At 62.7% G+C, this 56274-nt stretch carries 61 protein-coding genes and 2 pseudogenes (1 of these 63 only partly in view); 24 read left to right on the top strand and 39 right to left on the bottom strand.

Annotated elements, in window-relative coordinates:
* The 5 genes and pseudogenes from H535_RS0119235 to H535_RS26740 all read right to left on the bottom strand — a co-directional run.
* Window positions 1-734, bottom strand: a pseudogene (locus tag H535_RS0119235) (integrase); the annotation flags it as partial.
* Window positions 721-1560 carry a TnsA-like heteromeric transposase endonuclease subunit gene (locus H535_RS26725; RefSeq protein WP_155838785.1) on the bottom strand — a complete coding sequence of 280 codons (840 nt, stop codon included), beginning with the start codon at window positions 1558-1560 and terminating at the stop codon, window positions 721-723. The gene H535_RS26725 and the pseudogene H535_RS0119235, both read right to left, overlap by 14 nt.
* Before the next feature lie 204 nt (window positions 1561-1764).
* Entirely contained in the window at window positions 1765-2262 is a 498-nt protein-coding gene (locus tag H535_RS26730; protein WP_155838786.1) for a hypothetical protein, read from the bottom strand.
* 172 nt (window positions 2263-2434) lie between these two features.
* Window positions 2435-3414, bottom strand: a pseudogene (locus H535_RS26735) (arsenic resistance protein).
* Between the two features lie 102 nt (window positions 3415-3516).
* Window positions 3517-3843 carry a MerR family DNA-binding protein gene (locus tag H535_RS26740; RefSeq protein WP_211236637.1) on the bottom strand — a complete coding sequence of 109 codons (327 nt, stop codon included), beginning with the start codon at window positions 3841-3843 and terminating at the stop codon, window positions 3517-3519.
* 434 nt (window positions 3844-4277) lie between these two features.
* On the opposite strand from H535_RS26740, the gene H535_RS0119265 reads away from it, so the two are divergent.
* Both H535_RS0119265 and H535_RS26745 read left to right on the top strand, forming a co-directional pair.
* Window positions 4278-4904: a TetR/AcrR family transcriptional regulator gene (locus tag H535_RS0119265; protein WP_035770222.1), complete on the top strand. Its 627-nt coding sequence runs from the start codon at window positions 4278-4280 to the stop codon at window positions 4902-4904.
* Between the two features lie 49 nt (window positions 4905-4953).
* Complete coding sequence (locus tag H535_RS26745; RefSeq protein WP_051299560.1) at window positions 4954-6432, top strand: DHA2 family efflux MFS transporter permease subunit; 1479 nt, start codon at window positions 4954-4956, stop codon at window positions 6430-6432.
* 238 nt (window positions 6433-6670) lie between these two features.
* Here H535_RS26745 and H535_RS0119275 read toward each other — a convergent pair whose 3' ends face one another.
* From H535_RS0119275 to H535_RS26750, 3 genes are read right to left on the bottom strand one after another with little or no spacing between them, the layout of a single operon-like run.
* Entirely contained in the window at window positions 6671-7057 is a 387-nt protein-coding gene (locus H535_RS0119275) for a hypothetical protein (protein ID WP_026820834.1), read from the bottom strand.
* A 19-nt stretch (window positions 7058-7076) separates the two neighbouring features.
* Complete coding sequence (locus tag H535_RS0119280; RefSeq protein ID WP_026820835.1) at window positions 7077-7298, bottom strand: hypothetical protein; 222 nt, start codon at window positions 7296-7298, stop codon at window positions 7077-7079.
* Window positions 7285-8109, bottom strand: coding sequence for a TnsA-like heteromeric transposase endonuclease subunit (locus H535_RS26750; protein WP_155838787.1), 825 nt, complete (start codon window positions 8107-8109; stop codon window positions 7285-7287). Before H535_RS26750 ends, H535_RS0119280 begins: the two co-directional genes overlap by 14 nt.
* 383 nt (window positions 8110-8492) lie before the next feature.
* Between H535_RS26750 and H535_RS28025 the strand changes: the two genes are divergently transcribed.
* Both H535_RS28025 and H535_RS28030 read left to right on the top strand, forming a co-directional pair.
* Window positions 8493-8942: an SDR family NAD(P)-dependent oxidoreductase gene (locus H535_RS28025; protein ID WP_081416826.1), complete on the top strand. Its 450-nt coding sequence runs from the start codon at window positions 8493-8495 to the stop codon at window positions 8940-8942.
* Window positions 8864-9316, top strand: a complete 453-nt coding sequence (locus H535_RS28030) for a Rossmann-fold NAD(P)-binding domain-containing protein (protein ID WP_155838788.1) — start codon at window positions 8864-8866, stop codon at window positions 9314-9316. The genes H535_RS28025 and H535_RS28030 overlap by 79 nt, the downstream gene beginning before the upstream one ends.
* A gap of 199 nt (window positions 9317-9515) precedes the next feature.
* Here H535_RS28030 and H535_RS0119300 read toward each other — a convergent pair whose 3' ends face one another.
* The 3 genes from H535_RS0119300 to H535_RS0119310 all read right to left on the bottom strand — a co-directional run bounded on the left by H535_RS0119300 (window position 9516) and on the right by H535_RS0119310 (window position 12917).
* On the bottom strand, window positions 9516-10448 hold the full coding sequence (locus H535_RS0119300; protein WP_035770224.1) for a DMT family transporter: 933 nt from the start codon (window positions 10446-10448) through the stop codon (window positions 9516-9518).
* 307 nt (window positions 10449-10755) lie between these two features.
* Window positions 10756-12393 (bottom strand): multicopper oxidase family protein, encoded by a 1638-nt coding sequence (locus tag H535_RS0119305; RefSeq protein WP_026820837.1) that lies wholly within the window; start codon window positions 12391-12393, stop codon window positions 10756-10758.
* Window positions 12390-12917, bottom strand: coding sequence for a hypothetical protein (locus tag H535_RS0119310; protein WP_026820838.1), 528 nt, complete (start codon window positions 12915-12917; stop codon window positions 12390-12392). Before H535_RS0119310 ends, H535_RS0119305 begins: the two co-directional genes overlap by 4 nt.
* Before the next feature lie 305 nt (window positions 12918-13222).
* Here H535_RS0119310 and H535_RS29185 point away from each other — a divergent pair, with 305 nt between their 5' ends.
* Window positions 13223-13426 (top strand): hypothetical protein, encoded by a 204-nt coding sequence (locus H535_RS29185; RefSeq protein ID WP_155838789.1) that lies wholly within the window; start codon window positions 13223-13225, stop codon window positions 13424-13426.
* On the opposite strand, the gene H535_RS30225 is transcribed toward H535_RS29185, so the two are convergent.
* Entirely contained in the window at window positions 13421-14008 is a 588-nt protein-coding gene (locus H535_RS30225) for a TetR/AcrR family transcriptional regulator (protein WP_155838790.1), read from the bottom strand. The two genes, H535_RS29185 and H535_RS30225, sit on opposite strands and share 6 nt — an antisense overlap.
* 217 nt (window positions 14009-14225) lie before the next feature.
* Between H535_RS30225 and H535_RS26765 the strand changes: the two genes are divergently transcribed.
* Both H535_RS26765 and H535_RS0119330 read left to right on the top strand, forming a co-directional pair.
* Entirely contained in the window at window positions 14226-15632 is a 1407-nt protein-coding gene (locus tag H535_RS26765) for an FAD-binding oxidoreductase (RefSeq protein ID WP_155838791.1), read from the top strand.
* A gap of 53 nt (window positions 15633-15685) precedes the next feature.
* Complete coding sequence (locus H535_RS0119330) at window positions 15686-16183, top strand: cupin domain-containing protein (protein WP_026820839.1); 498 nt, start codon at window positions 15686-15688, stop codon at window positions 16181-16183.
* Between the two features lie 105 nt (window positions 16184-16288).
* Here the strand turns inward: H535_RS0119330 and H535_RS0119335 are convergent, their stop codons facing one another.
* From H535_RS0119335 to H535_RS29495, 3 genes are read right to left on the bottom strand one after another with little or no spacing between them, the layout of a single operon-like run.
* On the bottom strand, window positions 16289-16984 hold the full coding sequence (locus H535_RS0119335; protein ID WP_035770228.1) for a hypothetical protein: 696 nt from the start codon (window positions 16982-16984) through the stop codon (window positions 16289-16291).
* Window positions 16985-17023: 39 nt separating this feature from the next.
* Window positions 17024-17740, bottom strand: coding sequence for a hypothetical protein (locus H535_RS26770; RefSeq protein WP_051299565.1), 717 nt, complete (start codon window positions 17738-17740; stop codon window positions 17024-17026).
* Window positions 17741-17779: 39 nt separating this feature from the next.
* Complete coding sequence (locus tag H535_RS29495; RefSeq protein ID WP_169728275.1) at window positions 17780-17932, bottom strand: hypothetical protein; 153 nt, start codon at window positions 17930-17932, stop codon at window positions 17780-17782.
* Window positions 17933-18040: 108 nt separating this feature from the next.
* On the opposite strand from H535_RS29495, the gene H535_RS26775 reads away from it, so the two are divergent.
* The 5 genes from H535_RS26775 to H535_RS28680 all read left to right on the top strand — a co-directional run bounded on the left by H535_RS26775 (window position 18041) and on the right by H535_RS28680 (window position 21777).
* Window positions 18041-18676: a PadR family transcriptional regulator gene (locus H535_RS26775; protein WP_035770230.1), complete on the top strand. Its 636-nt coding sequence runs from the start codon at window positions 18041-18043 to the stop codon at window positions 18674-18676.
* A 426-nt stretch (window positions 18677-19102) separates the two neighbouring features.
* Window positions 19103-19540, top strand: a complete 438-nt coding sequence (locus tag H535_RS29425; protein WP_035770232.1) for a helix-turn-helix domain-containing protein — start codon at window positions 19103-19105, stop codon at window positions 19538-19540.
* Window positions 19530-20336, top strand: coding sequence for a zeta toxin family protein (locus tag H535_RS28040; RefSeq protein ID WP_051299566.1), 807 nt, complete (start codon window positions 19530-19532; stop codon window positions 20334-20336). The genes H535_RS29425 and H535_RS28040 overlap by 11 nt, the downstream gene beginning before the upstream one ends.
* 209 nt (window positions 20337-20545) lie before the next feature.
* Window positions 20546-20926: a MerR family transcriptional regulator gene (locus H535_RS26790; protein ID WP_035770233.1), complete on the top strand. Its 381-nt coding sequence runs from the start codon at window positions 20546-20548 to the stop codon at window positions 20924-20926.
* Complete coding sequence (locus tag H535_RS28680; protein ID WP_081416828.1) at window positions 20923-21777, top strand: carboxymuconolactone decarboxylase family protein; 855 nt, start codon at window positions 20923-20925, stop codon at window positions 21775-21777. The genes H535_RS26790 and H535_RS28680 overlap by 4 nt, the downstream gene beginning before the upstream one ends.
* 53 nt (window positions 21778-21830) lie before the next feature.
* Here the strand turns inward: H535_RS28680 and H535_RS0119375 are convergent, their stop codons facing one another.
* Window positions 21831-22391 (bottom strand): TetR/AcrR family transcriptional regulator, encoded by a 561-nt coding sequence (locus tag H535_RS0119375; RefSeq protein WP_026820842.1) that lies wholly within the window; start codon window positions 22389-22391, stop codon window positions 21831-21833.
* Between the two features lie 63 nt (window positions 22392-22454).
* Here H535_RS0119375 and H535_RS26800 point away from each other — a divergent pair, with 63 nt between their 5' ends.
* Window positions 22455-23675, top strand: coding sequence for an MFS transporter (locus tag H535_RS26800; protein ID WP_051299568.1), 1221 nt, complete (start codon window positions 22455-22457; stop codon window positions 23673-23675).
* 311 nt (window positions 23676-23986) lie between these two features.
* On the opposite strand, the gene H535_RS26805 is transcribed toward H535_RS26800, so the two are convergent.
* The gene (locus H535_RS26805) at window positions 23987-24580 is read right to left on the bottom strand and encodes a TetR/AcrR family transcriptional regulator (protein ID WP_051299569.1); all 594 of its coding nucleotides are present in this window, start codon (window positions 24578-24580) and stop codon (window positions 23987-23989) included.
* A gap of 77 nt (window positions 24581-24657) precedes the next feature.
* Between H535_RS26805 and H535_RS0119390 the strand changes: the two genes are divergently transcribed.
* The 4 genes from H535_RS0119390 (at window position 24658) to H535_RS0119405 (ending at window position 27231) form a co-directional block, all read left to right on the top strand.
* Window positions 24658-25134, top strand: a complete 477-nt coding sequence (locus tag H535_RS0119390) for a nuclear transport factor 2 family protein (RefSeq protein ID WP_425387302.1) — start codon at window positions 24658-24660, stop codon at window positions 25132-25134.
* A 211-nt stretch (window positions 25135-25345) separates the two neighbouring features.
* Window positions 25346-25879, top strand: a complete 534-nt coding sequence (locus H535_RS0119395; protein ID WP_026820844.1) for a CGNR zinc finger domain-containing protein — start codon at window positions 25346-25348, stop codon at window positions 25877-25879.
* A gap of 30 nt (window positions 25880-25909) precedes the next feature.
* Complete coding sequence (locus H535_RS0119400) at window positions 25910-26335, top strand: DUF2000 domain-containing protein (protein WP_035770235.1); 426 nt, start codon at window positions 25910-25912, stop codon at window positions 26333-26335.
* Entirely contained in the window at window positions 26332-27231 is a 900-nt protein-coding gene (locus H535_RS0119405) for a hypothetical protein (protein WP_026820846.1), read from the top strand. Before H535_RS0119400 ends, H535_RS0119405 begins: the two co-directional genes overlap by 4 nt.
* Window positions 27232-27622: 391 nt before the next feature.
* On the opposite strand, the gene H535_RS30130 is transcribed toward H535_RS0119405, so the two are convergent.
* Window positions 27623-27907: a SemiSWEET family transporter gene (locus H535_RS30130; protein WP_035770258.1), complete on the bottom strand. Its 285-nt coding sequence runs from the start codon at window positions 27905-27907 to the stop codon at window positions 27623-27625.
* Window positions 27908-28154: 247 nt separating this feature from the next.
* Window positions 28155-29090, bottom strand: a complete 936-nt coding sequence (locus H535_RS26810) for a DMT family transporter (RefSeq protein ID WP_162144913.1) — start codon at window positions 29088-29090, stop codon at window positions 28155-28157.
* A 115-nt stretch (window positions 29091-29205) separates the two neighbouring features.
* On the opposite strand from H535_RS26810, the gene H535_RS26815 reads away from it, so the two are divergent.
* Complete coding sequence (locus tag H535_RS26815) at window positions 29206-30195, top strand: LysR family transcriptional regulator (RefSeq protein ID WP_281171279.1); 990 nt, start codon at window positions 29206-29208, stop codon at window positions 30193-30195.
* Between the two features lie 62 nt (window positions 30196-30257).
* Here H535_RS26815 and H535_RS0119425 read toward each other — a convergent pair whose 3' ends face one another.
* The 3 genes from H535_RS0119425 to H535_RS0119435 form a co-directional block, all read right to left on the bottom strand.
* Window positions 30258-31409 carry a low temperature requirement protein A gene (locus H535_RS0119425; RefSeq protein WP_026820848.1) on the bottom strand — a complete coding sequence of 384 codons (1152 nt, stop codon included), beginning with the start codon at window positions 31407-31409 and terminating at the stop codon, window positions 30258-30260.
* A gap of 167 nt (window positions 31410-31576) precedes the next feature.
* The gene (locus tag H535_RS0119430) at window positions 31577-31903 is read right to left on the bottom strand and encodes a nuclear transport factor 2 family protein (RefSeq protein ID WP_026820849.1); all 327 of its coding nucleotides are present in this window, start codon (window positions 31901-31903) and stop codon (window positions 31577-31579) included.
* 43 nt (window positions 31904-31946) lie between these two features.
* Window positions 31947-32702, bottom strand: a complete 756-nt coding sequence (locus H535_RS0119435) for an SDR family oxidoreductase (RefSeq protein WP_026820850.1) — start codon at window positions 32700-32702, stop codon at window positions 31947-31949.
* 65 nt (window positions 32703-32767) lie between these two features.
* Between H535_RS0119435 and H535_RS0119440 the strand changes: the two genes are divergently transcribed.
* Window positions 32768-33445, top strand: a complete 678-nt coding sequence (locus tag H535_RS0119440) for a TetR/AcrR family transcriptional regulator (protein WP_026820851.1) — start codon at window positions 32768-32770, stop codon at window positions 33443-33445.
* 938 nt (window positions 33446-34383) lie between these two features.
* Here the strand turns inward: H535_RS0119440 and H535_RS0119445 are convergent.
* The 11 genes from H535_RS0119445 to H535_RS26820 form a co-directional block, all read right to left on the bottom strand.
* Window positions 34384-35613 carry a YbfB/YjiJ family MFS transporter gene (locus H535_RS0119445; protein WP_026820852.1) on the bottom strand — a complete coding sequence of 410 codons (1230 nt, stop codon included), beginning with the start codon at window positions 35611-35613 and terminating at the stop codon, window positions 34384-34386.
* Window positions 35606-36208 carry a TetR/AcrR family transcriptional regulator gene (locus tag H535_RS0119450; RefSeq protein ID WP_026820853.1) on the bottom strand — a complete coding sequence of 201 codons (603 nt, stop codon included), beginning with the start codon at window positions 36206-36208 and terminating at the stop codon, window positions 35606-35608. Before H535_RS0119450 ends, H535_RS0119445 begins: the two co-directional genes overlap by 8 nt.
* Window positions 36209-36362: 154 nt before the next feature.
* Window positions 36363-37784, bottom strand: coding sequence for an NADH-quinone oxidoreductase subunit N (locus H535_RS0119455; RefSeq protein ID WP_245580389.1), 1422 nt, complete (start codon window positions 37782-37784; stop codon window positions 36363-36365).
* Between the two features lie 14 nt (window positions 37785-37798).
* Window positions 37799-39460 carry a complex I subunit 4 family protein gene (locus H535_RS0119460; RefSeq protein WP_211236638.1) on the bottom strand — a complete coding sequence of 554 codons (1662 nt, stop codon included), beginning with the start codon at window positions 39458-39460 and terminating at the stop codon, window positions 37799-37801.
* Window positions 39461-39462: 2 nt separating this feature from the next.
* Window positions 39463-41328, bottom strand: coding sequence for an NADH-quinone oxidoreductase subunit 5 family protein (locus H535_RS0119465; RefSeq protein ID WP_026820856.1), 1866 nt, complete (start codon window positions 41326-41328; stop codon window positions 39463-39465).
* Window positions 41325-41642 (bottom strand): NADH-quinone oxidoreductase subunit NuoK, encoded by a 318-nt coding sequence (locus H535_RS0119470; protein ID WP_245580390.1) that lies wholly within the window; start codon window positions 41640-41642, stop codon window positions 41325-41327. Before H535_RS0119470 ends, H535_RS0119465 begins: the two co-directional genes overlap by 4 nt.
* Complete coding sequence (locus H535_RS0119475; protein ID WP_026820858.1) at window positions 41639-42208, bottom strand: NADH-quinone oxidoreductase subunit J; 570 nt, start codon at window positions 42206-42208, stop codon at window positions 41639-41641. Before H535_RS0119475 ends, H535_RS0119470 begins: the two co-directional genes overlap by 4 nt.
* A 45-nt stretch (window positions 42209-42253) precedes the next feature.
* A complete protein-coding gene (locus H535_RS0119480) occupies window positions 42254-43219 on the bottom strand; it encodes an NADH-quinone oxidoreductase subunit H (protein ID WP_026820859.1) in 966 nt (321 codons plus the stop codon).
* Complete coding sequence (locus tag H535_RS0119485; protein ID WP_026820860.1) at window positions 43212-44531, bottom strand: hypothetical protein; 1320 nt, start codon at window positions 44529-44531, stop codon at window positions 43212-43214. Before H535_RS0119485 ends, H535_RS0119480 begins: the two co-directional genes overlap by 8 nt.
* Complete coding sequence (locus tag H535_RS0119490) at window positions 44522-44863, bottom strand: NADH-quinone oxidoreductase subunit A (RefSeq protein WP_026820861.1); 342 nt, start codon at window positions 44861-44863, stop codon at window positions 44522-44524. Before H535_RS0119490 ends, H535_RS0119485 begins: the two co-directional genes overlap by 10 nt.
* Window positions 44864-44970: 107 nt before the next feature.
* On the bottom strand, window positions 44971-45207 hold the full coding sequence (locus H535_RS26820) for a hypothetical protein (RefSeq protein ID WP_425387303.1): 237 nt from the start codon (window positions 45205-45207) through the stop codon (window positions 44971-44973).
* Window positions 45208-45413: 206 nt separating this feature from the next.
* On the opposite strand from H535_RS26820, the gene H535_RS0119500 reads away from it, so the two are divergent.
* Entirely contained in the window at window positions 45414-45743 is a 330-nt protein-coding gene (locus H535_RS0119500; protein WP_026820862.1) for a metal-sensitive transcriptional regulator, read from the top strand.
* A 137-nt stretch (window positions 45744-45880) separates the two neighbouring features.
* On the opposite strand, the gene H535_RS0119505 is transcribed toward H535_RS0119500, so the two are convergent.
* The 5 genes from H535_RS0119505 to H535_RS0119525 form a co-directional block, all read right to left on the bottom strand.
* Window positions 45881-46822: a cation diffusion facilitator family transporter gene (locus H535_RS0119505; RefSeq protein WP_026820863.1), complete on the bottom strand. Its 942-nt coding sequence runs from the start codon at window positions 46820-46822 to the stop codon at window positions 45881-45883.
* A gap of 77 nt (window positions 46823-46899) precedes the next feature.
* Window positions 46900-47418 (bottom strand): carboxymuconolactone decarboxylase family protein, encoded by a 519-nt coding sequence (locus H535_RS0119510; RefSeq protein WP_026820864.1) that lies wholly within the window; start codon window positions 47416-47418, stop codon window positions 46900-46902.
* A gap of 135 nt (window positions 47419-47553) precedes the next feature.
* Complete coding sequence (locus tag H535_RS0119515) at window positions 47554-49911, bottom strand: heavy metal translocating P-type ATPase (RefSeq protein ID WP_026820865.1); 2358 nt, start codon at window positions 49909-49911, stop codon at window positions 47554-47556.
* Window positions 49912-49955: 44 nt separating this feature from the next.
* Entirely contained in the window at window positions 49956-50957 is a 1002-nt protein-coding gene (locus H535_RS0119520; RefSeq protein ID WP_026820866.1) for a hypothetical protein, read from the bottom strand.
* 117 nt (window positions 50958-51074) lie between these two features.
* Window positions 51075-51287, bottom strand: a complete 213-nt coding sequence (locus H535_RS0119525) for a heavy-metal-associated domain-containing protein (protein WP_026820867.1) — start codon at window positions 51285-51287, stop codon at window positions 51075-51077.
* A 115-nt stretch (window positions 51288-51402) separates the two neighbouring features.
* Here H535_RS0119525 and H535_RS0119530 point away from each other — a divergent pair, with 115 nt between their 5' ends.
* From H535_RS0119530 to H535_RS0119545, 4 genes are all read left to right on the top strand, one after another.
* Window positions 51403-52665, top strand: coding sequence for an NAD(P)/FAD-dependent oxidoreductase (locus tag H535_RS0119530; protein ID WP_026820868.1), 1263 nt, complete (start codon window positions 51403-51405; stop codon window positions 52663-52665).
* A gap of 436 nt (window positions 52666-53101) precedes the next feature.
* The gene (locus H535_RS29190; protein ID WP_155838792.1) at window positions 53102-53545 is read left to right on the top strand and encodes a DUF6153 family protein; all 444 of its coding nucleotides are present in this window, start codon (window positions 53102-53104) and stop codon (window positions 53543-53545) included.
* A 124-nt stretch (window positions 53546-53669) separates the two neighbouring features.
* Window positions 53670-54359, top strand: coding sequence for a DUF305 domain-containing protein (locus H535_RS0119540; RefSeq protein WP_035770239.1), 690 nt, complete (start codon window positions 53670-53672; stop codon window positions 54357-54359).
* Window positions 54360-54493: 134 nt separating this feature from the next.
* Window positions 54494-55303, top strand: coding sequence for a F510_1955 family glycosylhydrolase (locus tag H535_RS0119545; RefSeq protein WP_342667741.1), 810 nt, complete (start codon window positions 54494-54496; stop codon window positions 55301-55303).
* Between the two features lie 33 nt (window positions 55304-55336).
* Here H535_RS0119545 and H535_RS0119550 read toward each other — a convergent pair whose 3' ends face one another.
* Window positions 55337-56274, bottom strand: the 3' portion of a protein-coding gene (locus H535_RS0119550) for a TniQ family protein (RefSeq protein WP_162144915.1). 466 nt of this gene lie beyond the right edge of the window; 938 of the gene's 1404 nt are visible here — the last part of the coding sequence; its start codon lies off the right edge, out of view — the gene reads right to left on this strand; the stop codon is at window positions 55337-55339.

Raw genomic sequence — 56274 nt, forward strand, 5'->3', positions numbered from 1 at the left:
GGCGTCGTATCCAACAACACGTACTCGCCCGGATACGACGGATTCAACCGCCCATACACGCCCTCTGGCCGTTCAGCCACCGATCGGCGTCCCCGCCCCGAACCAAACGAATGCCTGCCCTTGGCCAACTCATTAAGCCTCCGATAGGCCGCCGTCTTCCCCGGCGCCGGAACCACGCCCTCACCATGGACCCGGGCCACTTCGGCATTGACCCGGCGGATCACCGCATCCCTCGTCGGCGTCGAGGCATACACCGCCGCATCCAGAACCTGCACACACGCCGCATCCCACCGCGGATCAACACGCGAATCGTACTTCCGGGTCACCCTGCTATCGACGAGACCGCCCAACCCTGCGTCCCGATACCCGCTCAGCTTCCTCTTCAAAGTGGGCACGGAGATGCCCAATTCCTGGGCCGCCTCCACATACAAAGGTCCAGCAGCGGCACCATGATCGCGTGCCTCAATAACCCGCTTCAGGACCGGCTCCATGCCCCGGAGCTGTTCCAGCCCCTTCCGATCGAGGCTCGACAGCACCAAGGCCAGCGGATCCGGTGGATCTGCAGGAGGCTCTTGGCCGATCACCAGAGCGGACACTGAGAACGCGCCGACATGAACTTCCCGCACCGTCCCGCCGCTGCGGATCCGCACCCCGGCTCCGGTGACTTCATCGACCTGCCACATGGCGCCGTCAAACCACACGTTGGCACCGGCACTCACTTCAATGCTCGACATGAGCTTCTCCCATCCCGATATCCAGCACACTGCCCGCTGACAACGGCACGTTCAGATCCGTCCGCAATACCTGTCGCCACAGCAGATGCAGGACAGCAGCCTGCGTTGCCGGTCGGCCGAAACCAGCGACGGACCGTGTCACGGCGTCGACGGTCATCCCAGGCTCAAAGCATGCCAGCATCGCAGCAACAGCCGAATCGTGGACCAACTCCGGCCGGCGGGCCGAACCAAGGAATCGGATATTCCTCAGCATCTGGGCATCAGCACCGGTCCACACCTCGTACCCCCAGCGGCGGGCCGCGCATAAAGAAGCAGTCCAACGAAAGACCTCGCGGACTTCAGGACGCTCTGCTGCCGCTGCCGGTTTCACATCAACCACCACATACCCGCGCTTTGATGAATTCAGCAGGAAATCCGGTGCATGACGCCTGGCACTGCCACCGATATGACCATGGATCCAAAACGGCTGGCTCGCGATAGCAGTAACATCCGTATCGAAATCAGCAAGCCACAACCAGTCCAACTCCAACAAGCTTTCATAGCAAAGATGAGCATCCATGGTCGAGGACCAAAACAATCCCGGGTAATTCGATTGCCCCGCATGAGACCCCGGAACCCGAATTGGACGACCGGCAATAATCGACGCCGGATCCGCTTTGAGCCAGGCCGTACTCACCTCGCCGCGATCACGGCAAAGATACTCAGCAGTGACATTGTAGGATCCCGTTCTACTTGTCATCGGCGCAGAGTTGTGACCTGCAGTTTTACTTCGGCTGCCCGCGCTGAAATTCCGCGTTTCGTGACATTTTCCTAAAGCCACTCCCACGCGCTTTCCATCTCGTGACCACCAACGCCGTCACCTTTCGAGGGTCCAAGGCTGTATAAATATTCGGCCAGTAACTGTTGGCGGCAACTGCAAACACCTCTGGCTTGGCCGCCACAACCACGCTTTTGCCCGGCTGCGCGGGGTGTCAATTGAGGATCCGTATGCGGATCAACGGATCCTCTGATGCCAATGCCCAGCTGGCGCTCAACTCGGTATCGGTGGGTTGCCGCGGGAAGCCAGCAGGCGGTGAGCCCGACGCAGCACCGTCGGAGCGAACCGGCGGTGCTGGGTTGAGATTAGCCGCCACGCAATGCGGGAGATGCTCCGCTCATACCGGACAGCGGTGGTAAGTGTGACTCCCTCAGCGTGGACGCATACGACGACCTGGTCGCTGGTCAGTTGCGAGGTCGACTCCATGCGCAGCCACCCCGCCGTGGTGTCGTCCACCGTCCAGCCAGCGACACGGCCCTCCGGTTGGGGGGAACTCAACAGCGCGCCAAGGAAACCGAGGTCACGCGTGCGCTGCAACAGCGATCGGCGGTCCTCGAACATCGCCCGGCCCCATTGCTCCGGGGACCAGCGCTGAGCGTCTTCGGCGGCCATTGCATGGTGGTCGATATAGTGCGCGCCGAGCAGCGTGACCAGCGCACGTTCCTCGATGGGGACATCAGGCCCCATAAGACGCCGCACCACCTCTATCATGGATGAAATGCTATCAACAGGGGCCGCCAGGTGGCGGTCCGCACGTCAGCGGAGGGCGACACGCGCTAGAGTGTCCCCCAGGCCGATCGGCTGGCGGGACGGCCAAAGCGAGTCTTTTTCTGCGCACGCTGGATCCTTCGAATCACAATGGTCACCGAGCGAAAGGCCTGATTCAGCTCGGTAAGAGGCGGTGATCCGCTTTGACGATGCGTGGAATGAATTTGACGAAGACCACCATGCCGATGAGTTCGATCAGTGTTTGGGTGACGACGACGAGTGAGACCAGAGCCAGCGAGTCGGGCAGGGCAAGCGCTAGTGGGAGGACCACTAATGAGTTGCGGGCGGCCCCGCTGAAAATGGTTGCTCTCGTACTTCCAGCATCTAATTTGGCGACCCGTGCCGCAGCCAAGCCGACGGGAACCATCACGGCCAGGAAAGCCACGTAAATGGGGACCACGGCCACCAGGGATGTGAGTTCGTTGCTGACACCGACGATCTGCGACCCGATGACGACGGCCAGGGTCAGCATCATGAGCGGAACCATCAGGGCCTGCATTACCCCCATCACCCGCCGTCCGGCTGCGGCACGCCTCGACCACCATTGGGTAACGGCCGCCAACAACAGTGGGATGATGATCAGCACGATTAGGGCCTCGATAAAGGGCTGAGGTTCAATAGCTGCAACAATGCCGGGGCCGATGAACAGCAGAAGATAGACAGGCACAGCAGCATCTGCGTCAGCATGAGCAGCGGCGCCGCGGCAAGGAGCCTCTCGCCGGAGCCGCCGGCCAACCCGGAGAACACAATGACGTAGTCGATGCAGGGAGTCAGCAATACCAGCATCACCCCAATGAGAAGGGCCTGGTTATCGGCTACGAACCGGGACAAGGCTAAGACCACGACTGGAACCAGCACAAAGTTCAGGACTAAGACTGTGGCCATGAAGCGGCCGTCACGTACCGCCTTCCCCACCGATGCGAAGGGGATCCCCAGAAAAGTCGCGAACAACAGCAATCCCAGGACAGGATTGATGGCGTGTTCGAGGGGTTCCGATGCGTCCGGGACCAGCCAGCCGAAAGCACCTCCTATAACAATCGCCAGCAGGTAGAGAGCGACCTGGCGGCGCTCCATGATGTCAACCAATCGAGTCATGCCCACCCACCAAGCCTAGATGGAACGGTAGCTGCTCACTCGGTTAGAAAATGGACTACCCCTGGTAGCCAACACTCATCAATCAAGTCGATGATCATCGCTTCACAAAGGCTGGTTATGGTCTGCACCCTCGAAGGGGATCGGGCACCTCACGGCAGCTGCACATGACTGCAGATCCGTGCATTCTGCCGCGATCGTCTCCCGCAGCGTCGATGCGATGACCTGAAGATCTGCTCTTCGTCTTTCGACATCGGCCAGTTTGTCTCGTGCCGCATCCCGACACGAATCCGCACCGTGGCGGCGTTTTGACACTTCAAGAAGCCCGATCACCTCATCGAGAGTGAATCCGAGCCGCTGGGCGGCCTTGATAATCCGCACTTTGGTGACGTCATCGACATCGTAGAGGCGGTGTCCACCGGAGGATCTCACTGGTTTTTCCAAGAGTTACGCGTCCATGGAAGGGCGTGATGCGTTCCACGCGAAGCCTCGAAACAGCGAAGAGACTTTCGAACTCGACGACACGCAACGGTTGCTCTGCGATAGGTAGTGTGCAGGCCTCAGGCGCCAGGTTGCTGAAATTGTTTCGCGCATACTTTCACGATAAACCCGTACCTAGATACCAGATACAAGCGGGAATGTGGCAACGCGGCGAAACTCATGAGCTTCACATCACCGGTGTCTCATTTGAGGGTCGGGCGATTCGGAACTGTGGAATTAACGGTGTATCCGGCCCAACACACCACGGCGGTGAGCGTGGAGGGCGGGAGCCGTTATGACGCGCGTGTCGCCGGTCTGCATGCCGGTCGAAAACTACCTGGTCACAGTGTTTACAGCGGTCGAACGCATTGTCTATGCTTGTACATATGAACAGTTCATTTGAACAAGTGGGTGGGTCGCGACCCCGCTCTGCGGAGACTCGGCAGCGGCTGCTCACGGCTGCGTCGGAGTTAATTGCCGAGGCCGGCTGGGGACGGGTAACCACGCGGGCGGTGGCGGAGCGCGCCGGGCTGCCGTTGGGGGCGGTGAGCTATCACTTCCGTGGCAAGCAGGAGCTGCTCAGTCAGGCCGCGCTGGAGACAGTCGAGGCCATCTTCCCGCTGAGGGAACTCGCCAATGTGCAAACCCTGGTGGAACTTCTCGGGATGATCAAAACCTCGGTCGGCAATCGCGAGTCGTTCGATCCGGTGGTGTCGGCCATGCTGCTGGAGACCCTGCGGGAGTCCGGGCGTGATCCCGCGCTACGCGAGCGTATGGTCACGTTGCTGCGCGACTACCGTCAGTTGTTGGCCGAGCTGGTCCGGAGCGAACAAAACCGCGGTGCTGTAGCCGCCGACGCCGACCCGGCCGCCGTGGCGAGCCTCATTGCCGGGGCTGGGGACGGGCTACTGATGCACGCCCTGGTTGATCCCCGGCTCGACGTGACTGCGTCGGTCGAGACGCTGCTGGCTCTGCTAAGCGGCGGCGGTGGCGACGTCAGCGGCCGACCATAGCAAACCTTGCACATATCCGGCTTCTATCCGCGGAAGGGGTGAGAATCCGATGAGCGAATCACACAGCAGCACCAGTCACACCGGCCTGGGTTCGTTGGCGCCGCGGCAGTGGGCCAACCTGGCGATGTTGACGCTGAGCATGTTTATCATCGTCCTGGACGTCACCGTCGTGCTGATCGCCTTACCGGCAATCCGGCAGGACCTGGGGGCAAGCCTCGATCTCGCCGCGTGGGTGCCGGGAGCGTTCATCCTCACCTTTGCCGGACTGCTGCTCTTATTCGGCAAGCTCGCCGACCTCTACGGCAGACGCCGCCTGTTCGTGATCGGGATGACGGTGTTCACTCTGGCCTCTGTTGCCTCAGCGGTGGCCCCGTCGATCGAGATACTCATCGGCGCGCGGGTGGTGCAAGGTATCGGAGCGGCCATCGTTGAACCCGCGATCATCGCAGTGATCAAGGCAACCTTCCCATCCGGCAAGCTCGGCTTAGCCTTCGGCATCGAGGGTCAAGCCGCAGGGTTGGCCAGCGTGGTCGGCCCCATCGTGGGCGGGCTGCTGACCAGCAGCCTGGGGTGGGAATCGATTTTCTGGATCAATGTGCCCATCGGCGTCGTTGCGGTCGCCATGGCGCTGCTGCTGATCCCGGAATCCCGCGACGAACACGCATCGCGCAGAATTGACCTTCCCGGCGTGATCTTCAGCGGTGGCGGGTTGTTCGCTCTGGTTTTCGCCATCGTCGAGGGACAGCGGTTCGGCTGGGCCTCACCAGTGATCGTCGGGTCCTTCGTCGCCGCGGTTCTCTTGCTGGCCTTGTTCATTGTCACCGAGCGTCGGGTGCGGAATCCCTTGGTGGATCTGGAGTTGTTTAGCGATCGCTTGTTCTCTGTTGGGTGCTTCCTGCGCGGGGCCGGGGAGTTCGTCAGCGCCGGGATCTTTCTGCCACTGCTGTTTTTCATGCAGGCCCAGCTGGGGTATTCGGCCCTGCAAAGCGGTCTTTTGCTACTGCCCATCATCGTCGGCGCGGCAGCCACGGGGCCCCTGGCAGGGGCCCTGTCCGATCGGGTCGATTTGAGATGGCTGGTCATCCCTGCATTCCTCGTAGCCGGCGCTGGCCTGTTCTGGCTGGCCCACCTGTCCCCGGACAAAGAATGGACCTTCTTCATCGCTCCCTTGGCAATCATCGGGGCCGGACTTGGGGCACAGTACGGCCCGACCACCAGCGGGGCGCTGCGCAACATCCCCACCGCACGGTCCGGCATCGCCTCAGCTGTATCGTACGCGGCCGTCACCCTGGGATTCGAACTGGGTATCGTCGTGACCAGCGCCGTACAGCAAACCCAGACCACCCCCGAGGTGACCGCTGTCGAGGCAGCCAACACCGCCATCCTCGCCTGCGGCGCCATAACCCTTGTCGGCGCTATCGTCGCCGTCTTCTTCACCACCAACCGGTACCGGCACGTCACCCCAGCGACGTCACACCCGAATACCACTGCCGACGACACGGGATCACAAACCACACCGGAGATCTAACCGGTGCCGGACATGACTCAGATGCGTCCCGCGCCATGGGCTCGCGGTCGGAGACAGGATGACAGTGTAGGAGCCGGTTTTAGTTGTCATCATCACTGCTGCTCGTGCTCACATGGTGCTTTGGGTCCTGGGCTCTTCGACCGGTTGTGTCTTCTTTTTCAGGGTGGGAACGAAGATCGTGGTGAAGCCAACCCCGCTGGAGCAGCACCACAGCCGACGACTGTGAACAGAAAGGTCGTCAGTGGGGCACGACGACTATCTGGAATTCGTCCTCATAAATGAGTCTTCCCGGATCATCGGACATGACGTGCTCACATTCGACGCTGTAGCGGTGGAGCAATGCGAGATAGCTATCAACTTTGTCGAGGAGGTGCCGGGCCGACGATTTGAACCATGCCTGCGTGACCGGATTGACCGTGCTGTCGTAGATACTGGGATCAACGCGGCCAGGATCAGGATAAGCGGCATTGCACCAGTCGTTGCTCTCCCGCCACCAGATGAGATCAGCAGATGACAGCTCGCCGTCCTTGGCCAAGCCGTTGACAAGGGCGAAGACACCAGGGTGGGTGCCTCGCCGATTCGGCAACGCGGCCTGATACCTCACGTACTTGTTCGCACTGGCCATGGCCTGATGCTGCCACCGATCACCCAAGCACCAGGTAACGAACACGTGCGCGGTCCGACACCGGTCTAGGTTGGGGCCCCAGCCAGCAGCCGCCGGCCGACTCTGAGAACGCGCCAACATGAACTTCCCGCACCGTCCCGCCGCTGCGGATCCGCACCCCGGCTCCGGTGACTTCATCGACCTGCCACATGGCGCCGTCAAACCACACGTTGGCACCGGCACGCACTTCAATGCTCGACATGAGCTGCTCCCATCCCGATATCCAGCACACTGCCCGCTGACAGTGGCACGTCCAGATCCGTCTGCAATATCTGTCGCCACAGCAGATGCAGGACAGCAGCCTGCGTTGCCGGTCGGCCGAAACCAGCGGCGGACCGTGTCACCGCCTCGATCGTCATCCCTGGCTCAAAGCATGCCAGCACCGCAGCAACAGCCGAATCGTGGACCAACTCCGACCGGCGGGCCGAACCAAGGAATCGGATATTTCTCAGCATCTGGGCATCAGCGCCGGTCCACACCTCGTACCCCCAGCCGCGGGCGGCGCATAAAGAGGCAGTCCAACGAAAGACTTCGCGGACTTCAGGACGGTCTGCGGCCACTGCCGGTTTCACATCAACCACCACGTACCAGTGCTTTGAGGAATTCAGCAGGAAATCCGGTGCATGACGCCTGGCCTTGCCGTCGATATGACCGTGAATCCATAACGGCTGGCTCGCGATAGCAGTGACATGCTTATCGAAATCAGCAAGCCACAACCAGTCCAGCTCCAACAGGCTCTCGTAGCAAAGATGAGCGTCCATGGTCGAGGACCAAAACAATCCCGGGTAATTCGATTGGCCGGCATGAGATCCGGGAACCCGAATTGGACGACCGGCAATAATCGAGGCCGGATCCGCTTTGAGCCAAGCCGTACTCACCTCGCCGCGATCACGACAAAGATACTCAGCAGTGACATCCAGACCAACAGCCTGACCCATACAACAAGTCTGCTCCCTTGGATCACGAAATCCGGAAAAGACCACGCCGGGATCATGAAACGCGGAAAAGATCACGAAACTGCGGATCCTACACCAGAACTGTAGGATCCCGTTCTACTTGTCATTGGCATAGGGCTGTGACCTGCGGTTATACTTCGGCTGTTGACAGTGAAATTCCCACTTTCGTGTCATATTCCTACAGTCGACCCACATCCTATTCAGCGGACGGTCGTCGACGCCTTCTCAGGTCAAGGACCTTTGGGCCGCAAAATTATTCGGCCAGAAAGGGGTGGCGGGGAAACGCGAACACTCTTGGCCGCCACAATCATACCTTCGTCCGGTTTGCGACCCGTGGTCATTTGGAGGATCCTCTTGCGGTCGTGGCAGGGGCGAATGCAGAATGTCGGTCAGGAGCACCCTGCTGCAGCGGCCACGTGCTTTACTTCTGAGGAGAGACGGTGACCTCAACCGACAGGACCAAGAGTTCGACGCGGTCTGTCGTGGCCGTGGTCACCGGCGCAGCACGCGGGATCGGCCGGGGCATCGCATTGGCACTCGGCGACATTGGCGCAACAATCTATGTTGCCGATCGTGAAACCCGGAACCAACGCCATTCCGAGCTGCCGGGCACCGTGGAGGACACTGCTGAACAGGTCGAAAATCGCGGCGGCCACGCCATCCCTGTGTCGGTCGACGTCACCCAGGACTCCGCCGTCGATTCGCTCTTCGCACGGGTGCGCGCCGAGCGCGGCGGCCTCGACTTGCTCGTCGCTAACGCATTCGACGGGAACGCCTTGCCCTTCGCTGGAGGCCCATTCTGGACGTTGCCGTGGCAGCACTGGCACAACATGATCGACGCCGGCCTTCGCGGCCACGCCTTGACCGCCTGGCACGCCGCACCCTGCTGATCGAGCGCCGCGGGCTGGCCGTGCTCACCGGCTACGCAGAGCAGAACAAGGACGACATCCTGGCCGACCACCTCTTCTACGACCTCGCCATGACCTCGATCAGCCGACTCGGCTACGGGCTCGCTAAAGACCTGGCCCGGCACGGCGTCACCGCGGTGACCCTCTCTCCCGGAGTCACCGGCACTGAAGCGATCACCGCCGCGCTCGGTGACGACCTCCCGCCCGGTACCGACCCCGTCGAGTTCTGCGGCCGCGCGATTTGCGCCCTCCTACAAGACCCGAACGTGGCACGACACGCCGGCAAGACCGTTCCCGTCGCCGACCTCGCTTCGGAGTACGGCTTCGCCGGCGACGACCCTCGGCCACCTTCCTGACCCGCAAGGTCCTCTCAGAGGCGATACGGACCGAGATCAACGCCGATCCCTCAGCGGGCACCATCTATAAATACCTGGGTGGGCTAGCCTCCTGGAGCGACACACACAATCACTTCCTAAGGGCATCCGGACACCGGGCCTGGCCAGTATGGGTCGATCCGCACTTAACGCCCGGCAGCGGCATACCCCTGACCGGTCGTTAGTTGGCGTCGCGTGTGGTGTCTCGGTGGCGGCCGGCAGCTGTGATGTAGGCGCTGCCAAGGATCACCAGGCACCCGAGGATTTGCAGTATTGAAGGAACTTCATCGAGTACGACGGCGGCCAGCAGCAGAGCTCCAACTGGGGTCAGTAACAGCAGGGCGGATCCAACCTCGACACGCAGCCTTGGAGTGCCTATGGCCACGAGAAGCCAGCCAAGCACCTGTCCAGCCACGGCAGTCAGAGCCAGCCAACCGGTCGCCGCCCAACCCGGTGCGGGATCGAAGCCACCCCACACCGACCCCGCCACCGCGGCAACGACCGCGGCTGAGACCATGATGACCACGTAAGACTGAACCGGTGGCCGGTCAGGACCACCGCGGCGCAGCAAGAACAAGAATCCCGAATAACACAGTGCGGCCAGAACAGCGTGAATCGTGCCAAGCACGGGAGCCGAACCGGTCACACCGGTCTCGAAGACACCACCGGTCAGCAGCGTGCCGACAACGATGAACGGAAGAATCATCAAAAACCGTCGACAGACCGGTTCGCGATCAATGACGACTGCCAACAGCGGCACCATCACGACCTGGGTGTTGACCAACACGGCAGTCAGGCCGACTCCCACCTCGTAGATCGCCTGGGTCCACAGCAGGGCATCGGCGGCGAACAGGACACCGGCCGCTGCTGCCCAGCCCAGCTGGGCACGGGTCATGACCCCGACCCTCCGGCGCTCGGCCACCGCCAATGGCACCAGCAGAGGAATCGCCAGTAAACACCGGAAAAAGGACGCCGTGCCCGGCGACGTGGCCGACAGCGCCACAAAGAGCCCCGAGGTGGCCACCCCCAAAGCACCGATCGACGTAGCCATGACCGGCCGGGAGGCTGCCGCGGCAACGACACCGGCACCGCGCAGGAAAGCTCCTGAAAACATCACCCGATCCTAGCGCGGCACCACTCCTTGCATCCTTCACGACCGAGCCGACCTGAGCCCCACCGTCCCAACCGAGAATCCTCACCGGAACGGCGCGTCATCTGGTCCGGACTCGCGGGCACTGCCAAAGTCCAAACCGGCACCAAAGTGGGCCATGATGGAGTTCTACAACCACCCCGCCGAGCACTGGGTCCCACCTCCGGACCACGAACCCCATCGATGAGTTTGTCAGGATATGGCCAGACCGGCGGCGGCACGGGAGTTAGACCCTTCGTCTCCTGGGACCGTAGCGGCACGGTCGCGAACGTCATACCACCGTGAAGTTGGCCATCATGGCCATGTCCTCGTGTTCGAGATTGTGGCAGTGCACCAGATACTTGCCGCGGAAACCGGTGAATTCGACGAGTACTTCGACGACGCCGTACGGGGTGACGTTCACGGTGTCTTTCCACCCGGCGTCGTGCCGGTTCGGCTTGCCACCGTCACGGGAGTGCACCTGAAAATGCGCCAGGTGGGTGTGCACCGGATGATTGAAGTCGCTGGTGAACCGCCACAGCTCCACCGTGCCGAGCTTCGGTGTGGCCAGCGATTCGCGCGGGTCGAAGGGTTCACCGTTAACGGTCCAGATATCGCCGGTGCTCAGGCGGAAGTCGAAGGTGCGCACGCCCACGGCGTCCTTCCGGTCCAGCCGCCGATAGGACCGACAGAGCCGGTCGGGAATCGTCGTCGTATCGGTTTCTGCGCGGTCCACGACGAACTTCATCACCTGACCGGCCGGCCCCGAGCCCACGGAGTTGGCGACCACGACCTCGGTGCCGACCGGCAAAGCGGAGAAGTCGACGACGACGTCGAACCGCTCGGCCGGGGACATCGGGATGGACGGAAGCCGCTGCGGCGCAACCAGCAGCCCGCCGTCCGAGCCGATCTGGGTGATGGGCAACTCCCGGTTACCGGCGCGGAAGGTGAGCTGGTACACCCGGGCGTTGGAGGCGTTGAGCAGCCTCAGACGGTATTTCGTGTTGGCCACCCGCTTCACCGGCCACGGCGCGCCGTTGACGAGCAGCACGTCGCCGAGCACCCCGTCCATATAGGCGGACTTCACGCCGCCCGGATCGTGAAGCTGCGGGTCCTTCGACGGGTATTGCAGCTGCCCGTCGGCGTCAAAGGACCGGTCGCAGATCAGCAGCGACAGTTCCTTATCTCCCGCCGCCAGGTCCAGGAAGTCCTCCTCCTCATCCCGCACGAAGGCCGACCCGACGAGGCCGCGCCAGAGTTGCGGGCCGGAGAAATCCATCCGGTGATCGTGGTACCACAAGGGCGCGGCGCGCTGCTCCAGCGGGTACCGATAGGTCCTGCTGTCCGGGTGCAGACTCCAGACCTGCGGGTCCGGCTTCTGGGGCACCCGGCCCTGTTGGGGGCCGTTGCCGGTGCCAGCAGCCTGCCGGGCGTGCATGCTCAGCATCGCCGCATCCACTCGTTTATCGTATCCGTCGGGGACGATCAGATCGGTGGGATAGCCGTCCGAATCGTGGGGATTGACGCCCCCGTGCAGATGCGTCGAGGTGGGAACGGGCAGCTCGTTATGGATCGTCACCTCGATCTGCCTGCCGCTGCGCGCCTCTATCGTGGGTCCGGGGAAGATGCCGTTATACCCCCAGATCTGCGTCGTGAACCCGGGCAGGATCTGCGCATCGGCCGCCCGCTGCGTCACCTCATAGTGGTCGACCCCGCCCGCCGATCGCACCGGCTCGAGCACGGGGACTTTCGGCAGTTCGGCGTCGAACCGGGGCGGAAGCTCGACGGCGGAGGACATCACCGTGCCCGTGGCACCGGAAACCGGACCCTTGGGCGTGAACAGGGAATCGCATCCGGTGACGGTCCCGGCGGCCACGGCACCAATGCCTGCGGCGGTCAGGAACTGGCGGCGGTTGACGGTGCGGCTCACGGCTGCCTCCCCGGCTGATCCACGGCCGGCCGAACGGGCTGTTCGCGGAAACGCTCCCGGCGGCGCGGGCGGGGACGATACACATGCCGCCAGAGCGCGTAGCAATAGATCGAGCACACCGAGATCAGCAACACACCGGCAAAGATGTGCAGCCCGACGACACGCGTATAACCGATGATCTCCTGGACGAACAGGCCCAGCCAGAGCAGCACCCCGGCGACCATGGGCCACCACGCGCCGCGGGAGACAGTGGCGAAAAAGATGCCGAGCACGAAACACGCGAAAATGACCACAGTGATGAAGAACGCGTTGATGCCGTGCATGGTCAGCATCGACACGTTGCCCTCAACGAAGAGGGCCGCCAACAGCGCCTGAGCGACCAACAGAAGCATCAGTATCGAGGACACGACGCGCAGGGCCCACAGCATGACGCTGAACGGCCGCTCGGCGAATGCCTCGGGCGGCGGCTCAGGATACTGACCGTGGTGGTCATCGGCCAGATGATCAGCACCGGAAGTTGGCATGACCCTATTCTGCACCCGCACTCCGCCAGCAGGCATCATCTTTTCGACGTAGTCGCACTACGTCAAAAAGCGACCGGAGCCGTGCAGTAGCGACCCGCGGAATCAGCCGGCAGTCGCGCACCGAAAAGACTTTCAGGCGGTTACGGTGAGCGTTGATAGGTCGGCGTCGGTTGCCATGTCAGCGAAACCAGGACTGGTCGGCGATGATGCCAAGCTCAGACCGCGAACACTCCGACCCGCTGCCATCACATGGCCCGACGCTCGCACTCACCTCGACTGTCGCCGGTGCACGCGGGAGTCAGTAGGTGACCACTGGCGTATCCACCGCACGAAAGGACGCCCGTCCAACCACCGTGCGCGGCATCGATGCTTACGACGAAACCTGGGACTTCCTCTTCGACCAGCCCCAAGGCCAGATCGAGTTAGTTCCTGATGACCGTGAAGTGACAGACCAGACCAGGTTGAGGATCAGCAACCGGAACGAGGCGCAGCCTGATTGGTCATTATGAGATGTCTAGGTCCAATGCCGAGGAGATGGCGGCGTCGGCGATGATTTGGAACATTTCTTCCATTGCGGCGGCGGAGTAGTCACCGGCGATGTCGCCGTTGAGCCATCCGGATAGCAGGGCCTGGTAGGCGCCGACCATCGAGTGGACTACTACCTCCAGTGGCACCGCCGGTGCGTGCCCGGCGGGGAGCAAGGCAGCCAGCCTGCTGCGAAGGGCCTCTGACAGGAGCGCCTCAACGCGGGCTTGCACCAGCGCAGAGGCGCTCCGCCGAGGTGTGAGAGCGCGATAGAGCTGGCTGTGTTGAGCGACGCCGGCGAAGAGTCCTGGGTTAAACCTCATCCCGGTCCCGGTAACCGGTCCGGGAGCGGGGGCGAGAAGTTGCTCGATGCGGTCCAGGCAGGAGAGCAGTAGGTCGTGTTTGTCGGTGTAGTGGGAATAGAACGTCGACCTGCCCACGTCGGCTCGATCGATGATGTCTCGCACCGTGACTGCCTCGTAACCGTTTTCGACGACCAGGGACAGCAGTGCCTGCTCGATAGCTTGCTGGGTGCGTCGGACCCGACGGTCCGGTGTCGTGTTCATGAAGGCTGCCTCCAAGAGTTCGAACAATGTCCCCACCGGTGTTCGGAATTGGACATTTCCACCGGATTGACTGTTGACCACCAAGACTATCGAATGAAGAGTTCATTACTGAACACCTGTCCGTTTATGGCGGAGTACCGATGGCGCCACCACACCGATCGCTGCCAAGGCTCTGCTGAACCCGGACTCTCAAACGAAAGCAAGGAGGACTTACATCGTGGATACTACGAAGCGAGCCGGGCCCAACCGGCACGACATTGCGGAGGCCCTGCGCCAGACAGCCTCTGGTTCGGTACACATGGCCGGCGAAGAGCGCTACGATGCAGCACGGCAGCCCTGGAACACGACCATCAACCCCAGTCCCGCCATCGTCGTCGAGGCAATCGCGCCCAGTGACGTACGGGCCGCTGTCCGCGTGGCTGGTGAGTATGGGCTGCGTGTGGCGGTGCAGGGCACCGGCCACGGCGCCGACCCCGCCGATGGTGCACTCATGATCAACACCGCTGGGATGAACACCGTTCACGTTGACGCGTCCCGGCGGGTGGCACGCGTCGGGGCCGGGGCGACTTGGGGTGACGTGATCGGTCAAGCCGGCCGCTACGGCCTCGCACCGCTGTCGGGATCCTCGCCAACCGTTGGAGTGGCTGGCTACACTCTCGGAGGTGGGCACGGGTGGCTGTCGCGCACCTACGGGTTTGCCGCGGACAGTCTGGTCCGCGCGCACATCGTCACCTCCGGCGGACAGTTGTGCACCGCCGATGCCGAGAACAATCCCGAACTGCACTGGGCGCTGCGCGGCGGCGGCGGCAACTTCGGCGTAGTCACCGATATGGAAGTGCAGCTGTACCCGGTCAGTAGCGTATACGGTGGCATGCTTCTGTTCGACAGCATGCCAAGCACCATTGCCAGCTACCGGGACTGGGCACTCGGCCAGCCCGACGAGATGAACACCGCGCTGATGATGATGCCGATTCCCGACGTCCAGGGCGTGCCCGAGCCGATCCGCGGCAAGCGGGTCCTCGCGCTGCGGGTCTGCTACCTGGGCGACGCTGAACGGGCCGAACGGCTGCTCTCCCCGCTGCGCGACGCAGCCGGGCCACCCCTGATGGGAGAGCTGACCGACATGAGCTATACATACCTGGCCCGCGACATGATCGACCCGCCACCGCCGCAATCCAACCGCGGACATCTGGCGATGTATCAGCAGCTGCCCGACGCGGCCATCGAAGCCCTCAACGATGCGGCGGGCCAGCCAGCCGACACCGCCGATTCGCCGGTAAAAGTCGTCGAGATCCGACACTTCGGTGGAGCCATGGCCCGCCCGTCTCATCACGCGGGACCGGTCGGTGGCCGGGATGCCTCCTTCTGCGTCCTGGTATCGGCGCCCCTCGACGGCCTCGAACAACCGCAGGTCAACGCCGTAGACACATACATGGACGCACTGGCTGGCCGACTTGACCGCCACGCCACCGGAGGAAGCTTTCTGAGCTGGCTGCCACACCCCTCCAAGATCGCCTCCGCGTACTCCCCCGACGACTATCAGCAGTTACAGGCCGTCAAGGCCACCTACGACCCGACGAACCTGTTCGGCTACCCCAACATTGCACCTACTCAAGAGAGCTGAGCCCAATGTGCCGAAACTGCAGTAACCAAGTCACATATCGCAAAGGAGCTGCCATGAGCTACCCCCAGCCCCGCTACCTCGCAAAACAAGGCGAAGCCAGCGCACAAGTCCGCACCAGTTCTGAACCACCCGGCTACACCACCGCCAAGGGAACCGCCGGCCACTACCTCGCATCGACCCACCAGACCGACGGCCTGTTCAGCCTCTTCCGATGGGAGATGAGCGCCACGTCAGGAGGACCGTCTCCGCACTTCCACCGCAGCGTTTCCGAGACCTTCTACGTCCTCAACGGCATCGTCCGGCTCTACGACGGACGCGACTGGTTCAATGCCCATCCCGGAGATCTCATCTACGTCCCGCCCGGCGGCATCCACGCCTTTACCAACACATCCGGCGCACCAGCATCAATGCTGATGATGCTCGCTCCCGGAGCCGACCGCGAAGCCTACTTCGCCGAACTCACCGAGCTTGCCGCCAGTGGCCACACACTCACTGACGATGAATGGGCCAACCTCTTCGCCCGTCACGACACCGTCCTGGTCAATTCCTAACAGACAGCCAACACAAGCAACCCGGCAAGACGCCTGCGGTGAACCCGGTCCCTGGTGCCCAAGCGCCGCCGCCCATTGCCCGGGGGTGAGCATCCGCCCTGAAGGTTATTTCAGCCGCCTGTTGCCGGATCTGGGTCCTCGGGTACTTGGGGCCAGCCTGATCAGGACGATGCCGTAGATGACGATCCATACGACCCAGAGTAGCCAGCCGGCCAGGCCGAGCAGCCCCAGGAAACCGCCCCGGTCCATTATCAGCGGGGTCAGAACCGCGGAGCTGAACTGTAACCCGGCGGCGGTGAACCCTATTGCCGCGTGCCATGGCCGGATCAGTCCGCTGCGCTGGCCGCTGAGCGACAGGCCAATGAGTGCCACCGCCAAAAAGGTGCCGTTGAGAGTGAACAGCGCTTCCTGCAACGCCCACAGTCCGACTGTCACGTTGTGATCGTCGGCCGCCGTTGAGGCGAGAGCTAACCGGACAGCGATAACGGCGACGAAATTGCCATTCTGAAGGATCAGGCCGGCGAGCCCCACCAGAGACCATGCCTCCCCCCTCTCATACTCTGATCGCCACGTAGCCGCGACAGCGCCGGCCCCGAACAGGGTGGCCAACACCCAGGCGGGGGCAGTGAAAGCGGAAGCCAGACCAATCGCAGTGCTTTCCGTGCTGAAGAACGTGACCACGTCGCTGATCGCCGCGCCGGTCGTCGGCATGCCCGCAGGTACTAGCACGAGCGCATTTACAAGGAGGATGATTGCGGCGAATCCGATAGCGGCGACACCGCAGACACGCGAAAACGACATACTTGTTCTCCTCATGGAAGGAAGTGGTGCTGCTGATGTTCAGCGTGGCCGTGAGTTCGCGGCTGTTCGTCGTTGGACGAGCGTCAAGGACAGCAGTACGATCCATACCCAGGTGACGAGGGTGAAGGGAACGATAATGGCGAAGTTCATGGCCATGGCCCCGACGAACCATCCGCTACCTGCCACGGCGCCGGTCCAGCCAAGCCATGAGGGATACAAGGACGTCCGCACAAGCACCAGGGCGTAGAGCAGAATTGATATCCCCAGCATTGCCTGGGCGACAAAGGCCAGCGCACCGAGGACAGCTATCACGGCCGTGGCGGCGAGTTCAGCGTCGGCGCGACCGGCCGCATCCGCCGAGACCCATTGGGAGCTGAGGGATTCCAGTCCAAGAGCGTGTAAAGCGAAGTACACGCTGAACACTGCTGTGCCGGCGATGATGACTGCGTGTGCTGACTTCCTGATGCCCCGCGCTTCGTCGTCGGGCAGTGAGGTGCCCATCAGCGTGAACCCGATCATCCACAGGATGACGGCGCCGATATTCAGGTAGTGCTCGGCGGGCCAGAATGGGCGGCCAGCGACAAGGTCCAGCATCGCGGCCGCATCGGTGATCGGCGGATTGCCATGGAATGCCGTCGCGGCGACGTACATGATGGTTCCGGTGAGCAGGCAGGCCGCCGCCGGCCCGGCCAGCGGCCGCCGGCGGGTGTGAGTCATGGCCGACTGCCCATCGTTGGGCTGATGTGAGGTGTCCATAGGTACGGCACTTTCGAATGTTGAAGAGGGAACGGATGGTTAGGGAACGAACAATGATGCTGCAGCCATCAACGCCGCAATCGCCGCTGCTGCTAGGAACAGCCCGAGTCCCAGGCCTACGGGCGATCCCCAGCCATGCCAACGTTGCTGCAGTTCGGCATAGGTAGTGCTCTCTCGTTTTTCGTCAGCCATGATGTGCTCCTTGGATCGATCGATACGCGGTCATTTCACCTGCTGAAGCCAATACAACCATAACTAGTTATTTTATGTCTAGTTATGGTTGTAGGATAAACTCTTTGTATGGTGGAGACTTCGAGACGCAAGGGATTGTCCGGACTGGCCGTCATCGTGCTCTCCCTGCTGGCCGAACGACCATTGCACAGCTACCGTATTCACCAGCTCATCAAGGATCGCGGCAAAGACCAGGTGGTCAACGCCGCCCAGCGCAACAGCGTGCAGCAGACAATCAACCGTTTGCAGCGCGACGGGCTCATCGAGGTCCAGGAAGTACAGCAGGTTGCCGGATATCCACAACGAACCGTGTACACGATCAACGCAGACGGCCGTCACCGGTTCACCGAACACCTCAAGCAGATGCTCGCGCAGCCAGCTGGCGAGTATCCAACCTTCCCTGCCGCGCTCTCGATGCTGGGATTCACCGCACCGGCTGAAGCCGTCCGCCTGCTGCGAAGCAGGTGCGGCTACTATGAACACCAAATCCAGGAACTTCGAGCAACTCTCGACGCTTCCAGCGACCTGCCGAGAATCCTCATCATTGAAGACGAATACCGCCTGAGGGCCATCCAACATGAGATGCACTGGACCGAGTCGCTGATCAACGACATTGAGTCCGGCACTCTGACCTGGGACGCCAACGGCCTGATCGCATTCGGAGATCACATGGAGGACATCGCCGCTCCGACCACCAGGCCCTAATGCCATCGCCCCCAAGGCAACGGCTACACCAACCGGGACTGGTGGACCGGGTGCTGTTCACAGCATCCAGTGTCGCCATCATTCCGGCTCCCTTCCGCCAAGCTCACCGCCTGGCGTGTTGGGCCGGATACACCGGTACTGAGATAGTCCCGGTCTAACGACACGAAAACCGGAATCCTACAACTTACTGTAGGATCCTGATTCACTTGTCATCGCTGCAGGCCGCTGACCTGCAGCTTTATTTTCCCTCTCCACACCGAAATTCCGCGTTTCGTGACATATTCCTACACCCAGCCCTTTCATCGAAGCACCTCCAGCCATCACCGTTAGCCGCACGCATTCAGATGTCCCAAGGGCCACTACCTGTTGATTCATTGTGAATCAAAGGGGTAAGCTGGGGGTGAGATGAAGGAAGGAGTGACAACGATGATCACCATGGATCACGAACTTGGAACTATCCATCGCGGCGCTCTACAACGGCAGGCCCGCCAGCGTGTAGATCGAATCGATGATCTGCGCGCCGCAAAGAATGCAAGTGACCGTGGCCTCAATCAACGCGACATCGCCGAGCTTCTGGCCACCAGTCAAGCCAAGGTACACCGGATGCTCAAGACCATTGAGCGCCGTAGTGGGAATCTGGAGCAGGATCCAGAAGAGCTCATTCTGCGCGTCTTTGCCTACGACACCGATCGTCGCGAACTCGTCGAAATACTCAAAGCCTTCCCCTACACCTTTGGGGAGTCCGCCCCGTATCCCCATGAAGGGCGCACCCCTGGGACATGGGATCAAGTCGTCGCCGCCTACGCCCAGGACTTACTCACCAAAGACGAATTCAACAAAGTCAGGGCGGCCATTGGCCGGTGACAGAGACAAAACCTACGCTGCCTTAACCACGCTCTATGAGCCCGGAAATGCGCTGGCCGAGGCGCCAACAGCATTAGGTGAATTCTTCGATTCAGCACGCATAGCTGAACTAGCCAAGGCATACATGACCCAGCAGACAGACGTGACTGCAGACGGAAAAGCTGTCGTCGTCAGCGCCGGACCACCCGGGGCCGGCAAAACCGAAGCCCTGGCCACTTTCCAATTGCAGGGCTACCGCAGGATCGACCCCGACATTGCCAAGGACCTGTTGCTGGCAGAAGCAGACCACGCCGCCTTACTCGATTACCGATACGCATATACGCTGCCTGATGGAAGGGCCTTAAACCTGAGAGAGCTGGCTCCACACATCCATCAATACTCCACCCAAGTCACCGACGTCGTTCGTGCCCTGGCCCTTAATGCAGGTGAGAACGTCGTCATTGACGGAACCCTCTCATGGAAGCCACTGGTCGAAAACTATATAGACGAACTCAACCGCGCCGGATACGAAGATCTCGATGTGGTCGACGTGGAAGCACCTCTAGAAGTGGCCTTAGCCCGGGTAAAGCAACGCTGGTGGACCGGCCGAAACAACAATCCGCTGGGCGGCAGGTTCCTCTCCGAGCACCACATCCGAGTCCTCTACGACAATCCAGCGGAATCGAAATGTGCATCAAACGCTGTACTACTCGCTGAACTGGCACGCGAAGAACTCGGCCGGGGAAGTCATCGACGTTTCGACGTAGCAGAACCAACCAACAAACCCCAGCTAACCTCTGAGACCACGTTCCCATAATCCGTTCCGTGGCATTATGCGGTTACATGCTCGCCTGACGACACCGCGCCTCCAGGCCAGACGGACGCCCGGCTGGTTCAGAGCGCGAATCCACAACCAGGGCGTATCTGGTCTTTGACTTGGAGTGCACTCCAACTTATAGCGTTGTTGGCATGAGGCCGTCACCGACTGAGCATTCCGACCACGGTGGAGCAGATGCTGGCCGGGGGTTGTCGATTGCCGAGGTCGCCGAGCGCACCGGTTTGTCAAAGGACACGCTGCGCTACTACGAAAAAGCCGGCCTCATCGAGGCCATTGACCGCGGCACCGGTGGTCGCCGCCGCTATGCGGCCGGCGACATGGACTGGCTGGCCTTTCTACTCCGCCTGCGGGAAACCGGCATGTCGATCGCCGACATGCATCGGTTCACCCAACTGCGCAGGACCGGCGGCTCCACCGTGGCCGCCCGGCTCGACCTGCTGGCCGGTCACCGCGACGACGTCGAGAAGCATATTGCCGCTTTGCAGGACCATCTGCAAGGCCTGGACAGCAAGATCGCCCACTACCAGAGCCTGCTCAAAGCGCAGGCCGGAACGGAGCCCCCACCATGAACACCACCCACTCCGGCGACCAGCCAGACCTCGACACCGAGGTGGAGCAGGCACGCTACGACCGGGGTGCCGAAGTCCTCGCCACCGTTGACGGCACGGCCGGGCAACATGTCGTGGACGCCCTCGCCGACGTCGCCCCGGCCCTGGCCCACCACGTCGTCGCCTACGGTTTCGGCGACGTCTACGCCCGCCCCGGCCTCACGGCGCCTCAACGCCAGCTCGTCACCCTCGGCATCCTCACCGCCCTCGATGGGTGCGAGTCTCAACTCGAAGTACACATCAACGCCTCCCTCAACGTCGGTCTGAGTGCGGCCGAGATCGTCGAAGCGATCACCCACGCCGCGGTCTATTGCGGATTCCCCAAGGCGCTCAACGCCACCTTTACCGCCAAACGCGTCTTCGCCGACCATGAGCTGCTTCCCGTCACCGCGCCCCCGGCCACCGGCAACCCCGAGACAGCGGATTCCACCGGCCGGACGGTCCAAGGCTTCTTCGACAGCCTCGCAAACGGCGAACCGGTCAGCGCCATGTTCGCCGAATCGGTCGATCATTACGTGCCCGGAGCGCAGACGGTGCCCTGGACCGGCCGCCGATCAACACGGGCCGAAGTCAGCGAGTTCTTCGACCTGCTCGGTGAGCACCTGCAGCCCCGATCGTTCGAGGTCTCACAGCTGTTCGTGCACGGATCCGATGCGGTCGCCTTGGGCCGGTTCGCCTACACCGTCCGATCCAACGGCCGCCCGTTCGAAGGCCAGTTCGCGCTGCACCTGACCATCGAAAACGGACTCATCACCCGCTACCACATGTACGAGGACAGCTACGCCCTCGAGCAGGCCGTCACGGGCCACTGACCATCAACCAAAGCTGTACTCCATTACTGTTGCCGGGGGCAATAGTGGTCCCGTCAGAGGTTTGTCAGCCGGCCGACGGTGTCGACGATCCTGGACTTCAGCTCATCGTCGGAGTAGTCATGGCCAAGGACCAGCGCAGCAATCTGGGGCAGGGCGGCCGTATAGCTGGTCAGGGCCAGCACGACGAGCAGCGTGTATCTGGCCTCATCATCGTTCAGACCGGCGTCAGTGAACGCGGCGATTTTGCGGTCGTAGTGCTGTTGGCGTCCGGAATCGGACAGGGCCGCCTCGACCGGCCTGCTCAGTGCCTCCCACATCAGCAGCCGCAGCAGGTCCGGATCGTTGCGGTGGAAGTCGAACGTCCGGTCCGCGTAGCCGGCGGGACTGTCTCCGGCCTGCAGCGGCTTATCGGCGGCGGCCTCGATCATCGTTTCGGCCAGCACGGCGTCAAACAATCCGTCCTTGCTGTCAAAATAGCCATAAATACGCTGCTTGTTGATCCCCGCCGCAGCAGCAACCCGGTCCACCCTGGCACCGGCCAGCCCATGCTCGGCGAACTCTGCCCGCGCCGCGGCGAGCAGTTTATGTTTGGTCCGTTCGGCAATGCTTTGCATAACTCCACTGTAAACCATCTGGTTGGTTGACAGAGCAACCAACCAGATGGTTGGCTCTTAATCATGACCACATCACCAACTTCCGCACTTCACCACGATCCGGCACCGTCATCCGTGCCGACAATCCGTACCGTGGCGGCGCTGAGCGCGGCGTCACTGCTGGTCGTCGGGCAGTTGTACGCCACGTTGCCGTTGCTGAACGAGCTCAGCGCCGCCTTCGGCGTCTCCGTTGATGCGGCCGCGTGGACTTCCTCGGTCTTCGGCTTCGCCTATGCCGCCGGCATGCTCATCGCCGGGCCGGTCTCCGACGTCCTCGGGCGCAGGCGCGTCGCCGTCTGTGGCCTGGCCGCAGCCGCCACAGCCAGCTTGATTGTCTCGCTGGCTCCGACCTTCCCCGCTCTGCTGGCAACCCGCGCCCTGCAGGGTTTCGCCGCGGCGTTCTTCCCGCCGGTGGCCCTGGCCTATCTGACCGAACGCATCGATGAACGCCACCGCACGACGGCGCTGACGACCGTGATCAGCTCGTTCCTCGCCGCCGCCGTCGTCGCTCCTTTGTCCGCGCAGGCCCTTGCCGCCGTCGGTGACTGGAGGACCTGGTTCCAGGTCAGCGCCCTGGTACTGCTGGTGTTGGCGGGCCTGCATCTGCGGGTGTTGCGCCCGGATATCCGCCGGAAGAAATCAGCATCAGTGGGCACCCAGCTGGTCCGGCTGCCCCGGTTGCTGCGCTCGGCACGGCTCAGCGGCCTGTACCTGACGACCATCACCGTGATGTGGGCCTTCGTCGGCGTGAGCACCCTGGCTCAGTTGACCGGTCCGGGCACCGCAGACCACCCGGCCACCATGCAGGCAGTGCGGATAGCCACACTCCCTGCCTGCCTGCTGATCCCGCTGCTGGCACCGGCCCTCGCCCGCGTACCGGCCCGCCGCCGGCTGATCACCGCCCTGGCCGTCACCGCGGCCGCCATCGCCACCGCGGCATTCGCCACCGGCCCCTACACCCTGGCGATCGCCCTCGCCGCGATGACTGCCGGCGTGGTGGCCACCGCCCCGGCACTGGTCGAAACAATTGGGGCCACCAGCCAGCCGGCCCAACGCGGCTCAGCCACAGCCCTATACGGATTCACCCTCTTCGTCGGAGCGAGTCTGGCCGCCCCCACCGCCGTAGCCGCCCAAGGGCTGGGATTCCCCACCGGCGCTGCCGGCATCGCCGCAGTACTGACCCTCGGCATCATCAGCGCAACCGCGGCCACACACCCCCAGGTGGCTGAGCCGGTAAAATCCTGAACGGAAAAGCGTAGCCGCTCTTCCAAAGCTGGCAGGCCACCCTTCCCCCAATAGCCCGGAAGGGCGTTGCCCGAAATCCGGGGAACTGTCCGGCAAGGATTCTTGATTTTGCCGGTGACACGGACTGATCGAACCCTACCGACACGACACAGGCGGAACCTGCACGCACCGGCGGTTATGGCCAATCACGCCCCGGATCGGGACCAGTCATCCCCATCCACTGACGCGTCTCACCCCTGTCTCGACAGCCGAGCCGGCGGTGCGGCGGACTTGGAAACCGTCGGGACCGCATCCGCTTGTATTAGTGATCACTACGCCTGGGTCATACCTGCCGGGTGGCCTGCGGCCGCGAGCAGTGCCTCAGCGGCGCTTCGGGCCCGGAGCGCGACATCAGGGTCGTTAGTGATCCCGGCTGAAACGATGGCTCCTTCGGCCAGGAGGTGTACACCTTCGCATGCCGACGGATTAGTTGCTGCCACCCACGCTGCGATCTGATCATGGAACGCTGCCTTATGCGCGCTCACCTCGGTGGCAATCGCTTCCGATGACGCCCCCAATTCGCCATGCGCATTAACCCAGGCGCACCCGCGGAAGCCTGGCTGGCAGAACCACTGATGGAGCCAGTCGAACACCGCCAGGACTCTCTGGCGCGGATCTGTTGCCCTTTCGACATATTCGGCCAGATCAGCCCGCCACCGAATGTCCCGCCGCCGCAGCATCCCAACAACCAGTTCCTCCTTCGAGGCATACAGGGCATAGATCCGCTTCAAGGCAAGGCCGGCCTCCGCCCTGATTTCATCCATCCCGACCGCCTGGATGCCTTTGGCATACAGCAGGACCTCTGCAGCGTCGAGCAGCGACTGCCGGTCGCGCTCGGTCTGTTCATCACTGATCAAAGCAGGCAACGGGTCTCCTTGACATCGAGAATGCGCGTTCTCTAGTTTAGAACAAAACAATAAGAGAACGCACGTTCTCAATGCGAGTGGAAGAAGAGATCATGTCAGAACACCGTGCACCATTCCCGCCATTCACGCCGGAGACCGCGGCCCAAAAAGTTCAAGCCGCCGAGGACGCGTGGAATACCCGCGACCCGCACCGTGTGGCACTGGCCTACACATCTGATTCGGTCTGGCGTAACCGCGACCAGTTTGTCACCGGCCGGGAGCAGATCGTTGAATTCCTCGCCGCAAAATGGGAGCGCGAACTCAACTATGCCCTGCGAAAGAGTCTCTGGACCTATCACGGCAACCGAATCGCCGTGCGCTTCCAATACGAATGCCACGATTCAACCGGCCAATGGTGGCGCAGCTACGGAAACGAACTCTGGGAGTTCTCACAGCAGGGACTGATGACGCGCCGTGAAGCGAGCATCAATGATCTACCGATCGGTGAGGGCGACCGCCGCATTTTCGGCCCGCGCCAGGAACACGAGCGGGACCTTGTCATTGCGCTCCACTAAGTACGCAGCTAAGGGCTGAGACGACACGTTCACCTTCCGGGAGAAGGGTTCTTATGCGGGGCCCGGCGTGCACCCGTTTTCATTGTGGACACTGCATATCCACCTGAAATCAGTCTTGCCAGACGGGGTATCGCGCTTCGCGCCCGGGTCGCGTAACGAGCAAAGGGAACTATGATTCGTTACATCGGGGAAAGTCATGTAACGTGCCAACATGGTCTTTGCACATGACACAGAGAGTGCGATGCGGACGGCGGTCGCACTCGTCAACACGATGACCCCGCCGGACACCCTCACGACGGTCGGGGAGCTCGAGGGCTTCTTCCGCACTTGGGACTACACCGGTCGACACAACCGCACCGGCGCAGAACTCGCCGAGGTGAGGGCCACGCGGGCCCGGCTGCTCATGCTGCTGCGCAGTGATCGTGACGATGCGGTCGAGTTGATCAACGAGTGGCTGGCCGAAGCTCAGGCGGTTCCGCAGCTGGTCCGTCACGGCGATGTCGACTGGCACGTCCATGGCGTCCGGGGAGATGAGCCCCTGGCACAAAGGATCCTCGTCGAGTCCGCGATCGCGATGATCGATCTGGTCCGTGCCGACGAGATGTCCCGGCTGAAGCCGTGCGCGGCTGCCGGCTGCGAAGGGGTCGTGCTCGATCTGACGCGCAATCGATCGCGGGTTTTCTGCTCCAGCAGCTGCACCAACCGGGCCTCGCAAGCCGCATACCGGGCGAGGCAGAACCACTGATACACCACTGATCCCAGATTGGAGAGGTCCATGACTGACAAGTTCATCGTCGCGCTGCCCAAGGGGATCGAACCGGGGCGCGCGGCCAATGTCACCGCCCATCTCTGCCTCGGAATCGTCGCCGCCGCGTCGGATCGCGGTGGGGATTGGCTGAGCCGGATGAGTTTCGCCGACTTCCCGGACGCCGATGGGAACAAACACGAGCCGATCTCCACCCTCGGCGCGATCATTCTTGCCGGCCGCCCGGCCTGGTTGCGCCGCCTGCGCGAGGAGGCCGCCGCACGATCGGTCATCGCGGTGGATTTCACCGATGCCATGACGGTCGGCACCGGCGAGCAGCAGCAGGAAACGATAGCCCGCACCATCGGGTCGGATCTGAACTACCTGGGCGTCGGTCTCTTCGGATCCGTCGACGACCTCGACCCGCTCACCGGACACTTCTCGCTGTACAAGTGACACGCACCAGTGCCGGAGTGCTTATTGTCCTTACCGCAGTCATTTGGCAGGGCGTCGGCACCGCTGTCGTCGGCCTCACCGTAGGCCCATCGGAGTCGACTGTCGTGACATTCGCGGCGTTCGCTACTGCCGCCCTGATCTCCGCGGCTGCCCGGCTCACCACGCGTGGAATAGGGGACAAGTCGACGGCCCCGAAGATGTCGTGGCGTGAGGTCCTGCTCCTCAATCTCGTCACCGTGGGCGCATTCGGCACGTTCTACGTCGCCGCAACCCTCGTGCCGCCGACGGCAGCCAGTGTGACTGAGTTCAGCATCGCCCCTCTGCTCGTCGCCCTCCTCTCAGGTGCACCGCGCCGGCAATTCATCCAGCCAATCCTGATCCTCACCATCGCGGCTATCATCGTCACCCTGACCATCTCCGGGACGACAGCCGAGCCTGGTCCCACCAGCGCTGGCATCGCTCTGGCCGTGGTAGCCGGCGCAGGCGCCGCCGGTGTCCTGCTGACGTCGAGACACTTGACCCAACGCGGCTTCAGCGCGTTGCAGATCGCAGTCAGCCGCTTTCACCTGACCTGGGCACTGACCGCAATGCTGGCCATCCCCACCATCCTGGGCAGCGATCCCCAGGACCTGATGAGCACGGCAGCGATTGGCGTTCTGTGCATCGGATTGCCGATCCTCCTGCTCCAGTGGGGCATCACTATATGTCCGCCGCTTCCCGCAGCCCTGCTGCTGACCATGGTGCCCGCCGTTGTCTGGTTCAGCGAGTCGGCATTCACACTGAGCTGGTCACCTGGCCATGTCCCCGCCATGTGCGCACTCGTGGCGGTGGCAGTCCTGGGGACGCTCCACTCATCATCGAACAGACAGAGCGTCGCGCAGAAAGAGCAGCGGTGATGCAGGTATTGGTGACAACTACTCCGGCCTCAAGCAATCGAGAATGTAGGCTACGCATTCTCGTGACCCCGGTGTGGCCTGTCCCTATTTCGTGATCCACAGGAGCATAACCCTGGAAAGTGCTATCCCAGCCTTTCAGGATGGTATCCATCATCACTGTGGATCAGGCAGCGGCCGGTTCCATCGCTCATCTGTATCCATATCACCGAGCCGTCCTCCATGCAGGCATCCACCATCCCGGTAATGGGCGGACGATTCGCCGCATGACGAAACCTAACCCATTGCCCAGGACGGATCGACGCCCAGTCCACACCCGCTCCCGAATCCATACTCACCCTTCCCATCATCCAGCATGGGCGGGCGGATGAGCCATCCCCCGCGCAACGGTACTTCATTGAGAGTCCCGTGGCGCGTTACGCTGCCGGAGGCGCAGTGCACACATCACGGTACTCAAGGCGACTATGAAAGCGACAACGTTCGGGATGACGAGCGCAACGTTCCCGGAGGCCACCCCGTACGCGACCCACAGGGCAAAGCCTGGCAACAGGATCAGCAGATATGCCACCGACACGTCAGCCGATGATTGGCGTTGCAGCATCCGTCGGGTTTGCAACAGTGGCGCCAGTGCCATCAGCAGAGCCCAACTGGCAGCGGCAATAGCGAAGATGGTGACCACGAGCGATCCCCCTTTTTGGGTAAAACGCTCGTACAGGAGGATTGCGTCCGGCACAGTGCCAGGGGCGCACGCGCAACCAACTCCAACTATAGTTCGGGGTTTGACGGATGCCACTCGATCAATCGATTCGCTACCGTTCACCGTGCCTGGCACCGGTAGCAGATGGGCACACGGTTTCATGCCGGCGACGACATCGGACCGATGTAGGAGCACAATGTGATCGTTACCTCGACGGCAATAAGGAGAGTCATCGTGTTTCCCTTCTCTCGATTACCAGTGGTGTAGAACGGCTGGCCGTTTCTTGTGGTGAGTTAGCGCGCTGTGCGGTGACAACTTGACCAATGCCAGCGCCTGCAATCGCGGCAAACCCCATCAGTTGGGAAATGGTGACGATCGTTCCGTAGGCGATGAGATCGACCACAACTGCAGCAGCCGGGTAGACGAAAGCCAGAACGCCAATGGTGGCGGTACCCAAACGTGGGTAGGCAGCGTAAATGATGAGATACATCAATGCCGTATTGACCAGACCGAGCACGAACAAGTGAGCCCAACCCGCCCCCGTGATCTGACGAGGGAACAGCGCCAGCGACGGTGAGGTGATGACGGCCCCGGCGATAAGTTGGATCGTGATGATCACCAATGGACCTGGAGCCCCGTGCGCCAACGCTTGCTGCCGCCGGACGACGACGATCGAGGCCGCGTACAAGGTTGCTGCAACAAGCGTGAGGACGACTCCGAGCAGAAGATTGCCCATGTTCTCCCCGCCAGCGGTCCAGGGCTTAGCCACGAGCACAATCCCGACAAAGCCCAGCCCGGCCCATCCAAGGGTGCGGCGGCTCAAACGTTCCTGAAGGAACAGGGCACCCAACGCGATCAGGATAAAAGGTTCGACGTGGAAGATAACGGTGGCAACACCGATCGACAGGTAGTCATAAGCATTGAATATAAGGATCCAGTTCAGGACCAGGAAGGCGCCGCTCGCGGCGACGGACAGCCCGACCCGGGAAGTCACCGCCTGCCGCAGTTCGCTTCGTGTATTCGCACGGACGGCAATCACAGCGAACAGGCCCGTGGCACCGATCACACAGCGCCAGAACACAACCACCGCCGGTGGAGCACCGGACTCGACCACGAAGTAGCCGATAGTGCCCGACATGATCATGCCCACGGTCAGGAGGAACACTGCGGTATGTGGGCCCTGGATACGGCCGGTGTGTTGAGACATGTCTTCATGCTCGCAACAGACGTCCCTTCACGACCAGCAAAAGGTTCGTATGGGTATCTGTAAGCTGTACTTCATGTTTGATCGAGAGCTACTACGATCCCTCAGAGCAGTCGTGGACCTCAAGACGATCACGGCGGCCGCAGACCACTTGAGTCTCACACCTTCAGCAGTCTCGCAACAGCTCGCCAAACTCCATCGCCAGGTCGGAGCCGAGCTCCTGGTCCGGCGTGGCCGGTACCTCCGACCTACAGAAGCAGCCAAGGTATTGGCACAGGCAGCGACTGACATGGAAGTTGTAGATGCGCGGGCTCGGGCGCGCCTGGAGGAACTGCAAGGAACTCCCACCGGCCAGGTCACGGTGGGAGCCTTCCCGAGCGCGTGTCGCGGACTGATTGGGCCGATAGTGGCCGAAATCGCCGCCCGTTACCCGAAGATCTCATTGGTGGTACGCGAGACCTATCCCGAGGAGGGTGTTGAGAAAGCCGTGAACGGCAAGGTGGACATCGCCGTGATTCATGAGTGGAAACGAGTTTCTCTCACTATTCCTGCTGCCCTATCGACGACCGTGCTCGGGACCGATGACGTCGACCTCATCGTTCCCAGCGGTCATCCCGCGACGCAGCGTGAGACGATCACAGTGGCCGACTTACCTGCGGAGCGGTGGATCACCGATACCACCTATATATACGCAAGGTGGCTCAAGCAATCCCTCGAAGCTGCTCGTATCCCCTATGAAATGGCAGGCTTGGTCAACGAGCACGAATCGCAGGTCGATCTCACCGCCCACGGCCTCGGCCTCAGCATCGTCCCCCGGCTCGGGCGCTCGCCTTTACCCCACGGCGTGGAAACCGTCACTCTCAGCGACGACGTTCCACGACGCCGCCTCATGCGCGTCGAACGTATAGACTCCATCGACCGCCCGGCCCTCAGCGCCGTGCGCCAAGTAATCGATGAACAAGCCCAGACCATTCTGGGCCAAATGAGGCGCACGGCTCTGCCAAATCAGGACTCACCTGATATCCAACCCGCTGCAGCACAAGAAAACGACGCGTCGAAGCCGTGAAAGAGGTGCCACGCAAGCCGATCCTCAATTGACACACTTGGATGCGAAAGTCGCGCTAATAGTCAGGGCAATGAAGAAAGCGCCTTGGTCTCTTCTTCGGTCGTATGTTCGGGGATTTCGAGTGTGACGACGATTCCGATCATCAGCACAGCGGCGACGGGCAGGCCCGCCGGTAGGAGGGCTGCGGTGCCGAGCAGCACTCCCAGCCCTGGCACGACGATGTTCTTTACCTGAGGCAGGTTCGGGCGGAGGGTGAGCCACCAGACTCCGAGGATGTAGATGGAGACCGGCACGGTCAGGGTCGCTGCCGCGATGGTGCCCGCCAGGTCCGTCGCGTTCGTGTTCTGATCTACGGCCACCCCGATTCCTGCGGAGAACGCGCCGGCGGCGGCGAAGACGATGTAGTGTCCGTATCCGAAGGTCAGGGCGTTGCCGATGCTGCCGAATTGGTCGTGGTTGTCTTTGGAGAAGTAGATCCACCACATGCCGGCCGCCATTATCAGCCCGATCCCGGCGAGCATGATCAATTGGGTCAGGTGCTGGCTGTGTTGGGCCGCCTCAACGAAGGCGTTGGTCGAGGCCAGTACGGATTCGCCGAGGAGGATAACTATGAACAGGCTGTAGCGCTCGGCGATATGGTGTGGGTGCCACGGCGTGGTGCGGCGGCGCTCGGCGACAATCGGCACGGCCAGCTCACCGGCAACGAGCGCAAGGAAGGCCACAAGCGCGATCTCCTCGGGCAGGAAGAGCCAAGCCACCCACAGACACTGCATGATGGCGATGCCGCCCGCGTATGTGAGGGTGGTCCGGCGCAGGCGGGCATGATTACGCGAGGCGCGCAGCCACTGGATGACCATGACCAGACGCATGATGACGTAGCCGATGATGATCAGCAGGAATTGGCCCTCGGCCATGGCGGGGCCGGCCCCGGCCGCGACCACCAGAACGCCGCCCATCTGCAGGATCGTGAGCATGCGGTACAGCCAGTCGTCGGTGTCAAAGGCGGTGGCGAACCAGGTGAAGTTCATCCACGCCCACCAGATGGCGAAGAACACCATCAGGTAGGAGCCGATTCCTGCCCAGATGTGCTGTCCGGACTCGGCATGATGCAGGTGCGTGGCCGCCGTCGCGATGGCCACGACGAACACGAGGTCGAAGAACAGTTCCAACCCGCTGGCAGAGCGGTTCGGTTCGGCGTCATCGCGTGGGCGCATATGAATCAAACCGAATCGATCTCGACTGGAATCAGTCACTGGGAGCCTTTCTGCGCAGAGAGTAGAGGGTGACGGCGGCAGGTCCGGTTCTGTTCGGCGGCATTGGCCTGTGCGGCGGCGCGCACGGCTGTGTCACCGCCCCACAGACGAATGTCGCCTAGGTACAGCTAGCCTTCGCGGATGGTCATCGATTCCAGCTTGTCACCGGCGATGCGGAACGTGAAGGTGCTGCGGCCGTTGGCATAGGTGCTGCGCCAGTCACCGATGACGGTCACCTCCTCGCCCTGGCGGGAGGTTTGCTCAGGCGTGAGGACTCCGGAGGCTCCGATGAATTCCTTCTGGCTCCAGTCGTCGATGGCGTCGCGTCCGGTGAAGACGCGGCCCCAATCATCGACGAAGCCGGTCTCGGTGAACGCGTTGAGGAATCCCTCGCGATCGTGCCGGTTGACGAGGTCGATGAAGGCTGCCACCGGTTCGGGGATATCGATACTCATTGTCATAGTCTCCTTCTCGCGGATTCTCCGGGTTTCTCCGGGATTACCGGGTGGTGTAGCCGCCGTTGGCGAAGATGGTCTGCCCGGTGATCCACCATCCCTCAGTGGCCAGGAACCGCACGATCGGGGCGATGTCCTCGATCTGGGTCAGTTGGTTGCCCATGGCCTGGGACTTGTGGAACTCCACCCGTTCCGGGGTTTCCTGCGGGTAGAAGAACGGTGTGTCCATCGGTCCGGGCGCGAGTGCGGTCACCGAGATGCCCCGCTCGGCGAATTCCTTCGCGGCAGCGCGGGTGAAGTGTTCCACCGGCGATTTACCACCGGCGTAGGTGGAGTAGCCATCGGTGAATGCGGCCTGCAGGGATGTCACGAGGGTAATGATCTTGCCGCCGTCGGCGACGTGTTTACCTGCCTCCTTGATGAAGAAATAGGCTGCCTTCGAATTAATATCGAACATCGAGTCGTACTCGTCTTCGGTGGTCTCGATGATGGGCTTGCGCAGGACCTTGCCGACCGTGTTGACGGCGACGTCCACCGGTCCGATTGCGGCCTCGGCATCGTCGAAAAGCTTCGCCACGTTTTCCGGAACGGTCAGGTCCCCTTGAAGAAGAGTGCCCTGCACGCCTGCAGCCTTCGCTGCCGCGAGGGTCTCTTGCGCTTCCGCCCGGGTCTCATCGGAATTGAAGTGGATGGCCACATTCGCCCCGGCTTGTGCAGCCTGCCGGGCCACCAACCCGCCGAGGTTCTTCGCGCCACCTGCAATCAGAACGTTCTTGCCCTTGAGGGTGTGTTCCGTCATCACATCTCCTGTCGTATCAGCGTTATGTATCTCTATGTCATGGGTACACGTTGTACTGTAGCAGTATGACAGACATCGCGGAAGTAGATACACGCACCCGACTGCTCGATGCGGCAGCGGATCTGATCGCCGCCGCCCCCGGAGACGACTTCTCCCTGCGAGCAGTCTGCGAAGCGGTCGGGGTGAAAATGCCGACGCTGTACCACTTTTTCGGATCCAAGCAGGGGCTGATCGATGCCGTCGTCGAGCGCGGTTTCGACATGTACCTGGCCGAGAAGCAATCCCATGAGTCCACCGGAGACCCGATCCAGGACATCCGGTACGGGTGGGATGCCCACGTCACCTTTGGTTTGGAAAATCCGGGCTTCTACACCCTCATGTACGGCAAAATCCGACCCGGATACTCACCGGAAGCACAGGAGCGGCCCAGCGCCATCCTGCGAAGCCTCACCCGGCAGGCAGCCGAACAGGGCAGGCTCGCCGTGCCATATGAGCAGGCCGCGGCACACATTCTGGTCACCAACATCGGCGTCACCATGCGCCAAATCATCCTCGCCGAAGAAGACCGGCCACTGTCCAACGCGGTTCGCGAAGGTTCCATCGCCGCAATCACGGGAACCTCCCCCGCTGCAGAAAGCGGCGCCCCCGGTGCCGTCATCGAACTCGCAGCCGCCAATCCCGGACTCCTCGGGCCCGCAGAAACACAGCTTCTCATCACCTGGCTCCAAAGACTCGCACGCTAAGCCGACCCGCTCAACGAAGTCGGTGATCTTCGCACACCAAAGAGGACATGGATGCTTAACCGCACGGTTCTCTGACCAAGTAGCGACAAGTTTTTCATGCTGCAATGACCCGCACCGACCCCATCAAGGTCATATTCCGCCAGTAGCTCCCGCTGCATGAACCCGTCGTGACCGGTAGCCGAATCGCAACCGCGCTTTGCTGCAGCCGAACGAGTCCAAGGCATCGATCATGCAATCAGTGAGCCCTCACCCAGCTCTGCACTCTCCGCATCCCGTAAGAGGAACCTCCACCGGTCACACCCCTCCCTGACCAGCATCATTGAAGTGTCGCGTCCCAGTTACCCCGTCCGGTGGTCTGTCCGGTGACGGGCCCTATGTGAAACACGTGCTACGTCGCCCAGAAGTGTCGATCGTGTCGATATTGCCGTGCCAAACCAGCTTTGCCGATCACAGAACGAACTTGGATTAGCCAGTGGGTGCCCACTCAACAGGATGCATACTTATACAGTCCACTTCACGCTGCCCCGTATGTTCCTTGGATCACGAAATCCGGAAAAGATCGCACCGGGATCACGAAACGCGGAAAAGATCACGAAAATGCGGATCCTACAGACATCCAGACCAGCAGTCTGACCCATGCAACCAAGTATGCTCCGTTGGATCACGAAATCCGGAAAAGACCACGCCGGGATCATGAAACGCGGAAAAGATCACGAAAACGCGAAACCTACATGTAGGATTCCATCCGACCTGTCATCAGGGCGGGCCTGTGACCTGCTGCTTTAGTATCAGTCCCTGAACAGAAATTCCGCGTTTCGTGTCATTTTCCTACAGCAGCCCATTTGCTTATTTGTCCAATGCCCGCCCGACGGCCGCTCCATTCGAGGGTCTTCCCAATGCATAATTGTTCGGCCCGGCAGTTTCGTAAGGCTCGGTCGCTATGCTGATGTCGATTGTTTCGGTGCGACCCCGCTTTTGGGCCTGGTTTCGCTTGTTAGGTAGACCGTGGCGGCGGCGGTGAGCGTGACGGTGGCGAGGACGAGCCCAAGGTTGGCGCTGTCGGATTTGTCGGCGAGGATGCCGGCCAAGACGGGGCCCACGCTTTGTCCGAAGGCGAATGTGATGGTCAGTACGGCAATTCCTGAATTCCATGATGTCGCCGGAAGTCGGCGGCGGGCGAGATGGGCCATGCCGGCGGGCACGGCAAGGAAAGAGCTGCCGAAGATCACGGCGGAGATTAGCCCAGCGGCGAGTTCGCCGGTGAGCAGGGGCAGCAATGCGCCGAGAACGAGGACGGTGCTCATCAGAGCGAGGGTGTGGCCGGAGCGCAGCCGCTCGAGGAGCCGGCCCCACAGGGGTACGCCGGCCACCACGGCGATCCCGAGCAGGGTCCAGAAGGCGGTGACCTGTCCGGGGGTAAAGCCTGCGGCTTTCAGATCGGCTATGACGAAGGTGATGTAGGCGATGTAGCCACCTCCGAACAGGAAGTAGCCGAGTCCGGGTAGTAATAGTGGCTTGATACGTCGGGGGTCACGCTTCTTGTTGGCTGGTGCTGGCGGGTCTGGTTCGGTGGTGCGTAGCAGCGCCGGCAGAGCGGCGATTAGACTTGCTGCGGCCAGCGCAGCCATGCTGACCCACGCCCAGCGCCAGCCGTTGGGTCCGGTGGCCTCGAGCAGCGGAGGCACCAGCAGGCCGGTGACGATGATGCCGGCGCCGGCACCGGCGGTGTAGGCATTGAGCAGGGTTCCCGCGCGGGTTTGAGTGTGTTGGGCGAGTTTAGCAACCAGGCCGGTGCCGGCGATGAAGGTAACTGCTGAACCAATACCGGCCGCCAAGCGTAGCAGCAGTTGCAGCCTAAAGCTGTCGGTGAATGCGGCGCCCAGCAGGGCGGCCGCGGCCAGGGCCATGCCGGCGGCGAAGCTGCGCCGGCTGCCGAGTCGCTGGGTCAGGGGTGCTGCGACGATGGCACCGGCTAAATAGCCGAGTGCGTTGGCGGTGTTCATCGTCCCGGCCTGCCCGAAACTCCACCCCAGGTCGGTCCGCATCGCCGGCAGCAGCAGGCTGTAGGCGAATCTGGTCAGTCCGAGGGCAACGGCCGGGCCGAATGCCAGCCCCAGCGTCAACCGCATTGCGCTTGTCCCGGTCGATGATCCGGCGGGCTCAGCCATGACACTGTTCGTTCCGATACTGGGATGCTGTGACCAGGGTGGCTGCGGCCCGCTTGGCTCCAGCAGCTGCGCCCAAGTCACCCTCGACGCTTACCCGGGCGCTGACGCCGTCGATCAATAATAGCAACGCCTCGCCGAACTCGGCTGGCTCCGCGACGCCGGCTTCGCGTGCAAGGTCCGTGAGCCGGTTCCGCATCCAGCGCTTATGGTTGGTGATCACTGCCCGAGCCGGATCGGCCGGATCGGGGATTTCAGCCGCGGCGTTGAGGAATCCGCATCCCCGTATGCCCGACTCGGCGAGCCAACTCGCAAGCCAATCGAATACCGATAGCAACCGCGTCTCCGCGTCCCCGTCGACCTGGGTCAGGTAAACTTCCCAGGAGCTTCGCTGGGCATCGTGCCGCCGTTCCAGCACCTTGGCCACCAAGGCACGCTTCGATCCGAACTGTGCATACAGCGTAGGTTTTGACACCCCGGCCCGAGCAGCGATGGTATCCACCCCGGTTGCCGCAATGCCCTCCCTGTAGAACACCTCGGCAGCCACCCGCAGCAACCTCTCACCGGCCGGCGTCATCAACCCCGAATCGTCAGACATGGACATCATACTAACAGGTCAGTAAACCTCCTTGCCGGCGTTGCTGCAACCATACGGACAAGCAGGGCGGACGACGTTTGCCCATTTCAACGCGTGACTGGAGTTGGTGCAGACCGCATCCTCCAAATGAGAGCCGCCCTTCAGCCACTGCCCACTATGCGATGACCGCCAGCCAGAGGCCGGCGCCGATTCCGAGCAGCACGGAGGCTATTGCTGTTGCGTGGACGGTCACCGCAGGTGCTGCCAGCACCGGCACACTGGTTGAATCTGTGCCCGCCTGGCGGTCGGAACCGGCGAACGCGGCGCGTGCTGCGGGGGCGATCCACCTAAGGTAGTAGAAGAGGCTGGCGATGGTATTGACGGCGGCCAGGACGAATAACCAGATGAGGTTCCCGTCGGCGGTGGCCGTGAAGATGGCCAGTTTGCCGACAAAAACTGCCGTCGGTGGTGTTCCCACCAGTCCCAGCAGGACCACAGTCAGGCTGAGCACCAGCCACGGACGCCATCGCACACCGTTGGCCCACTGTTCGATCTGCCCTGCTTTGGGCAAGGCAGATGCCGCGGCAAAGGCCCCCAGATTCGTGACGGCATATGCGGCCAGGTAGATGCTCAGTGCGGGAACGGTGTAAACGCTGTGCCCGGCGACAGCGACGACCATGAACATGTAGCCGACCTGGCTGACTGTGGAGTAGGCCAGCAACCGCAGCACTTCGGTTTGTTGGAAGGCGGCCAGGTTACCCAGGGTCATGCTGGCCGCGGCGATGACGGCGACCAACAGCGGAACGTCAAGGGAGACCTGGGCGAAGGGTTCGGCCACCAGCCGGAACGCGGCAGCCACGGCTCCGAGTTTGGGAATGGTGGTGATGAACGCCGCCATGACGGGGGTGGTTCCCGCTGTGACGTCGGGGACCCAGAAGTGTACCGGCACGGCTCCTGCTTTGAATGCCATGCCTGCCAGTACACCGATAATTCCGAGGGCCACGAGCGGTGTTGGCGCTTGCGGCAGTGCCGCGGCGAGTTCACGGTAGTTGCCGGTGCCGGCTGCCAGCATCAGTGCTGCGATGCCCACCAGCATGAGTACTCCGACCAAGGCGCCCATGAGGTAATACTTCAGGGTCGCCTCCACTCCCCTGCTGTCCTTGGCGAAGCCGGCAAGGGCATACAGCGGGATGCTGGCCAGCAAGTAGGACGCTGCCAGCATCAGCAGGTCATTGCTGGCGGCCAGGGCGATGGCGCCCAGCGCTGCGAGCATCATCAGCACGTAGGCTTCTGTTTCACGCGGATGTCCGGAAAGCCAGGATGAGGCCAGGAGCACGGCCGTGGCGGTGGCGAGGGCGACGGTGATGCGGACGACACCGGTGGTGGTGTCGATCATCCAGCTGTCGTCAAAGACTGCTTTGTCCGGCTGGGCCAGGTCGATAGCGGCGGCGAGGGCGCTGCCCAAGGCCGCCACCACGATCACGGTACGGACTCTGGCTTGCCGGCCTCGTGGTGTCCATAGGCCCAGCAACAGTCCCGCCACGGCTCCGAAGAGAAGCAGGATTTCCGGCAGCAGGTCCAAGGGGTTGGCCGACATTGCTTCCATACCCGTCATCGGCCCGCCAGAGAGCTCAGCGCTGCCGCAGCTGGTTCGATGACGTCCAGCAACGGTCTGGGGAACAGCCCAATCATGATGGAGAGCACCAGCAGCGGGACGGTCGCCACCAACTCCCGCCCGTGGAGGTCTTTAAACGTGGCCTGTGAGACGGTGTCATCGTCCACCGCCGTGGTCACGTTTCTGTCCCTGCGTGCCGGCTGTTGTCCGGTCTCGGTCGGCTCGGCCGGACTCACTACACCAGCGTGCCGACCATTGGTTGCACGGTTGGCGGGTTCCTCTGCCGGGTTGGGGACTTGGGTCTTGCCGGAGAGCAACCGTTGCAGCGCCACGAGGAACAAGCCGGCGGTGATGACGATACCGGTGACCGCGATGACAGTGGCCACCGGCGCAGCCTGCAGCGAACCGGTGAAGATCTGGAATTCTGCAATGAACGCGGACAGGCCGGGCAGACCGAGCGAACCGAACGCGGCCACCCCGAGGGCGGCAGCGAAGATTGGTGCGGGGCGCGCCAGCCCGCCCCATCGGTCGAAGGCGTAGGTGCCGCCGCGGGAGAACAGCACACCGGTGAGGAGAAACAGGCTTCCGGTGAGCAGGGCGTGGCTGACCATTTGCACCATGGCACCGGTGACGGCGATTGCTCTGGCTTGTTCGTCGGCCTGGGCCACGAGGCCGGCCGCTCCGAGACCGAGCAGAATGTAGCCCATGTGGTTCACGGAGGTGTAGGCGATCATCCGTTTGACATCTGTTTGGGCCAGGGCGGTGAAGGCACCCCAGAGCACGCTGACCACGCCGGCGATGACGATGATCATGGCCCAGCGTTGCCAGGCGTCGGGCAGCATTGGCATCGCAATGCGGACAAAACCGTAGGTTCCCAATTTCAGCAGCACCCCGGCGAGGATGGCCGAACCAGCGGCCGGCGCGTCGGTGTGGGCATCGGGCAGCCAGGTGTGGAACGGGAACAACGGCGTCTTCACCGCCAGGCCAATGCATATGGCCAGCAGGACCAGGCCGGCGGCAAGCGGCGAATCGATCAGCGGCGGGTTGGCCGCCAGAGCCACCATGTCGAAGGTGCGGTTCTCGCTGCCCAGGAAGAGGCCGATGAATCCCACCAGCAGGGCCAGGGAGCCAACGAACGTGTAGATGAAGAACTTGAGTGCACTGCGGCGCCGGTTCCCGTGTCCCCACCCGGCGATGACAAAGTACATGCCCACGATCGACAGATCGAAGAAGACGAAGAACAGGATCAGGTCCAATGCGGCGAACGTACCGATCGAAGCAGTCTGCAGGAAGAGGAACAGCGCTGCATAGCTGCGGGGACGTTTCTGTTCCCGCAGGGACCAGATGGCAGCGGCCAGAAACAGTACGGCCGTGACCGCGATCAGGGGCAACGACAGGCCGTCGACGCCCACATGGTAGGAGGCATCCACGGTGGGGATCCAGCGGATCTTCACCTCATAAGCGATACCGTCCACGATTCCCGACGGTGCCGCGGCACTATTGGAGGCGAATCCGGCCCACATGCCCACGATCAGGGCCAGGTCGATGGCGGCAACGATCACCCAGAGCCAGGAGGCGGCCCGATTGGACAAGGCAGGGAAGGCGAGCAGCATCCCGGCGGCAACCACGGGCAGGAAGATGACGACAGAGAGCAGCATGGTTACCTCACGACGATCAGTAGGAGAAACAGGGCACCGAACCCGATGGCGGCCTGCAGGTAATACTGGTGCACCAGCCCGGTCTGTGGACGCCGCATCGCGGCCCCGGCCCGCCGGGTTGCGGATCCAATAGTTCGCACAGCCCCGTCGATGACCCGGTGATCGGCCTGGCCGATCACCACCGCGCCGCGCCGAACGGTGGCCGCAAATGCCAGGACACCACGGTCGATCACCCGCTCATCGATGACGGTCACCGCGCGGCCGGCAGCCAGCCAGGGACTCGCAGAGAGAAGATGTCCCAGTCCGGCCCAACGGGCCAAGGGCGTGCGCTCCAGTCCACCCAGCCGCGACCGCAACGCAATCGTTCCCACGAGCACTGACACGGCCAACAGGCCGGAGATGAGGAATCCGGCCCATCCCGGCGATGGTTGGCCTTCGGCATCGAGCACAACCTTGGCCGCTTCGGCGACCGGGTGAAGGGCAAGGGCGCCGAGAACGATGGTGGCAACGGCCAGGACTGCAGCCGCAGCAGCGGCGGGGCGCGGCACTGTGCGTGTGCCGGGTTCTTCGGCGTCCAACCCGACGGCGGTTTCGGGACGGGCGAGGATGATGATCAGGATCTTTCCGGCGTAAACGGCCGCGAGACCGGCTGCGGCGAGAGATACGATGTGTAGAGGCGCGCCCTCGACCCCGGCAAGAACCTCGTCCTTGGTGACCCATAGAGACAGGGGCGGGACTCCGGCCAGCGCCACCGTGGCGATGACCCCGGCGGCTCCGATGCCCCGATAACGACGGGCGGCACCCCGAAGACCGGTAAGTTGTTTGGTGCCCAGAGCACTCAGCCACGCCCCGGCTGCGATGAACAGGCCCGCCTTTACCCCGGCGTGGGCCACGAGCTGGGCGGTTCCGCCCGCGGTGGTGCCGACACCGGCGGCGAGGACCACGAATCCGATCTGCGCGCCGGTGCTGGCTGCCAGTAGTTGCTTGAGGTCTTTCTGGGCCGCCGCGACGGCACCGAGCACCAGGGCGGTGACTGCCCCGACCCACGCCGCGGTCTCAGCGGACCACCCGGTGGACTCGAGCAAGGGTTGGGTCCGCAGCAACAGGTAAACGCCGGCGGCGACCATCGTCGCCGAATGCAGCAGGGCGCTGACCGGACTCGGTCCTTCCATCGCCGCCGAGAGCCAGGCGGAGAAGGGAAGCTGCGCAGATTTACCCAGGGCGGCAAGGAGGATTCCGGCGGCGGCCACGTGTTTCCAGCCCCCGTCCGCCGCGGCCAAGTCGTCCATTGCCAGTGTGCCGGTACCCGCCAGTGCGGCCCCCGCGGCCACATACAGGCCGATGTCACCGGCGCGGGTGGTCACGAAGGCTTTGGTACCGGCTGCCATCTTGCCCGGGACATTCCACCAGTATCCGATCAGCGTGTAGGAGGTGGCGCCCATGACTTCCCACGCCACCAAAAGAGCCGGCACGGTGGTGGCCGTAACGGTGACGAGCATCGCGGCGGTGAACAGCAGCAGGTACCCGAAGAACCGGGCCCGTGGTGCGTGCCTGGGCAGGTCGACCACCGCGAAAAGCACCACCATGGCGGCGACCAGTGCCACCGTGATGATGAGCACAGCCGAGAGGCCGTCCACTGCCACCGCGAAGTCGCCGCCTTCCACCATGCCGATAAACGGCATGGACAGGTCAGGGCCGGTCGCGGCAGTCAACACGGCCAGGGCCACGACGAGTACGGACGCAATCAAGGCAACCGGGCCAGCGGCGCGATCAGCGCGCCGGCCGGCCAGCAGCAACAGGGTCCCCAATCCCGCGGGGACAAACACCAGCGCGGCCAGACCAGCGGTTGTTAACGACCCCGGATTCATCCGCTCAGCTCCGAGGCATCATCGACCATATCGACCTGACGTGCACGGTAAATCGCCAGCGTGGCCGCGAAACCCATCGCCATCTCCACCGCCATCACCACCAGGGCAACGACGACCAGCATTTGCGCATCGGGCAACTCCGGAGACAGGAAAAACCAGGCAGCGCCGGCGGCGAGTATCACGCCGTTGACGATGAGTTCCAGGCCCATCATCACCATCACGATCGACTGCTGGGACAACGCGCCAAAAAGACCGACTCCGATCAGCGCCGCGGCAACAGTGAGGATCAGCTGCAGAATCACCGTCTCACTCATTTGAGACCCCCGCCGGTCGGGTCCTTTGGTCTGGCATTCCTCAGGTCAGCGCCGAAACGATCGTAGCGTCCACGATGGGTGGCCAGGACAGTGCCGGAAATAATAGTGGCGAACAGGCCGATGCCGATGACCAGCATCACCAACATGTGGCTGCCCATGATCGCCCCGCCTAATTGCCGGGTGCTGTCGGCCGGCAGACTGCCTGTACGTGAAGGCCAGTCAATGGTCCAAATTCCCACCGTCAGCACGGCGAAAACGGTGATACCGGCGGCTGCCGAAGCGCGGCCGTTATGGACCATGGTCATCGGCATCAAACCGGCTGGATTCATCATGAACATAATCATGAAAACCACCATGATCAGCATCTCGATGGTCATCATCAATGCGGTCACTACGCCGAGGTAGGTCAGCTCCAGGGCCAGCAACATCCCGGCCACGGCAAGGAACGACACCAGCAGTGCGAATGTGGCCCGGGCCATGGAATCCACCACGAACACCGCGACCCCGGCAGCCACGGATAACAGCCCCAGCGCCGCCACAGCCACCACGGACAATTCATTCAGCATTGGTACACCCTCCCGGACTGCTCCCGATCCTGTAGTTTCCGACACTCACGGGTAGAACCCCCATATCACCAACAGTCCCACCATCAGTGTTTGCAACAGCGTTGCCGGTACCAGCACCATCCAGGCGAACTCTACAAACCGGTCCGGACGCAATAACGGGACGCGGCGGCCCACCGCAGCAACCGCGGCCATCACGGCGAAGGTTTTGAGCAGGTACCACACCGGCTCACCCAGCCACGGCCCGGCACCGCCGCCCAGGAACAACGCCACAGCCATGGCAGCCGCAGCCCCCAGGAAGACCGCCCGCCCCGCCTGGACCACCAGCCGGTCCACCCCGGAAAGCTCCGATATCACCCCCGAGGCGATGTCCGCCCCGGCCGGCGCTGCGAAAGGGCCCCAAAACGTGAACGCCGCCGCGCTGGCCAAAAACACCACAAATGCCACCGGCATGGTCACCACAAACCACAGGTTCTCCTGGGCAGCGACGATGCCCGTGGTGCGCAGCGAATCCGCACCAAGCCCGGCAGTGATCAACGCGAACATCAGTGGCAGCTCATACGCCAGGCCCTGCGCCAGGAACCGGTACCCGCCCACCAGGGCGTGCACGGCGTTGGGTCCCCACCCCACCAGCCACACCGCGGCCCACAGCAGGGCCTCCATCGCGTTGAACCAGACTAAATCGGCACTGGTCGTCAACAAGGTCCGCCCGCCGATCGGCACGACGGCCAGGGACAAGACCGCGAGAACAGGCACCGCCACGATGCCGGCGCGCCACAGCAACCGGTCCGGGGAGAGTGTGGTCCGGCGCTGCTGGATTAACCACCGCAGGGATGTGCGGAACGGCTCGGCCGCACTACGAACTCTGGCGCCGTTGATGGCGACATTGTCCACTATTGCGAATACCGTCCCCAGAACCAGAGCGGCCGCAACGACGGCCAGCACAGCAGGCACCAGCCCCCACGCGGCAGCCAGACTCAGCGGCTCTGCCCCGCTGACACCCGGATCAGGCATGGCCGGCTCCGCTGTGGACTACCGTCGGGGCGGTCTCAAACATGAAGCTGGCGACGATCAACCTGGCCGCGGCGAGTTCAGCGCCTTCGAGCAGGAACTCGACATCCTCTGGACCAACCCCGGGCACGGTCTCCATGGAAGGATCGTCTCCTATCACCACCGTGCACAGCGCACGGACGCGCTCGAGGACATCGCCGGTCCTGCATGCTTGCCGGGTGTCTGGCTCTTCAGCATGACCGCGGTCATCACCCAGTCCACCGACCGACCAGGCCAGCAAGGGTGATCTGCGAATGGTTTGTGCCACCGCCCGGGCACGCCGGCGGCCTCGCCTCCTCTCATCGGGATCATCCGAGGACAACGCGGCGCGCGCATGGCGAGCTTGTCTGGCCGCGTGCGGCCAGCCGGCCACCAGGGCGAACTGTGCGAGTGCATCCACCAGGAGGAGAGTTGAGCGGTGCCTGGAATCCTGGCGCAGATGGTGGTCGTCCTCGACACCGCAGATCCAGGACAATGACACGTTGGTCAGCACATCGCCCTGCATCGAAGCCTTTAGCACCAGTCCGGTCGGCCAGCCCGCCAGCACCGGCCCCAACGCGACTTTCAACTCGTCCAACTGGAGACCGTCCCGGTCAGGGGCCGTGCCGGCCATCGCCAGTCCCGCGACCTCACCACCATGGTGCATATGGGCATGCCCACCCATATCGTGGCCGCCGTGACCGCCCATCTCATGATCGGAATGGTCCATCTCGTGACCACCAGCGTCGTGGCCGTCGTGTTCGTCCGTCGCGTGGCCATCATGGTCCATCCCGTGACCGCCCATATCGTGGCCGGTGTGCTGAACCGGATTTTGGTGATCGTGGTTTAGCTCATGAGCCGGGTCAGCGTCCTCCTCGTTTTCTTCATGATCATGCATACCGCCGTGGTGGCCCCCGTCGGACCTGTGTGACGCTTCTGACCCCTGGGACAGCTGTGCGGCCGGACCGACTACATGGTGCTCGTATGCTGACGGTGTGCTCAGCGCCGCGACGGCGGCATCGAGTTGCCCGCCCACGCCCGTCTCGTCGATGGCCTGTCGGTGTCGTGGCTGCGGCATTTGCGACCACAAGAGATCGGCCGCCTCTGACAGTGGCGCAGGAAGCGTCCCGATGGTCAGCAGCAATCCTGCCTCCGCCGGCGAGAGCGCCCGGGCCCAGCCCCGACTGTCCATCGCCGCCTCCAACTGCCACCTCAAGGATTCATGGCCCGGTGCGTCAACGATAAGCGCCCCGGGGCGAGCCAGCGCCCAATGCCGCAACCGGTTCATCAGCTCCACCGCAGTGCACCTTCCCGCCAGACGTAGATCACTCCGACAAAGAGGATGGCCAGGAAGCCAAACATTTCGATGACCGCAGAGGCGCCCATATCGGCGACAACCACCGCCCATGGATACATAAAAATCATTTCCATATCGAAGGCTAAAAACAGCAGGGTCACCGCATACCAGCGAACGTGATACCGGGAGAAGGCGTGCTGCTGTGGCAGGGATCCCGACTCGTAGGGCAGGACGTCAACCGGTTTCCTGGCTATCCGGAAGGCCATCGAGACACCGTACAAGCCCAGTATCAGAGCCAGCACTGCCACGAGCAGTGAAACGACGGCGGCCATCTCTGTCTCCTTGTCTTGTCGGGCGGCCAGCTGGAGGGTTTAAGCGGGCGTCGCCTACAGGTGCACGCAGCCTGCCTCCGCCGTCGTTACGACAGCGGCGGCACAGGCTACGTTGCCGTGTACAGGTCCGGGTCGGCGTCGAACATGGGAGCGCAGGTATCGCAGCACAGGTAGTAGCGCCTTCCGTGATAGTCCCGCACCAAACCCTCCTCTTCAGCGTCCGCTTTAATGACCTGCGTGCCTTTCATTACCGGGCATTCGGCGACTTCGTCCGCGTCGTGCACCCCAGCGCCGTCGGGTACGCGGTGATGGTGATGTCCCATAATCAGCTCCTCTCCGTCCACTTCGTGACCATACCGTAAGGGGGTATCCGTAGCAAGGCCGGCCAATCGCCGTGTGCGGGGCAATGCCGATGTGATGTTTGAGCCGGAGCACAGGCCGTTCAGTGAGCCGTCGTAATGCCGTTTGATACCATAGGGGGGTAGCCTTTATGCTCGGGCCGCGGCTGCGGTCCACCCCCACTCAGACGCACAGCGAAGGACCCAAACAGATGACGGCACAACAGGTGGCTCCATCGACCACGGCACCAGAGGGTGGTACCCATGGTTATATGTCGAGCAAGGAAGAGTATCTCAGGCGGCTCAAGCGCATCGAAGGCCAAGCCCGCGGGCTGCAGAACATGGTTCACGACGAAAAGTACTGCATCGACATTCTCACCCAGGTTTCTGCGATGACCAGGGCCCTCGAGTCGGTGTCCCTGGCACTGCTCGATGACCACATGAGCCACTGCGTGCTGGAGGCCGCAACCACCGGCGGAGAAGAAGCCCAGGTCAAGCTGAAGGAAGCCTCCGACGCCATTGCCCGACTGGTCCGGTCCTGAACGCAGCCCGGCAGCACCTGGTCCTGCGTATCGAGGTGATAACTGCCCTGTAAGGCGACCCGCTGACCGCTGAACGTTGACCGGCCACAGACGAACGTTAATGGCCGGGGCGCGGTGCCCAACGTGCTGGCCGCGGCTCAGGGGTGGACCACCTCTGCAGGTTCGTGATCGCGCAGGTGCTTCGTCTCCAGCTGAAGCGTGGTGTGTTCGATCGCGACGTCGAAGTGCCCAGCTACACACTGGCGGGCGGTTTCCAGAATTTCCGGGGCGTGTCCATCTTCGAAGCACTCATCATCCAGGACGATGTGCGCGGACAGCGTGGGAAGGCCCGTCGCGACCGTTGAGGCGTGCAGGTCGTGAACCCCTTGAACGTGATCGAGTTTCAGGATGTGGGCCCGAACCTCGTCCAGATCGAAGCCCTTCGGGGTGAACTCCATCAGAACGGCCAACGTTTCGCGGATCAGCAGCACCGCACGGGGAATAATCATCAGGGCAATGACGACGGCCGCGATAGTATCCGCCCGCTGGAACCCAGTGGTCATTATGAGCAGGGCTGAGACGATGACAGCAATGGTTCCGAGCGCATCCATGAGCACTTCCAGGAACGCGGCACGCATGTTGAAATTCGCACCACGGCTGGAGGCGAGCACAAAAGCGGCACCAACATTGAGAACCAGCGCAATGACGCCGAACATCAGAAGTTCCGGCCCCGCCACCTCGGGCGGGTTGGACCAGCGCTCCACGGCTTCGACAAACGCATAGACGCTGACGCCAGCCAGGAGCACCGCCTGCCCGAGTGCAGCGAGGACCTCGATGCGCCGGAATCCCCAGGTGCGTTTGCTGTCGGGCGGGCGAACCATCAGCATTGCCGCGACCAACGCCATCAGAAGGCCGATGGAATCGGTCAACGAATGAACAACATCAACGACGAGGGCAAGACTGCCGGTAGCCGCCGCCCCGATACCCTGTGCCAGGACGATAGAGAAGACGAGCGCGAAGGCGATAGTCAGCTTCCGTCTAAAGTCAGGTCTCGCCGCTGCCTCCTCCGGTCCTGGCCCGTGATTATGTTCTGCTCCCATGATTGACCGCCCTCCTGGTGTGGTCGTGTGTGGACGACCGGAGTCCGGGCCGGCATTGAGCCCTATGCCCCGGGTATCTACTGTTCCGGTTTGAGTCCGACGACAAGATTGAACGCGCCCGTGAGGATGTTCAGTGCCACAATGCCGACGACATCGGCGATCTCGCGGTCCTTGTAGCCGTGTGTGCGCAGCGCGGCGATCTGCTCGTCGGTGATGGCAACCGGTTCGCGGTAAACCTGAACCGCCAGGGCGATGATCGCCGCAATCGCCGGATCGGCGGAGGTGCCCGCACCGGCGCGTTCGATCTCTTGGTCGTTGACTCCCACAGCGCGGGCAGCATCGATGTGCGATTCGAGGCACAGCCGGCATCCCTGTTGGGTTTGGACTGCGATCGAGATACGTTCGCTGAGCTGGCGGCTAAGCTTGGCGCGCTTCATGGCACGGCTGAGCTGCAGGTAACCACCCAGGAGGGCCGGTGAGTGCGCCATCGTGGAAACCATGTCTCCAACCTGGCCATGCCGGGAGATCAGCTCGGACAAGAGATCACGAGAGGCGCCAACCGCCGTATCGGGCGTGAGTCGGGCAAAGCGTGGCATGCTGCTCCTTCAGGGGTTGTAAATGCGGGGGAAGGCTCGTTGCAGGTGCTAGTGATGCTTCAGACGTGCTGTGGAATCGGAGGAGACGTCAGCGCTTGAGCTCCGTATTTTGCCCACGTGGATCTGCGTGGGTGTTCAGGCGGGCACCGTCGAGGGCTTGCTGCCTGCTGAAGTCGGCTTCGTGCCCGTCTCGGCAGACTGGTTGGCTGCCTTGAACCCGCGCAGTCGGAGGCTGTTGGACACGACGAACACCGATGAGAAGGCCATGGCCGCTCCGGCGAGCATCGGGTTGAGCAACCCGGCTGCAGCCAACGGCAGCGCGGCGACGTTGTAGGCGAAGGCCCAGAACAAGTTCCCTTTGATCGTGCCCAGGGTCCGTCGGGACAGCCGGATGGCGTCGGCTGCCGCCCGCAGGTCTCCACGCACCAGGGTCAGGTCGGAGGCTTCGATGGCCACGTCCGTTCCGGTTCCCATGGCCAGGCCGAGGTCTGCTTGCGCCAGGGCGGCTGCGTCATTGACGCCATCGCCGACCATTGCCACGGTCTTGCCCTCGTCCTGCAGCCGTTTGATGACATTGACCTTATCCTGTGGCAGCACTTCGGCGATGACCTGCTCGATGCTTACCTGTGAGGCGACAGAACGGGCGACGGTTTCGTTGTCGCCGGTCAACAGGACGGGGGTCAGCCGGAGCTGCTTGAACCGGGTGATCGCCTCTGCGCTGGTGTCCTTGATCGCATCGGCGACGACCAATATTGCGCGGGCGGCGCCATCCCATCCGATGGCCACAGCTGTGCGGCCCTCCGTCTCGGCGTCGGCTTTGGCCCGCTCCAATTCCGCGGGAAGTGGCTGCGACCGGTCCGTCAGCAGCCGGGGACGCCCGACCATCACCGCGTGTCCGTCGATTTCACCCTGGACCCCGAGTCCTTCCAGGTTCTTGAAGTGCTCCACAGCGGGCAGATCGCCGGTCTCCTCAGTGGCCCCCTTGGCAACGGCCTGGGCAATGGGGTGCTCGGAGGCGTTCTCGAGCGCCCCGGCCAGCCGCAGGACCTCGGTCCGGTCTTCGCCGGCGGCGGCCACCACGTCCAGCAGCGTCATCCGTCCGGTGGTGACGGTTCCGGTCTTATCCAGCACGATGGTGTCCACTTTGCGGGTGGATTCCAGTACTTCAGGGCCCTTGATGATGATGCCCAGCTGTGCCCCGCGGCCGGTCCCGACCAGCAGGGCGGTCGGGGTGGCCAGGCCGAGGGCGCAGGGGCAGGCGATGATGAGCACCGCGACCGCAGCTGTGAAGGCGTACTCGGCCCCGCTTCCGGTACCGAGCCAGTAGCCGAGGGTCGCAGCTGCCAAAGCGATCACGATGGGCACAAAGATGCCCGAAATCCGGTCGGCGAGCCGCTGGGCCTGTGCCTTGCCGTTTTGGGCGTCCTCGACCATGCGGGCCATTTGCGCCAGTTGGGTGTCGGAACCGACACGACTGGCACGGACGAGCAAGCGCCCGCCCACATTGACGGTGGCGCCGGTGACGTTGTCGCCGGGCACCACCTCGACGGGTACCGATTCACCGGTGAGCATGGAGCCATCGATGGCAGAAGAGCCTTCGGTGATGACGCCGTCGGTGGCTATTTTTTCTCCCGGCCGGACAATGAATTCGTCTCCGACGCTCAGGGCGTCGACGGCGATGCGTTCCTCGCTCTTACCCGCCGGTCCGTCCCGCAGCACTGAGACTTCTTTGGCGCCCAGTTCGAGCAGGGCGCGCAGGGCGGAGCCGGCGCGGCGCTTGGACCGGGCCTCAAAGTACCGGCCGGCCAGGATGAAGGTGGTGACTCCGGCAGCTACTTCCAAGTAGATGTTGGCGCTGCCATCCGTTCGGGCGATGGACAGCTCGAAGGGGTGGGTCATCCCCGGCTGTCCAGCCTCCCCGAGGAACAGTGCGTATGTCGACCAGGTGAAGGCGGCGATGGTGCCCATCGAAATCAATGTGTCCATGGTCGCCGTGCCGTGTTTCAAGTTCGCCCATGCTGCTTTGTGGAAGGGCAGCGCCGCCCACACCAGCACCGGGGCGGCCATCGCGAAGGAGAGCCACTGCCAGTAGGTGAACTGCAGCGCAGGAATCATCGCCATGGCGATCACCGGCACGGAGAGCACGGTGCTCATGACCAGGCGGTTGCGCAGAACCGTCAACTCATCCGGTCCCTGCCCGGCAGCATCATCACCCGGGCCGTCACCGTGCTCAGTGTTTTTGGGCTGGGGCAGGTTGGCGGTGTAGCCGGCCTTCTCCACCTCAGCGACCAGGTCGTCGCCGCCGATATCGGCGCCGAATGTGACTTTAGCCTTTTCGGTCGCATAGTTGACCGATGCGGTGACGCCGTCAAGTTTGTTCAATCGCTTTTCGATGCGGTTGGCACACGAGGCGCAGGTCATGCCGCTGATGGCCAGTTCAATCTGGCCCGCGTTGGCCGGCTCTTGCCGGATGCTGTCCGGAATGGTGCTCATGGTTCCTCCTTCATGGGGCTGATTCGGCACTGAGAGACTGACCGTCAGTGCGAATGGTTCTCGTCGCTCATGTCTTCGTGGTCGCCGCCGGTATCGGCGGAAGTGTCCGCGCGGTCAGCGGTCACAGTGAACTCCGCGGTACGGACCACGCCGTTGTGCCGGAAATTCAGATACAGCCGGTAGTCTCCGGCCGAAGGTGCGGTGGCATAGAAGGTGATGTCCGGGCCCGGCTCGGTCTCACCGTCTGCCGGGGTGCCGGCCGGGTGCACGTGCAGGTAGGCCAGATCCCCGGATCGCAGGGCAACGAGGTGGCCATAGGCGGCCAGATAGGGCTGCAGATCAGTCACTGGTTCACCATTGCGGCTGACCGAGAGGGTGAGTTCGGTTTTCTTCCCCGGCACCAACTCTCCGTCCAAGGCGACGGTATAGTCCCCTACTGTGGCGGTGCCCGACGGGGCAGGCAACTCTTCGGGCACATACTTGCCGGCCACCTCTACGTCGACGCCGAGGGTAACCGTTTCGCCAGCTGTTCCGCCGGTTGCCGGAACGAAGTCGGCGAAGACCCGCCAGGTTCCCGGGGCCAAATCGAGAGGAACGCTCCAGGTACCATCATCGGATAGTTCCGGATGAACGTGTTGGAACCCGGTGGTGTCACTGCGGACCGCGATCACGTGCATCTTCTTGTCGTGGCTTTGTTCATAGGCGGTGACCGGTTCGCCGTTCTGGCCAATGATGCGGAAGTTCAGTTCGACACCTGACCCGGCGGGAAGAAGGCCGGATTCCGCCTCAAGGGTGTATCCGTTCGCGGAGACCATGAGGCCACCGGGCAGTGAGTCGCTGGCGGCAGCCTGGGCTGTCTTGGGGCTATGAGTACCACCGTGCCCATCGGCCGGCGGGGGCGGGGCGGAGCCGCGGCTCTCGTTAGAGGTGTGCATTTCGTCCGCGGGGGCTATCGGGCTGCCGATCACGCTGCCTGTCCCAAGCGCTGCGGCGAAAACCACGGCAAGGGCTCCACCGTAAGCGCCCAGTTTGACTGGAGTACGCATTTGCTTGTTGCCTTTCGGATTTGGGTTACCGCCCGGTGCGACAACACAGGAATCTGTATGGGCCTGCCGGGCCCGGCGGGGTTCCCCCTGCCAGGCCCGGGGCGGATTAGCCGAGGATTAGCCGCTGGCGACTACCTCGTACCCGGCTTCCTCGACGGCCTCGGTCACCGCGTCGTCGGCGATGGGGTTGTCGCTGTTGATCGTCAGCCTGCCGGCGGCCACATCCACCGAGACGTCGTTGACTCCCGAGATCTTGGTTACTTCCTCGGTGACTGAGGTGGCGCAGTGATCGCAGGTCATGCCCTGGACTGAGTAGCTGTTGCTCGCCATAGCGGGTGTTCCTTTCGAATAAGGGATCCCGGGTACCCCCCGGGTGTACACACCATACCCCCCTAAGGTATATTTTCCAAGTACCCCTCCCCCGTACTGTTAGCGAGGAAGCGTCATGGATTCAAAACAAATAGTGATCATCGGCGGCGGAGCCGCCGGAAGTGCGGCCGCGCAGGTGTTGCACCAGTCGGAGCTAAACCTTGAAGTTGTGGTCGTCGGTGCCGAGAACCGGCTGCCCTACAACCGCACCACCGTGAACAAGGGGCTGCTCTCCGGTGCAGTCAGCGCCGAAGACATCGCCATGCCCGGAATGGACATGCCGGGGGTGCACTGGCGGATCGGGCGCACAGCAGTCAGACTGGACACCGCAGACCGCTCCGTACAGCTCGACGACGGCACATCCATTGCAGCCGACGCGATATTGCTGGCCCCGGGAGCGACCCCCCGTAACCTGCCCGGCTCTATTATCGGCGATGCTTCCTCCAACCGGGTGCTCAGTCTTCGCAATCTGGCCGACACGCAGCGGTTGCGGGCCATGCTGGAGGACACATCGCGGCGTGTGCTCATCGCCGGTGCCGGACTCATCGGCACGGAAACGGCCGGCATCCTCCTGGCCGCCGGGGCCGATGTCACCCTCACCGACCCGTCGCCATTGCCGATGCAGAACCACCTGGGCCAAACCGTTGCCCGGTGGGTGGCCGAAGCGCACGCGGCCGCCGGCGCCGATTTCCGCACCCGGACCGCTGTTTCGGCGGTACAGACCATCGGGAACAACCTGCAGGTGACGTTGGACAGCGGAAGCCAGCGTGAGGTTGACCTCGTGCTGACCGCTTTCGGCGTTACACCAGCCACCCAGTGGCTGGCCGATGCTGGCGTTCGACTCCAGGACGGGCCGCGCCCCGGTGCCATCATCGTCGACGGACACCACCGCGTCGACGGAGTGCCGGGAGTCTATGCAGCCGGAGACGCAGCGGCTGCACCCGGCCCCAATGGGATACCTGTCCGCGTCGAACACTGGGGAGCTGCCCTGTCCCAGGGTCGGACCGCTGCCACAACTATCCTCAACGATTTGGGCGACCGGCCCTCGGCGCCGCCGCCCGCCGAATCGCCCAGCAGTTATAGCACCTACGTACACGGCACCAAGCTCACCATCGTAGGAACGGCCTCGGGCAGCACGAGGGAGCAACTCGTTCTGGGAGAGGTGGGTGCTCCGCGCTTCGCGGTGTCCTTCTTCGATGCCGAAGACCGGATCACCGGCGCAGTTGGGGTAGGCGGGGCCCGTGCCGTCAACCGGCTGCGTCCCTTTATTGCCAGCGGCGCCACATCCTCGCAGATTGACGCCGCCGGCGATACGGCAATGGCCGGGACGGCACTGTGAGCGCCACGCTGAAGGCGGTGGTACAACGACAGGTCGGACACTGGACCGTGGTGCTGATAGTCCTCGCCGAGGTTTCTCACGCCTGTGACCGGCTCTGCCGGGACCGCCGCACACCCTCATAAGGTCGGCCACCGAGGACAGTGACACGACCCTGCGTACATCGGCGAACGCTAATCGCTCCAAGAGGAAACACGAACGAGGTGCCAATCGAAGCGGCCAAGGCCACCACAACCGGCAACGACCCCAATGCCGTCCGGGGTAGTACGGCCCGGGGCGGACTACCGGAGATGAGGCAGAACCTAGTCCGGGCCACCGGATACAATAGAGTCGTCATTTCCATTCACTGTGGTTTATCGGCCTTACAGGTTGGACGCTCCATTCCGGATGTCCGTCTCCACTGTCGGGCTGGCCGGGCTTAAGTCCGAAAAGGTACTCAATGCGAAGTAGGCGCGTCGCGCACTTTGATGGTCGGCGGTTGCCTCGGGCACCGTTGATCATGGTGCTGCCCGCACTGATTCTCGGGATTCTCGCAATGCACGTTTGGCTCGGCGGCCACGGAGCCAACGCTGCCGCCTCCCCTGCCGGGCACTCCACCACAATAGAGTCGACCGCGGAACACCACCTCCCGCCCGGTGATGCTGTATCGGAGCCGAACCACGATCCCGGAGGCCAATGCGGCCATGGATGCGGTTCCATGGATGCGGCCATGGCCACCTGCATGCTCGCCCTCGTACTGCTTACTCTGACGCTGTTGGTTCCACCAACCGCGATCCCCCTCCGCCTCCACCTCGCCGTATGGAGGGTCCGATCCGTACTGGCCTGGACGAGTGCCGCCGCGAGGACACCTTCCCTGGTGGAACTGTCGATCAGCCGGACCTAAAAATCGCTATGTCCCGTCCCGGGTGCTAACCGCAACCGGGCGGACGCAACGATACGGCCGTATGAGACCAAGTGGTGCCTCAGCGGCACCGGCTACACGGCTGTCGACACAGACAATCACTTTGATGAAGGACGTCTCTACCATGAAGAAAATCTTCCCCTTGAGCGCCGCAGTGCTGGCCACAGCCATCGCCTTGACCGGCTGCGGTACCGACGACGCAGGACAAACACAGGGCATGGATCACAACACCATGGGAACCGAACAATCCGCGGCACCAACCAGCGAGGCCTCCGCCGGAGACGGAAGCCCCGACGTATCAGCCAAACACAACAAGGCCGACGTGGTGTTCGCAAAAATGATGACCGTCCACCACAGTCAAGCGGTGACGATGAGCAACATCATCCTGGACAAAGAGAACATTGATCCGAAGGTCAACGACTTGGCCAAACAGATCAAGGAAGCCCAGGGCCCGGAAATCGAAACGATGACCAGTTGGCTCAAAGCCTGGGGAGAACCGGCCCCCATTGGCGATCACAGCACGGGTGGCATGGAACCCATGAAGGATATGTCTTCGGAACAGATGGAGGGCATGATGTCCGGCAAGCAGATGCAACAGCTCAAGGACGCCGAAGGCAAGAACGCCGCCAAGCTGTTCCTGTCCCACATGATCGAACACCACAAGGGCGCAGTCACCATGGCGCAACACGAGGTCAAGATCGGAACCAACCCCGAAGCCATCAATCTGGCCAAAAAGATGATCAAGGCACAAAAGGCCGAAATCGACAGAATGAACGAATTGCTCGGCACCCTCTAAGTACTGAATCGCCATGATCATCCCGTGATGGGGCTGCCACGATCGTTTTCGTTCGTGGCAGCCTTGTCCTGACTCTGGAGAGAATTCTCTTGCCCACACGCAAATTTGCCTTCACGGCATCCCGTAAAACCGCTGTGTCCGTTGCTACCGCCACTGTCCTGCTGGCAACCGGCTGCAGTAGCGCATCATCAGCCCCAACGTACCCGGAAGCCCACATACACGGTATGGCCGTCCAGGACGGCGGACATACCGTGCTACTGGCCACCCACGCCGGCCTGTATAACATGTCTGCCGATCCCATCGAAGTCATCAGTCCATCCATCGACCTGATGGGCTTCACCACCACCGGCGAGCCCGGCCACTTCTATGCCTCCGGGCACCCTGGTGACGGCGTCCAGCTGCCCAACCCGGTCGGACTGATCGAATCCACCGACGGCGGCCAAAGCTGGCAACCCCTCTCCCGGCAGGGCCAGTCCGACTTCCACTCACTGACCTACACCGAAGACGGCGTCGTCGGCTTTGACGGAGCGATTCGAACCAGCAAGAACGGGCAGAGCTGGTCAATGTCGAACACCAATATTCAACCCGCTGACCTGTCCGGCACAGCCGAAGGACAAACGGTCCTTGCCGCCACCGAAGAGAGAGTCAAACGGTCCACCGACGGCGGAACCACCTGGACCAAGGTTCCGGACGCCCCATTGCTTTATTTAACCGACTTCGCCTCCTCACAGTCGGCGGCCGGTGTCAGCCCCGACGGCATTGTCTACACCAGCGACGACGCAGGCCTCACCTGGCACCGGGCCGGCAGCATCGACACTGAGGCCCGCGCCATGGCTGCCACCAACCTCGCCGACGGGCAGTTGCAAATCTGGATCGCCACAGAGCAAGACATCCTCGTTTCGACCGATGGAGGCGGTACATTCTCAACCTGGACCAGCCAGTAAAAACCGGAATGCCAAGCACTCCAGGATTTCGATTCAACAGAGGTGTTGATAGGCCGCTGGTGGGAAGTGGGGGTCGCCGCCGGCGTGGTCTGCCCACTGCTGCAGCAGCACATTGCCTTGCCTGCCGCGGAAATCGTCGCCAGTATTCGTGGTGGTGTTGAAGAAGGATGGGTGGGCTGCTTCGCGGCGCAGTCGTCCGTAGTCGATGGGCTCCTCGGCGTCCCTCAAACAGGCTGCCAGGCGTTGCAGGGTTGTGGTGATGGCTGTGGTGTCGTGTTGTTCTTGAATCTTGTGCCACCAGGCTGGGATGCGCAGGTGGTCTTTGTATTGCAGGCCGAGGCGGTTGCCGGTGCGGGACCATGATTCGCCGGTGCCGAGCCTGACGGTCAGCACAGCCAAGCCGATCCGGTTCAACGTGCAGTCTCCGAGGTCGAAGGTGTCGAGGATGTCGGGGAAGAATCCGGCCGGGACCCGGTCGGCCAGGTGCACACTGCGCGCCGCGGCCACCATCGTCCGTGCCACCGGCGGCGGCTTCAGGGTGGCAACTGCTGTGGGCAGTCTGGTGACGGCGTTGATGGTGGTGATGGTCTCGATCAGGCGCCGGTGTCCGGCGGCGAGTTTGGATAGCAGGTTGGCTGCCCTGATCCGGACGGCGGACCCTGCCTGGCTCGGAGTGGGTTTGAGGGTGAATCCGTCGAGGGATTCGACGATTCTCAGGTAGTGGGCGAAGGCTTCGCGGTTGATCACCTCGGTGCCGAACCAAGTGGTCTTTGCGTGGGGGCACCGGTCTGCATTTCGCGACAGCTGCAACAGGGCTCGCTGGCCAGCGGCCGCCTGAGGATCGTCTACGGGCATCGGATCGGATTGGCGCAGGTCGTATCCGCAGCGGCGGGTGCGCCGCCGCCCATCCTGGTGCGTGATGATGGTGCCGGCGCATACTGGTCCCGGTGCCCGGGTCCACAGCCAGGCCG

It is taken from the genome of Arthrobacter castelli DSM 16402 (assembly GCF_000430705.1).
GTDB lineage: Bacteria > Actinomycetota > Actinomycetes > Actinomycetales > Micrococcaceae > Arthrobacter_C > Arthrobacter_C castelli.

What these genes read in the sequence shown, in the direction of transcription:
- H535_RS26730 (WP_155838786.1), bottom strand. Translation starts at nt 2,262, where the DNA reads ATGATAGAGGTGGTGCGGCGTCTTATGGGGCCTGATGTCCCCATCGAG.
- H535_RS0119265 (WP_035770222.1), top strand. Translation starts at nt 4,278, where the DNA reads ATGAACAGTTCATTTGAACAAGTGGGTGGGTCGCGACCCCGCTCTGCG.
- H535_RS26745 (WP_051299560.1), top strand. Translation starts at nt 4,954, where the DNA reads ATGAGCGAATCACACAGCAGCACCAGTCACACCGGCCTGGGTTCGTTG.
- H535_RS0119275 (WP_026820834.1), bottom strand. Translation starts at nt 7,057, where the DNA reads ATGGCCAGTGCGAACAAGTACGTGAGGTATCAGGCCGCGTTGCCGAAT.
- H535_RS0119280 (WP_026820835.1), bottom strand. Translation starts at nt 7,298, where the DNA reads ATGTCGAGCATTGAAGTGCGTGCCGGTGCCAACGTGTGGTTTGACGGC.
- H535_RS0119300 (WP_035770224.1), bottom strand. Translation starts at nt 10,448, where the DNA reads ATGTTTTCAGGAGCTTTCCTGCGCGGTGCCGGTGTCGTTGCCGCGGCA.
- H535_RS0119310 (WP_026820838.1), bottom strand. Translation starts at nt 12,917, where the DNA reads ATGCCAACTTCCGGTGCTGATCATCTGGCCGATGACCACCACGGTCAG.
- H535_RS30225 (WP_155838790.1), bottom strand. Translation starts at nt 14,008, where the DNA reads ATGAACACGACACCGGACCGTCGGGTCCGACGCACCCAGCAAGCTATC.
- H535_RS0119330 (WP_026820839.1), top strand. Translation starts at nt 15,686, where the DNA reads ATGAGCTACCCCCAGCCCCGCTACCTCGCAAAACAAGGCGAAGCCAGC.
- H535_RS0119335 (WP_035770228.1), bottom strand. Translation starts at nt 16,984, where the DNA reads ATGTCGTTTTCGCGTGTCTGCGGTGTCGCCGCTATCGGATTCGCCGCA.
- H535_RS26770 (WP_051299565.1), bottom strand. Translation starts at nt 17,740, where the DNA reads ATGGACACCTCACATCAGCCCAACGATGGGCAGTCGGCCATGACTCAC.
- H535_RS29495 (WP_169728275.1), bottom strand. Translation starts at nt 17,932, where the DNA reads ATGGCTGACGAAAAACGAGAGAGCACTACCTATGCCGAACTGCAGCAA.
- H535_RS26775 (WP_035770230.1), top strand. Translation starts at nt 18,041, where the DNA reads ATGGTGGAGACTTCGAGACGCAAGGGATTGTCCGGACTGGCCGTCATC.
- H535_RS29425 (WP_035770232.1), top strand. Translation starts at nt 19,103, where the DNA reads ATGATCACCATGGATCACGAACTTGGAACTATCCATCGCGGCGCTCTA.
- H535_RS28680 (WP_081416828.1), top strand. Translation starts at nt 20,923, where the DNA reads ATGAACACCACCCACTCCGGCGACCAGCCAGACCTCGACACCGAGGTG.
- H535_RS0119375 (WP_026820842.1), bottom strand. Translation starts at nt 22,391, where the DNA reads ATGCAAAGCATTGCCGAACGGACCAAACATAAACTGCTCGCCGCGGCG.
- H535_RS26800 (WP_051299568.1), top strand. Translation starts at nt 22,455, where the DNA reads ATGACCACATCACCAACTTCCGCACTTCACCACGATCCGGCACCGTCA.
- H535_RS0119395 (WP_026820844.1), top strand. Translation starts at nt 25,346, where the DNA reads ATGGTCTTTGCACATGACACAGAGAGTGCGATGCGGACGGCGGTCGCA.
- H535_RS0119400 (WP_035770235.1), top strand. Translation starts at nt 25,910, where the DNA reads ATGACTGACAAGTTCATCGTCGCGCTGCCCAAGGGGATCGAACCGGGG.
- H535_RS26815 (WP_281171279.1), top strand. Translation starts at nt 29,206, where the DNA reads ATGTTTGATCGAGAGCTACTACGATCCCTCAGAGCAGTCGTGGACCTC.
- H535_RS0119425 (WP_026820848.1), bottom strand. Translation starts at nt 31,409, where the DNA reads ATGCGCCCACGCGATGACGCCGAACCGAACCGCTCTGCCAGCGGGTTG.
- H535_RS0119430 (WP_026820849.1), bottom strand. Translation starts at nt 31,903, where the DNA reads ATGAGTATCGATATCCCCGAACCGGTGGCAGCCTTCATCGACCTCGTC.
- H535_RS0119435 (WP_026820850.1), bottom strand. Translation starts at nt 32,702, where the DNA reads ATGACGGAACACACCCTCAAGGGCAAGAACGTTCTGATTGCAGGTGGC.
- H535_RS0119440 (WP_026820851.1), top strand. Translation starts at nt 32,768, where the DNA reads ATGACAGACATCGCGGAAGTAGATACACGCACCCGACTGCTCGATGCG.
- H535_RS0119445 (WP_026820852.1), bottom strand. Translation starts at nt 35,613, where the DNA reads ATGGCTGAGCCCGCCGGATCATCGACCGGGACAAGCGCAATGCGGTTG.
- H535_RS0119450 (WP_026820853.1), bottom strand. Translation starts at nt 36,208, where the DNA reads ATGTCTGACGATTCGGGGTTGATGACGCCGGCCGGTGAGAGGTTGCTG.
- H535_RS0119455 (WP_245580389.1), bottom strand. Translation starts at nt 37,784, where the DNA reads ATGTCGGCCAACCCCTTGGACCTGCTGCCGGAAATCCTGCTTCTCTTC.
- H535_RS0119460 (WP_211236638.1), bottom strand. Translation starts at nt 39,460, where the DNA reads ATGCTGCTCTCTGTCGTCATCTTCCTGCCCGTGGTTGCCGCCGGGATG.
- H535_RS0119465 (WP_026820856.1), bottom strand. Translation starts at nt 41,328, where the DNA reads ATGAATCCGGGGTCGTTAACAACCGCTGGTCTGGCCGCGCTGGTGTTT.
- H535_RS0119470 (WP_245580390.1), bottom strand. Translation starts at nt 41,642, where the DNA reads ATGAGTGAGACGGTGATTCTGCAGCTGATCCTCACTGTTGCCGCGGCG.
- H535_RS0119475 (WP_026820858.1), bottom strand. Translation starts at nt 42,208, where the DNA reads ATGCTGAATGAATTGTCCGTGGTGGCTGTGGCGGCGCTGGGGCTGTTA.
- H535_RS0119480 (WP_026820859.1), bottom strand. Translation starts at nt 43,219, where the DNA reads ATGCCTGATCCGGGTGTCAGCGGGGCAGAGCCGCTGAGTCTGGCTGCC.
- H535_RS0119490 (WP_026820861.1), bottom strand. Translation starts at nt 44,863, where the DNA reads ATGGCCGCCGTCGTTTCACTGCTCGTGGCAGTGCTGGCTCTGATACTG.
- H535_RS0119500 (WP_026820862.1), top strand. Translation starts at nt 45,414, where the DNA reads ATGACGGCACAACAGGTGGCTCCATCGACCACGGCACCAGAGGGTGGT.
- H535_RS0119505 (WP_026820863.1), bottom strand. Translation starts at nt 46,822, where the DNA reads ATGGGAGCAGAACATAATCACGGGCCAGGACCGGAGGAGGCAGCGGCG.
- H535_RS0119510 (WP_026820864.1), bottom strand. Translation starts at nt 47,418, where the DNA reads ATGCCACGCTTTGCCCGACTCACGCCCGATACGGCGGTTGGCGCCTCT.
- H535_RS0119515 (WP_026820865.1), bottom strand. Translation starts at nt 49,911, where the DNA reads ATGAGCACCATTCCGGACAGCATCCGGCAAGAGCCGGCCAACGCGGGC.
- H535_RS0119520 (WP_026820866.1), bottom strand. Translation starts at nt 50,957, where the DNA reads ATGCGTACTCCAGTCAAACTGGGCGCTTACGGTGGAGCCCTTGCCGTG.
- H535_RS0119525 (WP_026820867.1), bottom strand. Translation starts at nt 51,287, where the DNA reads ATGGCGAGCAACAGCTACTCAGTCCAGGGCATGACCTGCGATCACTGC.
- H535_RS0119530 (WP_026820868.1), top strand. Translation starts at nt 51,403, where the DNA reads ATGGATTCAAAACAAATAGTGATCATCGGCGGCGGAGCCGCCGGAAGT.
- H535_RS29190 (WP_155838792.1), top strand. Translation starts at nt 53,102, where the DNA reads ATGCGAAGTAGGCGCGTCGCGCACTTTGATGGTCGGCGGTTGCCTCGG.
- H535_RS0119540 (WP_035770239.1), top strand. Translation starts at nt 53,670, where the DNA reads ATGAAGGACGTCTCTACCATGAAGAAAATCTTCCCCTTGAGCGCCGCA.